This is a genomic window from Nonomuraea sp. NPDC049158 (genome assembly GCF_040648335.1).
GTDB lineage: Bacteria > Actinomycetota > Actinomycetes > Streptosporangiales > Streptosporangiaceae > Nonomuraea.
Map to the genome: position 1 here is coordinate 113836 of NZ_JBEZDM010000014.1, position 57671 is coordinate 171506.

Annotated in this window: 48 protein-coding genes (2 of these 48 only partly in view); 26 read left to right on the forward strand and 22 right to left on the reverse strand. The window is 70.8% G+C overall.

Annotated features, from left to right (window positions below; genetic code table 11):
* Positions 1 to 5: the end of a DUF1330 domain-containing protein gene (locus tag AB0B61_RS28910; RefSeq protein ID WP_358438116.1), read on the forward strand. 289 nt of this gene lie to the left of the window's left edge; the window shows 5 of its 294 coding nt (coding positions 290-294); its start codon lies off the left edge, out of view; the stop codon is at positions 3 to 5.
* A 354-nt stretch (positions 6 to 359) separates the two neighbouring features.
* On the opposite strand, the gene AB0B61_RS28915 is transcribed toward AB0B61_RS28910, so the two are convergent.
* From AB0B61_RS28915 to AB0B61_RS28925, 3 genes are all read right to left on the reverse strand, one after another.
* The gene (locus AB0B61_RS28915; RefSeq protein WP_358438118.1) at positions 360 to 1460 is read right to left on the reverse strand and encodes a winged helix DNA-binding domain-containing protein; all 1101 of its coding nucleotides are present in this window, start codon (positions 1458 to 1460) and stop codon (positions 360 to 362) included.
* The gene (locus AB0B61_RS28920; RefSeq protein ID WP_358438121.1) at positions 1457 to 1816 is read right to left on the reverse strand and encodes a hypothetical protein; all 360 of its coding nucleotides are present in this window, start codon (positions 1814 to 1816) and stop codon (positions 1457 to 1459) included. The genes AB0B61_RS28915 and AB0B61_RS28920 overlap by 4 nt, the downstream gene beginning before the upstream one ends.
* Before the next feature lie 126 nt (positions 1817 to 1942).
* The gene (locus tag AB0B61_RS28925; protein WP_358438124.1) at positions 1943 to 2215 is read right to left on the reverse strand and encodes a hypothetical protein; all 273 of its coding nucleotides are present in this window, start codon (positions 2213 to 2215) and stop codon (positions 1943 to 1945) included.
* A gap of 92 nt (positions 2216 to 2307) precedes the next feature.
* Between AB0B61_RS28925 and AB0B61_RS28930 the strand changes: the two genes are divergently transcribed.
* On the forward strand, positions 2308 to 3279 hold the full coding sequence (locus tag AB0B61_RS28930; RefSeq protein ID WP_358438127.1) for a YafY family protein: 972 nt from the start codon (positions 2308 to 2310) through the stop codon (positions 3277 to 3279).
* Between the two features lie 123 nt (positions 3280 to 3402).
* On the opposite strand, the gene AB0B61_RS28935 is transcribed toward AB0B61_RS28930, so the two are convergent.
* A complete protein-coding gene (locus AB0B61_RS28935) occupies positions 3403 to 3570 on the reverse strand; it encodes a hypothetical protein (RefSeq protein WP_358438130.1) in 168 nt (55 codons plus the stop codon).
* Between the two features lie 262 nt (positions 3571 to 3832).
* Here AB0B61_RS28935 and AB0B61_RS28940 point away from each other — a divergent pair, with 262 nt between their 5' ends.
* Positions 3833 to 5041 carry a cytochrome P450 gene (locus AB0B61_RS28940; RefSeq protein WP_358438132.1) on the forward strand — a complete coding sequence of 403 codons (1209 nt, stop codon included), beginning with the start codon at positions 3833 to 3835 and terminating at the stop codon, positions 5039 to 5041.
* 105 nt (positions 5042 to 5146) lie between these two features.
* Here AB0B61_RS28940 and AB0B61_RS28945 read toward each other — a convergent pair whose 3' ends face one another.
* Entirely contained in the window at positions 5147 to 5767 is a 621-nt protein-coding gene (locus AB0B61_RS28945; protein WP_358438135.1) for a TetR/AcrR family transcriptional regulator, read from the reverse strand.
* Between the two features lie 79 nt (positions 5768 to 5846).
* On the opposite strand from AB0B61_RS28945, the gene AB0B61_RS28950 reads away from it, so the two are divergent.
* Entirely contained in the window at positions 5847 to 7265 is a 1419-nt protein-coding gene (locus AB0B61_RS28950) for a DHA2 family efflux MFS transporter permease subunit (RefSeq protein WP_358438138.1), read from the forward strand.
* 100 nt (positions 7266 to 7365) lie between these two features.
* Positions 7366 to 7695, forward strand: a complete 330-nt coding sequence (locus tag AB0B61_RS28955) for a hypothetical protein (protein WP_358438140.1) — start codon at positions 7366 to 7368, stop codon at positions 7693 to 7695.
* On the opposite strand, the gene AB0B61_RS28960 is transcribed toward AB0B61_RS28955, so the two are convergent.
* From AB0B61_RS28960 to AB0B61_RS28970, 3 genes are all read right to left on the reverse strand, one after another.
* Positions 7688 to 8338, reverse strand: a complete 651-nt coding sequence (locus AB0B61_RS28960) for a response regulator transcription factor (RefSeq protein WP_358438143.1) — start codon at positions 8336 to 8338, stop codon at positions 7688 to 7690. The genes AB0B61_RS28955 and AB0B61_RS28960 overlap by 8 nt on opposite strands.
* Complete coding sequence (locus AB0B61_RS28965; RefSeq protein ID WP_358438146.1) at positions 8335 to 9096, reverse strand: histidine kinase; 762 nt, start codon at positions 9094 to 9096, stop codon at positions 8335 to 8337. Before AB0B61_RS28965 ends, AB0B61_RS28960 begins: the two co-directional genes overlap by 4 nt.
* Before the next feature lie 340 nt (positions 9097 to 9436).
* The gene (locus tag AB0B61_RS28970; RefSeq protein ID WP_358438149.1) at positions 9437 to 9697 is read right to left on the reverse strand and encodes a hypothetical protein; all 261 of its coding nucleotides are present in this window, start codon (positions 9695 to 9697) and stop codon (positions 9437 to 9439) included.
* Between the two features lie 200 nt (positions 9698 to 9897).
* On the opposite strand from AB0B61_RS28970, the gene AB0B61_RS28975 reads away from it, so the two are divergent.
* Positions 9898 to 10965, forward strand: coding sequence for a suppressor of fused domain protein (locus tag AB0B61_RS28975; protein ID WP_358438151.1), 1068 nt, complete (start codon positions 9898 to 9900; stop codon positions 10963 to 10965).
* A gap of 26 nt (positions 10966 to 10991) precedes the next feature.
* On the opposite strand, the gene AB0B61_RS28980 is transcribed toward AB0B61_RS28975, so the two are convergent.
* The 3 genes from AB0B61_RS28980 to AB0B61_RS28990 form a co-directional block, all read right to left on the reverse strand.
* A complete protein-coding gene (locus tag AB0B61_RS28980; protein WP_358438154.1) occupies positions 10992 to 12125 on the reverse strand; it encodes a winged helix DNA-binding domain-containing protein in 1134 nt (377 codons plus the stop codon).
* A 75-nt stretch (positions 12126 to 12200) separates the two neighbouring features.
* Positions 12201 to 12407, reverse strand: coding sequence for a DUF397 domain-containing protein (locus AB0B61_RS28985; RefSeq protein ID WP_358438157.1), 207 nt, complete (start codon positions 12405 to 12407; stop codon positions 12201 to 12203).
* A complete protein-coding gene (locus tag AB0B61_RS28990) occupies positions 12398 to 13021 on the reverse strand; it encodes a DUF5753 domain-containing protein (protein WP_358438160.1) in 624 nt (207 codons plus the stop codon). The genes AB0B61_RS28985 and AB0B61_RS28990 overlap by 10 nt, the downstream gene beginning before the upstream one ends.
* 11 nt (positions 13022 to 13032) lie before the next feature.
* On the opposite strand from AB0B61_RS28990, the gene AB0B61_RS28995 reads away from it, so the two are divergent.
* From AB0B61_RS28995 to AB0B61_RS29055, 13 genes are all read left to right on the forward strand, one after another.
* Positions 13033 to 13182: a hypothetical protein gene (locus tag AB0B61_RS28995; RefSeq protein WP_358438162.1), complete on the forward strand. Its 150-nt coding sequence runs from the start codon at positions 13033 to 13035 to the stop codon at positions 13180 to 13182.
* 20 nt (positions 13183 to 13202) lie between these two features.
* Positions 13203 to 13538: an ATP-binding protein gene (locus AB0B61_RS29000; protein WP_358438165.1), complete on the forward strand. Its 336-nt coding sequence runs from the start codon at positions 13203 to 13205 to the stop codon at positions 13536 to 13538.
* Between the two features lie 484 nt (positions 13539 to 14022).
* Positions 14023 to 14814 (forward strand): GntR family transcriptional regulator, encoded by a 792-nt coding sequence (locus AB0B61_RS29005; protein ID WP_358438168.1) that lies wholly within the window; start codon positions 14023 to 14025, stop codon positions 14812 to 14814.
* The gene (locus tag AB0B61_RS29010; protein WP_357642380.1) at positions 14805 to 15032 is read left to right on the forward strand and encodes a 4Fe-4S dicluster domain-containing protein; all 228 of its coding nucleotides are present in this window, start codon (positions 14805 to 14807) and stop codon (positions 15030 to 15032) included. The genes AB0B61_RS29005 and AB0B61_RS29010 overlap by 10 nt, the downstream gene beginning before the upstream one ends.
* Before the next feature lie 11 nt (positions 15033 to 15043).
* Positions 15044 to 16444, forward strand: coding sequence for an ABC transporter substrate-binding protein (locus AB0B61_RS29015; protein WP_358438171.1), 1401 nt, complete (start codon positions 15044 to 15046; stop codon positions 16442 to 16444).
* Positions 16441 to 17313 carry an ABC transporter permease gene (locus AB0B61_RS29020; RefSeq protein ID WP_358438174.1) on the forward strand — a complete coding sequence of 291 codons (873 nt, stop codon included), beginning with the start codon at positions 16441 to 16443 and terminating at the stop codon, positions 17311 to 17313. The genes AB0B61_RS29015 and AB0B61_RS29020 overlap by 4 nt, the downstream gene beginning before the upstream one ends.
* Entirely contained in the window at positions 17310 to 18023 is a 714-nt protein-coding gene (locus tag AB0B61_RS29025; RefSeq protein ID WP_357642387.1) for an ABC transporter ATP-binding protein, read from the forward strand. Before AB0B61_RS29020 ends, AB0B61_RS29025 begins: the two co-directional genes overlap by 4 nt.
* Positions 18023 to 20677 (forward strand): fumarate reductase/succinate dehydrogenase flavoprotein subunit, encoded by a 2655-nt coding sequence (locus tag AB0B61_RS29030; RefSeq protein ID WP_358438177.1) that lies wholly within the window; start codon positions 18023 to 18025, stop codon positions 20675 to 20677. The genes AB0B61_RS29025 and AB0B61_RS29030 overlap by 1 nt, the downstream gene beginning before the upstream one ends.
* A 16-nt stretch (positions 20678 to 20693) precedes the next feature.
* Positions 20694 to 21101, forward strand: a complete 408-nt coding sequence (locus AB0B61_RS29035) for a hypothetical protein (protein WP_358438180.1) — start codon at positions 20694 to 20696, stop codon at positions 21099 to 21101.
* Between the two features lie 112 nt (positions 21102 to 21213).
* The gene (locus tag AB0B61_RS29040) at positions 21214 to 22044 is read left to right on the forward strand and encodes an NAD(P)H-binding protein (RefSeq protein WP_358438183.1); all 831 of its coding nucleotides are present in this window, start codon (positions 21214 to 21216) and stop codon (positions 22042 to 22044) included.
* A 119-nt stretch (positions 22045 to 22163) separates the two neighbouring features.
* Positions 22164 to 22685: a DUF5946 family protein gene (locus tag AB0B61_RS29045; RefSeq protein ID WP_358438186.1), complete on the forward strand. Its 522-nt coding sequence runs from the start codon at positions 22164 to 22166 to the stop codon at positions 22683 to 22685.
* Positions 22686 to 22814: 129 nt separating this feature from the next.
* The gene (locus AB0B61_RS29050; protein ID WP_358438189.1) at positions 22815 to 30539 is read left to right on the forward strand and encodes a polymorphic toxin-type HINT domain-containing protein; all 7725 of its coding nucleotides are present in this window, start codon (positions 22815 to 22817) and stop codon (positions 30537 to 30539) included.
* Positions 30540 to 30548: 9 nt separating this feature from the next.
* On the forward strand, positions 30549 to 31193 hold the full coding sequence (locus AB0B61_RS29055) for a hypothetical protein (protein ID WP_358438192.1): 645 nt from the start codon (positions 30549 to 30551) through the stop codon (positions 31191 to 31193).
* A 21-nt stretch (positions 31194 to 31214) separates the two neighbouring features.
* Here the strand turns inward: AB0B61_RS29055 and efeB are convergent, their stop codons facing one another.
* A complete protein-coding gene (gene efeB, locus AB0B61_RS29060; protein ID WP_358438195.1) occupies positions 31215 to 32420 on the reverse strand; it encodes an iron uptake transporter deferrochelatase/peroxidase subunit in 1206 nt (401 codons plus the stop codon).
* A gap of 369 nt (positions 32421 to 32789) precedes the next feature.
* Here efeB and AB0B61_RS29065 point away from each other — a divergent pair, with 369 nt between their 5' ends.
* The gene (locus AB0B61_RS29065; RefSeq protein ID WP_358438198.1) at positions 32790 to 33869 is read left to right on the forward strand and encodes a TOMM precursor leader peptide-binding protein; all 1080 of its coding nucleotides are present in this window, start codon (positions 32790 to 32792) and stop codon (positions 33867 to 33869) included.
* A gap of 69 nt (positions 33870 to 33938) precedes the next feature.
* A complete protein-coding gene (locus tag AB0B61_RS29070; protein WP_358438201.1) occupies positions 33939 to 35237 on the forward strand; it encodes a M14 family zinc carboxypeptidase in 1299 nt (432 codons plus the stop codon).
* A 3-nt stretch (positions 35238 to 35240) separates the two neighbouring features.
* Here the strand turns inward: AB0B61_RS29070 and lanL are convergent, their stop codons facing one another.
* Complete coding sequence (lanL, locus tag AB0B61_RS29075) at positions 35241 to 37805, reverse strand: class IV lanthionine synthetase LanL (protein ID WP_358438204.1); 2565 nt, start codon at positions 37803 to 37805, stop codon at positions 35241 to 35243.
* Between the two features lie 143 nt (positions 37806 to 37948).
* A complete protein-coding gene (locus AB0B61_RS29080) occupies positions 37949 to 38119 on the reverse strand; it encodes an SflA family class IV lanthipeptide (RefSeq protein ID WP_358438207.1) in 171 nt (56 codons plus the stop codon).
* A 273-nt stretch (positions 38120 to 38392) separates the two neighbouring features.
* Here AB0B61_RS29080 and AB0B61_RS29085 point away from each other — a divergent pair, with 273 nt between their 5' ends.
* On the forward strand, positions 38393 to 40282 hold the full coding sequence (locus tag AB0B61_RS29085; protein ID WP_358438210.1) for an ABC transporter ATP-binding protein: 1890 nt from the start codon (positions 38393 to 38395) through the stop codon (positions 40280 to 40282).
* Positions 40279 to 41160 carry a MauE/DoxX family redox-associated membrane protein gene (locus AB0B61_RS29090; protein WP_358438213.1) on the forward strand — a complete coding sequence of 294 codons (882 nt, stop codon included), beginning with the start codon at positions 40279 to 40281 and terminating at the stop codon, positions 41158 to 41160. Before AB0B61_RS29085 ends, AB0B61_RS29090 begins: the two co-directional genes overlap by 4 nt.
* A 260-nt stretch (positions 41161 to 41420) precedes the next feature.
* Here AB0B61_RS29090 and AB0B61_RS29095 read toward each other — a convergent pair whose 3' ends face one another.
* From AB0B61_RS29095 to AB0B61_RS29120, 6 genes are all read right to left on the reverse strand, one after another.
* The gene (locus AB0B61_RS29095) at positions 41421 to 42437 is read right to left on the reverse strand and encodes an NAD-dependent epimerase/dehydratase family protein (protein ID WP_358438216.1); all 1017 of its coding nucleotides are present in this window, start codon (positions 42435 to 42437) and stop codon (positions 41421 to 41423) included.
* Positions 42438 to 42470: 33 nt separating this feature from the next.
* Positions 42471 to 44687, reverse strand: coding sequence for a bifunctional SulP family inorganic anion transporter/carbonic anhydrase (locus tag AB0B61_RS29100; RefSeq protein WP_358438218.1), 2217 nt, complete (start codon positions 44685 to 44687; stop codon positions 42471 to 42473).
* Between the two features lie 118 nt (positions 44688 to 44805).
* Positions 44806 to 46518, reverse strand: a complete 1713-nt coding sequence (locus AB0B61_RS29105; protein WP_358438221.1) for a hypothetical protein — start codon at positions 46516 to 46518, stop codon at positions 44806 to 44808.
* A gap of 183 nt (positions 46519 to 46701) precedes the next feature.
* The gene (locus AB0B61_RS29110; protein ID WP_358438224.1) at positions 46702 to 47223 is read right to left on the reverse strand and encodes a YbhB/YbcL family Raf kinase inhibitor-like protein; all 522 of its coding nucleotides are present in this window, start codon (positions 47221 to 47223) and stop codon (positions 46702 to 46704) included.
* Between the two features lie 475 nt (positions 47224 to 47698).
* On the reverse strand, positions 47699 to 48496 hold the full coding sequence (locus tag AB0B61_RS29115) for an ABC transporter permease (RefSeq protein WP_358438227.1): 798 nt from the start codon (positions 48494 to 48496) through the stop codon (positions 47699 to 47701).
* Complete coding sequence (locus AB0B61_RS29120) at positions 48493 to 49452, reverse strand: ATP-binding cassette domain-containing protein (RefSeq protein WP_358438230.1); 960 nt, start codon at positions 49450 to 49452, stop codon at positions 48493 to 48495. Before AB0B61_RS29120 ends, AB0B61_RS29115 begins: the two co-directional genes overlap by 4 nt.
* Before the next feature lie 197 nt (positions 49453 to 49649).
* Between AB0B61_RS29120 and AB0B61_RS29125 the strand changes: the two genes are divergently transcribed.
* Together AB0B61_RS29125 and AB0B61_RS29130 are read left to right on the forward strand one after the other, a co-directional pair.
* Positions 49650 to 50171, forward strand: a complete 522-nt coding sequence (locus AB0B61_RS29125; RefSeq protein WP_358438233.1) for a PH domain-containing protein — start codon at positions 49650 to 49652, stop codon at positions 50169 to 50171.
* A gap of 263 nt (positions 50172 to 50434) precedes the next feature.
* Positions 50435 to 51994, forward strand: coding sequence for a PH domain-containing protein (locus AB0B61_RS29130; RefSeq protein WP_358438479.1), 1560 nt, complete (start codon positions 50435 to 50437; stop codon positions 51992 to 51994).
* A gap of 340 nt (positions 51995 to 52334) precedes the next feature.
* On the opposite strand, the gene sepH is transcribed toward AB0B61_RS29130, so the two are convergent.
* Complete coding sequence (gene sepH / locus AB0B61_RS29135; protein ID WP_358438236.1) at positions 52335 to 55514, reverse strand: septation protein SepH; 3180 nt, start codon at positions 55512 to 55514, stop codon at positions 52335 to 52337.
* A 164-nt stretch (positions 55515 to 55678) separates the two neighbouring features.
* Positions 55679 to 56716 (reverse strand): S8 family serine peptidase, encoded by a 1038-nt coding sequence (locus AB0B61_RS29140; protein WP_358438239.1) that lies wholly within the window; start codon positions 56714 to 56716, stop codon positions 55679 to 55681.
* A gap of 112 nt (positions 56717 to 56828) precedes the next feature.
* Here AB0B61_RS29140 and AB0B61_RS29145 point away from each other — a divergent pair, with 112 nt between their 5' ends.
* On the forward strand, positions 56829 to 57671 hold the 5' portion of the coding sequence (locus tag AB0B61_RS29145) for a hypothetical protein (RefSeq protein ID WP_358438242.1). Its footprint extends 27 nt past the window's final position; only the first 843 of its 870 coding nucleotides appear in the window; its start codon is at positions 56829 to 56831; the stop codon falls past the right edge of the window.

Consider the following 57671-nt stretch of genomic DNA (forward strand, 5'->3'; position numbering starts at 1 on the left):
ACTGACCGAGGTCACGATGGTGGATCCTCACTGAAGATCCACCACCGTGGTTTTCGCTGGTGGGGACTGTCCAGTTAACCGGACACACCCGGCGAGATCGTGATGTGCATCGGTGAGTAGGGCGTGGCGCTGACATTAAGTCGGCGCTGTCACTGACATCTTCTCCGCGCCCAACAGCCTGCGTGAAGTTCGACGTTCGCTCGTTCGAGCGCGTGATGTTCGTCCGTTCGCCCGTTGGCACGCGTGACTGATTCTCTAGTCGAGGAGTGGGGCCAGATGCCGGTCAGCGAAGGCTCCACCGCCCGGAAGCGCGAAGGCGATGTGTTTACCGCGCCCGCGGTCGATGCCGGGGTGGATGCTCAAGACGATCGGGTCGCGGTCGGGCTGCTGTAGGACACGTTCTTGCCTCCCACGAAGGGCAGCAGGCGCTTCGTCTCCTGTTCCAAGGCCGCCTGATCGGTCGCGGACAGCGGGCGGAACGGCGTGAGGCGCAGGGTGTCGCCTTCGAGGGCCCAGCTTCCGTGCACGTGGCCGTCCACCAGGAAGGTGGGCCGTACTCGTGCCTGACCAGGCATCACGCGCTTTCGGTCCTCGTGGCTGATGATGCGGGACCGGTCGGCGTGGCCGAGCAGGGCGTTGTCGAAGGCGGGCAGCAGTCGTACGGGGGCGGGCGTGTCGGGGTCGGGCAGTTCCGCGTCGGCCAGGTCGATCAGTTCCCTGCCGGTGGGGTCGCGGTAGTGGCGCAGTTCGGCGCGCATGCCGGAGATGATCTCGCCGAGGCGGGTCAGCCCGGACCAGGCCTGTACGTCCATGATCCCGGCTGGGCCGAATGCTGCCAGATAGCGGCGGATGAGGTCCTTGGCGGTCGCCGGGGTCATGGGCCGGCCGAGCCAGGTCTCGGCGGGCGTGACGGAGACGGCCGATCGGGTGCCCCAGGAGCCCCATGTGCCGGTGGCCGGGTTGTGGATGAGGGGGGTTCTGAGCTCGATCTCCCCGGCGAGGATGCGCCCGTCGCGGTCTGGGTGGCGGTCGGCCAGCCGCCGGGCCAGTTCCTTTCGCGGTGTCGTCTCGCCCGCCAGCAGCTCAAGCCCGGTGGCGACCAGCGAGGCGGTGTCCAGGCCCGCGTTGTTGCGGGCGAAGTACGCCGAGCGGGCGGTGCGGTCGAGGACCGGCTGCAGCAGCGGCCGCAGCCGGCGGAAGTCGTCGGCCGCGGCGAGGTGCTGGGTACTGCGCAGCAGACCGGCGCGGACCACCTTGCGGTCCTGCAGCAGCGTGGTGAGCTGGGCGTGGGTGAAGCCGCAGATCCTGCTCCACAGCCCGACGTAGGGCCAGTTGGGCTCTTGCGCCTGCAGCGCGACCAGGCGCCCGATCACTTCCAGCGGGGTGTGATCGGTGCGGGCCAGCAGGAACTGGCGGCCCAGCAGGGCCCGGTTCAGGGCCCTGTTCGAGAGAGTCGTCATGACAGCCGCACCGAGACATTGCCCCGGTAGGAGCCCTGGAGCAGGGACAAGAACGCCCGCGGCACGTCTTCGACCCCGCCCTCGATGACCGTCTGCGGGTAGACGAAGCGGCCCTCGCCCAGCCAGGTGCTGAAGTGTTCCCGCCAGGCGGCGATCTGGTCGGGGGTGTGGTGGCAGGAGAACGGCAGCAGCTGGATGCCGCCGGCCTGGGCCGCGGCTTGGTCGGGCGCGGGGAAGCGTTCGGCCGCGTCGCCGAGTTGGCTGGACAGGGAGCCGCACAGCGCGAAGCGGGCGCCGGGCCTGGCCGCCTGCAGCGCGGCCTGATACTGCTCGCCGCCCACGACGTCGAAGAACACCGAAATGCCCTCAGACGCGAGCGTAGTAGGCCGTCGGCCCCTGACCGAGGTAGTAGCCGGGGTCCGCGACGGGATCAAGCTTCATGTACTGGGCGGCCGGGCCCGCCGAGTACTCGCTCCAGCCGGTCATCGACTGGACCAGGTCGCCAACCGCGAGCTCGGAACTGTCGGAGCGGACCACGGTGCCGATGGCGGCCACGCCCACCCGCTGCCCCGGCTGCCAGGCCGGACCGGGATGGTGCAGTCGGCCCGCATCAGCTCCAGGTAGGTCGCGGCGAGCCCGATCTGGTCGGTGCGTACCAGGACCTCGCCGTCCACCTCCGTCTTGGCGACGGCGAAATGGTCGAGCGTGGGGGCGCCGACGATCTGGGTGGTCAACTGGATCTCACGGGTGATCATTCGTCTGTCCTTGCCTCGGGTGTTGCCGTTGAGATCGACTCTAGGAAGACTTCCGGCCACTTTTTGACCGGAAGTCGAGCGAGGATGGGGGTATGGCGAACACCAGCTCACGGACCCTCCGACTGCTCTCGCTGCTGCAGACCCACCGGCACTGGTCCGGTCTGGAACTGGCCGACCGGCTCGGGGTCTCCGAGCGGACCCTGCGCCGCGACGTGGACCGGCTGCGCGAGCTCGGCTACCCGGTCGGTGCGGCCCGGGGCACCGACGGCGGCTACCAGCTCGCGCCCGGCGCCGTACTGCCGCCGCTGCTGCTCGACGATGAGGAGGCGGTGGCGCTGGCGGTGGGCATCGGCGACGCGGCGCAGAGCGGAATCGCCGGGATGCAGGAGGCGTCGCTGCGCGCACTCACCAAGGTGGTACGGGTCCTGCCGCCCCGGCTGCGGGCCAGGGTGGACGCCCTGCGGGCGATGACCGTCTCCGTCGCCGCCTCCGGGCCGATCGTCGCGGCGGAGCTGCTCACCGCGGTCGCCCAGGCCTGCCGGGACGAGGAGCGGCTGCGCTTCGGCTACGCGGCCAGGGGCTCCGCACCCACTGAGCGCGAGGTCGAGCCGTACCGCGTGGTCGCACTCGGCGGACGCTGGTACCTGGTGGCCTACGACCTGGGCCGGCACGACTGGCGCAGTTTCCGCCTCGACCGGCTGACCGAGCCGACCGCGACCGGCACCCGCTTCCGTCCACGCACACTCCCGGCCGAGGACGCCGCGGCCTTCGTCCAGGCGGCCAGCGGAGCCCCGGCGCCGTACACGGTTCAGGCGCTCGTCCACGCCCCCGCGGCCCGGGTACGGCAGGCGGTCGGCCAGTGGGGCACCATCGAGCCGCTCGATCAGGACCACTGCCGGATCACCATGACCTCGACCTCCCTCGACTGGCCGACCCAGGCACTGGGCAACGTGGGCGCCGAGTTCGAGGTGCTGGGCCCGCCGGAGTTCGCCGCGCACGTCCAGGAATGGGGCGCCCGTTTCATCCGGGCAACCCGCGTACCCGAGAGGCCGTTCCCGCCGTAGCCATATCGCGAGATGTTCTCCCGGGGACGCCCCTGTCCTTGTCTACGCGGCCCTTTAGCCGCGCGAGATCACAAGCTTGGGAATAGGCACTGACCCACCAGCCCCTGCCCGGGATGTCCGTGATCATGGTGGCCGGTGGAGCCTCGGAGCGTCGCACTGCCACACGTCGAGCTCGGCGCCCGGCAGGGGAGTGCCGTCCACGCTGAGCACCTGGCCGGAGACCACGCAGGGTCGGCCGGTGTCGTCCAGGTCGGTGGAGTCGCCGAGTTCGCGGCGCCGGGAGGCGGTCATGTTGACGCCAGCAGGTTAAATCAAGCAATTGACTTAATCGGACGGCGAGAGTTTACTGACAGTGCGGAAGGGCCGGTCCGGAAGGAGTCAGGTGAGGCGCGATGGCGTTCCGCGCCGGCCGGCACGGCGCGGCGACCGGCCTGATCGGCGCGATCGTCGCGATATGGACGGCGCCCGTGACGCGTGAGACGGACGTGGACCCGCTACCGGAACCGAGGCCCAGCGTGGCCTCGCTCCAGCCCTGTGTGGAAGGACGTAAGTCATGACCGAGATCTTGAGTCATCCCGAAGTCCCGGAGTTCCCCGGCACGAGGGCGGCGCGCTGCCCGTTCGACCCGCCGCCGAACCTGCACGCTCTGCAGAAGGAGGCCCCGCTGGCCAAGGTCCGGCTGTGGGACGGCAGCACGCCGTGGATGGTGACCACCTACGCCGAGCAGCGGGCACTGCTGGCCGATCCCAGGGTCAGCGCCGAGTTCTCGCGCCCCGGCTACCCGAGGCAGGGTCCGTTCACCGGCTCGTTCGCCAGTTTCATCATGATGGACGACCCCGAGCACCACCGGCTGCGCCGCATGGTGCAGGCGCCGTTCACCGTCCGGCGGGTGGAGGGGATGCGGCCGGCCGTACAGAAGATCGTGGACGATCTGATCGACGGCCTGCTGGCCGGTCCGAAGCCGGTGGATCTGGTGGAGGCGTTCGCGCTGCCGGTGCCGTCGCTGGTGATCTGCGAGCTGCTCGGTGTCCCGTACGCCGACCATGACTTCTTCCAGGACAACAGCAAGGTCATGATCAACCGGGGCACCGCCCCCGAGGTCCGCGCCGCCGCCAGCGCGCGGCTGGCCGAGTACCTGCACGCTCTGGTGGGGGAGAAGCTCGCCAACCCCGCCGGCGACCTGCTGTCCCGGCTGGCCGAGCGGGTCAAGACCGATGAGCTGTCGCAGATGGAAGCCGCGCAGATGGGAGTTCTCCTGCTCATCGCCGGGCACGAGACCACCGCGAACATGATCGCTCTCGGCACGTGCGCCCTGCTGCAGAACCCCGACCAGCTCGCGCTGCTGCGCGACGGCGACGACCCGGACCTGGTCGCCGGGGCCGTGGAAGAGCTGCTGCGTTACCTCAACATCACCCACAGCGGACGTCGCAGGGTCGCCCTGGAGGACATCGAGATCTCCGGCCAGACCATCCGGGCGGGCGAGGGCCTGATCATGCCGAACGACATCGGCAACCGCGACCCCGAGATCTTCCCCAACCCCGACGAACTGGACATCCGCCGCGACGCCCGCCGCCATGTGGCCTTCGGCTTCGGCGTCCATCAGTGCCTGGGTCAGCCGCTGGCCCGGATGGAGCTGCAGGTCGCCTACAGCACCCTGTACAAGCGCATCCCCACGCTGCGCCTGGCGGCCGACCTGGAGCAGATCCCGTTCAAGCACGATGGGGCGGTGTACGGGGTCTACGAACTGCCTGTCACCTGGTAAATCCACCCCAGGGGCAGGCACCGGCGACCAGATCACCGCGCCCGCTGCGGGCACCACCAGATGCGCCAGCGTGGGCGGCGGCTTGTTGAATTCTCCTGTCGCGGCTTAGGGAGTGCCCCAGGCCCGGACGAACGTCTCCACGGCGGCGCGGGCCATGGTCCGCAGTTCCGCGTCGGTGACCTGCTCCGTCCCCATCCGGGTGCGGGCCTCCAGGGGGCCGGTCAGCAGGGCCATGAACTGCTCGGCCGCCAGATCGGGGTCCGTGGCGCGCAGGCGTCCGGAGAGCGCGAGCCTGGCCAGCCGGTCGGCCAGGGCCTGGTTGAGCCGATGCGGGCCGCTGTCCAGGACGAGGTCGAGAGCGTCGGGGAACGTGGTGATCTCCGAGTAGAGCAGCCGTTTCAGCGAACATGATCGCTGGTCGGTGTGCAGCCGGAGCAATTCGTACGCGACGCCCTCGAGCGTGGCGGGCAGATCGTCGCCGGGCGTGGCGAGCGGGTCGAGGGCGGCCAGGCGCTCGCTCAGCACGGTCTGCGCGGCGGCCTCCAGGGCGTGCCTGAACAGGGTGGCCTTGTCGGTCATGTGGTTGTACACCGTCGGCTTGGCCACGCCCGCTTCGGCCGCGATGTCCTGTACGCCCGCCTGCGCGTATCCCAGCCGGGCGAACACCGTGAACGCGCCCTCAAGGATCGCCTGCCGCTTGTCGATCCGCCCGCGCGTGGTGCTCATGCCGTCGATTGTACTTCTCGGTTCAACTTCATGGACCTGCGGGTTGCATGCGAACGCATGGGATCACTACTTTGAACTCATGAGTTCAAATCCTTCGGCCGATGACCGGCTGGACCCACGACTGCTGGGCACGATCGCCGTGATCCTGCTCGGCGGGCTGCTGGGGATCCTCAACAGCACCATGGCGGCCGTCGCCACGGACACCCTGGCCGCGGCCTTCGACACCTCGCTCAGCACGATCGGCTGGGCGTCCACCGGCTTCCTGCTGGCTGTGACGGCCACCATCCCGTTCACCACCTGGGCCGTGGACCGGTTCGGTGGCAAGCGGCTGTGGGTGGTCGGCCTGTTGATCTTCCTGGTCGGCTCGCTCGCCGCCGGGCTCTCCTGGAACGTCGGCAGCCTGATCGCGTTCCGGGTGCTGCAGGGGTTCGGGGCGGGGCTGCTCGATCCGCTCGTACTGATCCTGCTGGCCCGCGCCGCTGGCCCGCGCCGCGCCGGGCGGGTGATGGGGCTGATGGGCGTGGTGCTGTCCCTCGGGCCCGTGCTCGGGCCGATCGCGGGCGGCGCGATACTCGACGCCTTCGAGTGGCGGTGGATGTTCCTGATCGGCGTGCTCGTCGGCGTGGTCGCCCTCGTGCTCGCGCTGCGGGTCATCCCCGCCGACGGGCCCGGCGAGGGTGGCGGGGCGCGGCTGGACGTCCTGGGGCTGGCGCTGCTCGGACCCGGCTTCGCGGTGGTGGTGCTGGCTCTGTCGCAGGCGGCCGAGCAGGGCGCGTTCACCGCCTGGCAGGTGCTGCTCCCGCTGGGCGCGGGCGCGGCCGTCCTGATCGGGTACGCCGTGCACGCGCTACGCACCACAGCGCCGTTGATCGACCTGAGGTTGTTCGCCAACCGGGGCTTCACGGCGAGTGTCACGATCATGGGCCTCGGCGGGATGGCGGTCTTCGCCTCCCTGTTCGCGCTGCCCCTGTACTACCAGCAGGCGCACGGGCACGGCGTGCTGGCCGCCGGGCTGCTGATGGCCCCGGTCGGGCTCGGCGGCTCGATCGCCATGCCGGTGGCCGGGCGGCTGTCGGACCGGCTCGGCCCACGCGGGCTGGCCACCGGCGGCGCCCTCGTGGCGGCCCTGAGCGGGCTGGCGCTCACCCGGATCGGCGCGAGCACCCCGGAGATACTGCCGGTGCTGGCATCACTCGGGATCGGGCTGGGCATGGGCTGCTTCAGCGCGCCGGCGATGGGCTCGCTCTACCGGGCGCTGCCGCCCGAGATGGTGGCGCAGGGCAGTTCCGTGCTGTACATGCTCAACCAGCTCGGCGCGGCACTCGGCGTCGCGCTGGTCACGCTCATCTTCCAGACCTCGGGCGACCCGATCGGCGGTGTCCACGGGGTCTACTGGTTCGCCGTGGGCATGATCGTGATCGTCATGGTCCTGATCCCGCTCCTGCCGGGTCGGCCGCGGACGCCGGTCGTACAGGATGAGCTCACGACGACCTCGTGAGCTCGCTGATGCCGTCGAACCTTCACACCTCCCTCGGCGGAGTGAGGTGTGAAGCCACGGTCATCCACGACAGTCGTGGAGTCAGTTCACGTTGCGAGCGTTGGAGAAACGTCGTGATCAAAATCTGTGCCACACCGTTGGGGTCCTCGTGCTGGCCGCCGCCGTCACGCCACAGGCCGGCGTCGCGGTCGCGGCCGTCACGTCGAGCGAAGTCGCGCCGGCCGCCAGTGCGACCACCGCGTCCATCAAGGGATGGGCGCGGATGTATTTCCCGGCCCCAGGCAACGACGTCCAGGTCACGGTCGATGCCCATGGTGAATTCACCGCGGAGAGCCCGTCTTCCCCACCCGTGCGTGGGGGACGTTTCGCATCTAACGCGCCGGTGATACGGGGCGGTTACGTTCTCAAAGACAAGGGTCCGCTCACATGAGGCGCCCCTTGGTTCCGGCGAAGATGAGGCCGAATTCGTAGGCCAGAACCGCCGCCTGGGTGCGGTCGCGAGCCCCGAGCTTCTCCAGGACGTGGCGGACGTGCGTCTTGACCGTCTCTACGGACACGTACAGGGTCGCCGCGATCTCCGCGTTGTTCTGCCCGTACGCGATGTGCCGCAGCACGTCCAGCTCGCGCGGGGTCAGCTCGACCGGCACGCGCGGCTTCGACCTACCGGCATGTGGAGAGGCGATGCGGCGCAGCGCGTCGGGGAAGAGCACCGCCTCGCGGGAGTGCACGAGCCGGATTGCATCCACCAACTCCTCCGCGGGCGCGCGCTTGAGAACGTAACCGGCCGCGCCGGCGCGCAGCGCACCCCAGACCAGCTGGTCGTTCTCGAATGTCGTGACCACGATGACCCGCGTCGCCGGGGAGCGGCGGGCGAGCTCCTGGGTGGCGGTCAGGCCGTCGAGGCGGGGCATGCGGATGTCCATCAGCACGACGTCCGCGCCACCGCCGGCCTCGACGGCCTCACGACCGTTGGCTGCCTCGCCGACGACCTCGATGTCGTCGTGGAAGGAGAGCATCGTCGACCAACCCGAACGGATCAGCGTCTCGTCGTCGGCCAGGACGACGCGGATCACAGCGGCAGCGTCGCCTGGATGCGCCACGTGCCCTCCATCCTCTTGTGTACGAACGTGCCGCCGGCCAAACGGGCCCGCATGCGCATGCCGGTGAGGCCGCGCCCTTCCCGGCCGGGCTGCGGGGAGGTGTTGTCGGTCGTTTTGTTGTCCACGGTGAGGATCAGATCGTCGCCGGTGGCGACGTCGATCACGATCGGGCCCTGCCCGTGACGCAGGGCGTTGGTGAGCGCCTCCCTGGCGATGGCGAAGGCCACGCGCGAGGTGGCGGCCGGAACCCGGTCGAGGCGGCCGACGTTCGCGCGCACGTCGAGGCCGCGGATCAGCTCGCGGAGGGAGCCGAGTGTGGGCGTCTCGGCCGGGTCGCCGTCGTCGAGTACGCGCAGCAGTACGTCGAGGTCCTGCTGGGCGTTTCGGGCGGTGTTCGTCAGATGGCCGAGCGAGTCGCCGACCTCCGGCACGCGCGCCTTCTGCAGCGCCGCTTGAGCGGCCATCGCCTGTACGAGGACGACGCTGAGGGCATGACCGACCGAGTCGTGCAGTTCCATGGCCAGGCTCTGGCGGCGGCCGAGTTCCTCGATGATGCGGGACGGCTCGGCACCCAGCAGCCGGCGCGCCGCCCACCGCTGGCCGAGCCCGGCCGCGACCATCGCGGCCAGTGTGGCCGCCGCGAGGAGGCACACCTCGGCCAGTTCACCTGGAGCAGCGCGCCACCGCGATACGTCGCCCAGCCGGACCAACCCAGGGGACAGCAGCAGCACCCCCGCGCCAAGGGTGGCCCCGCACCGGAGTCTGCTCCGCCAGGATGACCAGGCCGAGCGCCACGGCCACCGGGGTCAGCAACGCGGCCCCCAGCAGCTGGTATATCCCAGCCCGCACAGCTCGGGCGAAGCGACCTTTCACGGAGACCGACGTTAGCCGACGGCCCGCCGCCCGGCCTCCCTCGTGTGGGGGATGAGCAGGCTCGAGACAGGTGTGATCCTCAAAGGCGCCAGCCTGTTTGCCACCTTTGAGGAGAACCTTCATGACCGCTGACACCCTATGGAGCAGACTGCATGGCCGGACCTCGGCGGGCGTCCCCCGCTGGGCCGTGCTGGCCGCCTACGCCATCCCGCTGGCCGTGCTGCCCTCCAGCCTGTGGCGCATCGCCGCCTTCATCTTGGATGCGCCGCTGCTGGAGCCCGGCCCCACGCCTGCTGGGCAGGAACAGCTGAACGGGTGGTGGTACATCCTTCTGCTCAGCGTGGTGAGCGAAGGGGCGGCCCTTCTCGCCGTCGGGCTGGTCAGCGAGTGGGGTGAGGTGTGGCCGCGTTGGGTGCCGGTCCTGCGTGGCCGCCGGGTGCCGGTCATGGCCGCGGTCATCCCCGCCGGCCTTGGCGCGCTCGCGCTGCTGGTCTTCCCCTATGCGATGATCAGCATCAGTCTCGGGGTGAAGTTCAACGGTGACCCGACCGGATTGGTCACGCACGGCTGGCAGACAGTGGTCTTCCATGCCATGTACTGGCCGCTGGCTGTCTGGAGTCCTCTGCTGAACAAGCCTGTGGTTGGATCCCCGCGTGAATATGATTCGAGCGTTTTCGCCGGAGCAGTACGAGCGTGCCCTGGAAGCATGGCAGTGGGCCGATATCGGAGACAAGGTCCCGCTCTTCGCGTCCCCGTTCGGGGACGTCTTCCTCCGCTCCGACGACGGCTGCTGGTTCCTCAGCATCGTGCACGGCACGCTGACCCGGTGCTGGGACGGCGTCGAGGCGCTGCGAGCGGAGCTGGACACGCCGGAGGGCCAGGAGCGGTATCTGATGGCCGGGCTGGCCCAGGAAGCCGAACGTGCCGGGATCGTCCCCGATGCCAAACAGGTTTACGACTTCAAGCATCCGCCGGTCGCCGGTGGTCGGGTCGCGGTCGACAACATCGACGCCATCGACTTCGTGGTCAGCGCCAACGTCGCCGGCCAGATCCACGGGCAGGTTAAAGACCTACCGGAAGGGACCGAGATCTCCCTCTCCACGGACCTGGAGGCGGTCGGCTGGGCGGCGATCGAGACGGCGTTGCACGATCTCTACGGCGACACCGAACCGGTGGGCACCTTCGCGCCCGACGTGCCGTACTCGGCCGGCGGTCCCGATCCGTTGGACGCGATCCGGATCTACGCTCGGGACGCGCCGCGACCGCACTGGCACCTGGTGAGCTTCGGGATGTCCGAACTCTACGAGAAGGTGACCGACGACCCGGAGGAGTCGGGCTGGGGGATCGAGTTCAGTATCCGGGTGGCCCGCGGCCCACAGGACGAAACGCCGCCGAAGTGGCCGGCCGTTCTGTTGCAGCAACTGGCCAGGTACGTCTTCGCGGAGCGGCCGTTCGCGCCCGGCCACACGATCCACGTGGCCCGGGGAACGTTCAACGACCGGCCGGACCAGGAGGCGGACAATCCAACCGAACTCGCGGCGCTCGCGTTCGCCGTCGACCCGCAGTTGGCTGTGCTGGACACCCCGCACGGCCGTGTCACGTTCCTGCAGGTCGTTGCGCTGACCGAGGCGGAGTACGCCGCGGCCAAGGGCGGCAACGCGGCCGCTGTGCTGGAGCGGATCGAGCGGGACGTACCGTTGCACATCGTGGACCGAGACAGACGCTAACGATCTTTGTGTGGTGCTGTCACGGCCTAGCTCGGGAGTAAACGGACTTCGGCGCTCGGCAACTGCTTGGTCCACCAGTGGGCGTAGCGGCGATAGACAGTTGTCCCGCGGTCCGCCAGGAACGCCGCCAGCGCCTCGGCCTCCGTCGCCAGCCCCTTCCACGCCTCGTCGTCCAGGTGGTGGAATGCCGTCGCTTCGATGCCGCCCTCGACCGGGCGCCACACACCGGCGACGAAGCCGTCGACGAGCAGGGTCGGCAGGACATCGCCGTTGCGCCGGATGACGATCGGGCGGTATTCGGGCGGAATGACGCGGCTGCGATCGGAGTAGGCGAGCAGAACGCTGTCCCACATGGGCAGCAGGCGGGGTGGGGCAGCAGTGTCCTCAGCGGGGAGCGGCGCGCCGGGCACATCGAACAGTGCCGCTCCATCCGGCCCTTCCAGCTCCTCGGTCTGGCCGTCCAGAGCCTGCACAGCCAGCCGCAGCACCGACCGCTTGAGCAGGGTGAACTGCGCCATGTCCGGCACCGAGGCGGGGCCGAACGCCCTTAGGTAACGCAGAACCAGTCGCTGTACGGACTCGTCCTCAGATTCCGGACCTGATGCGGTGCCTGCGTCGAGGAACGACGACCTTGCACCGAACGACCACGGTCCACCGGTCGGCGCGTGGTGCAAAGGCGCGAACGTCCGCAGCGCCCACCACGCACCCCGCTTGGGCTCCCCGTACCTGTCCTTGAGGAAGTCCTCGATCTCGGCGCTGGTGCGCGGACGGGCCACGAACTCCGCGAGATGGGGAAGGAGGGCATCGGCTTCGGCGATGGACAATCCGCTCGATGTGAAGCGGGAGTGGCCCAGCCGCGCGGCCCGTACCGTGCGCCGCATCGCGGTGTGGAAGTACGGGTAGTCCTCGGCGTGCACCGCGTGCAACGTGATGCGCAGCAGGGTGGCCTTGACCACCTCGCGGTCGGCGAACGCGACGTCCAGCTCTTTCGCCTCGAAGTCGGTGAGCCGGTTCCACAGGGCGACGTACGGTGACGGGGCCTCCTGCGCCTGCAGGGCGACGAGCCGGCGGACGGCGTCGGCCACGGTCAGCGATTCGCGCCGTAACAGCAGTTGCCGGGCGAGCGTGGCCCGGTTGAGCTGTCGGGCGGTGAGTCTCATCTCCCCGTTCCTTGTCTTCGACGGCGGGCGGCCATCAGCGCCTGTCGCCATCCAGCGACGGGGAGAGTCGTGATGTCAGGGTATAAGACCGAAGTCGCCGGACTTGAGGCCGCCGATGAATGCCCTCCACTCGCCGGGAGTGAAGATCAGCTTTGGGCCTTCCGGGTCCTTGCTGTCCCGAACGCCGACCACTCCGGGGAGATTCATAGCGACCTCCACGCACTGGCCGCCGTTGCCCGAAGACCGCGACGACTTCCGCCACACGGCGCCGCTCAGGTCCATTCGCGTCTCGCTTTTTCGATCATCTTGAGGGATATGCGCTCAGGATAGGCCCATGACCGTATGGCGTCATAGCGCTCCCAAATTGAGGTCACAACGTCGAGGTCGGCGGTGATCTGCGCCTGAGCCGGTGCATCCGAGCTGATGACATCGGGTCGCCCATCAGGGAGTTCCGCGATCATGAAAGGCCCTGCCAGGCCGGGTAGGCAATCCGGGTCGACAACCTGGATGAAGACTGATGGATGTGCCGCGACCTCCAGCAGGCGGTCAAGCTGTTCGCGCATCACTTCCGGTCCGCCGACCCGGCGGTGCAACACGCCCGCGTCGAACAGCACGGAGACGAGAGGCGGCTTGCCTCGGTCGAGGATGCGCTGCCGTCGCATCCGGGCCTCGACTCGCTCCTTCACCCCATCGGGGGTGGCTCGGGGTTCCATGCTGAAGATGTGGCGGGCATATGCCTCGGTCTGGAGAAGGCCGGGGATGAGCAGAGGGTCCCACGAGCGCAACACGACAAGGGTCGGCTCGATCTCTTCAGCCCAGTTCCGGAACCAGATCGGGCTGCCCGGCTGGGCGGTGATGCTCTGGTAGAGGCGGGTGAAGGAGACGCCCTCGGCCACTCGACCCAGGGGTGCAGCAGTCTCACCAGCCGAGAACGCAACGGCCTTGGCCCCCGTGGGCGGAACTCATGACCAGAATGCGACGCAAAACCCTGATCGTCTGCGCCGCCTGCCACGAGACCATCCACGCCGGGCATCCCACCGCGACAAACACGCAGTAGTCACTGGAGAGCCCGCTGCATTGAAAGGTGCACGGCGGGTTCGGGCCGGGGGCCACTGGAAAAGGACCTGCACCAGCAGGCACCTCGCCAGTGGCCTACCGGTACTCACCCACTCCGACTCCGCCCACCCCTTCGGCGGCCAGGTGGCGGTACAGATCACCCGTATCGGCGCGACCGTGCAGGTGGAGGTGGCCGACGCCGGCTCCGCCACCACCGCGCCCGCTGTACGCGCTCCGACCCTCGACGACGACGGAGGCCGGGGCCTTTGGCTGGTGGATCTGCTGGCCACCGAATGGGGATTCCGCCGCGACGAGACCGGCGGATCGGTCTGGTTCCGGCTGGCCGAGCGCGATTGACCATGTCATATGTCCCGGTGCGCTGCACCAAGGACCTGGTCCAGGGTCCGTCAAGCGTGAGATCCGCGAGCAGCCCGACGGGCCGCTGCGCGACCTGCTGTGCGAACAGCTCGCCCGGCTGCTGCCCGGCGGCTGGATCCGCCCGGACGAGCTCTGATCAGCCCTCCGGCCCAGCACGGACCGGAGGAACAGCGCGGGCCCGAATTCGGCGCTCAGCATCGGGCGGGAGGCGGGTGGGTCAGCCAATCGGGTGGCTGCCGGCGGGCACTTCGGGCGGCGGGTATGGGCCGCTGTCCCGGCGGTACGGCTCGGTGGTGGATCACCTGTAAGGCGTGGAGGTCGTGGTGGTTGACCTGCGACGTAGGTGGCAGATCTTGCCGTCTTCCGAGTGTTTCCGCAGCTCAAGCCGGTGATTCGGGCCGGATGGGGTGGCGCAATCTCCCCGTTATCCCATTTTTCCTACTCGTTGAGTAGGTTTAGCGGCATGAAGCGGGTGGTGCTCGATGATCGGCGGTGCCGGGCGGATCGTGCCCGGCAGGTGGCCGACCTCTTGAGAAGACAGATCATCCACGGCAGCTTCCCTCATGGGCAGCTGCCGCTGGAGGCGGTGCTCGCCCGTGAGTTCGGCATCTCGCGCAACACCGTCCGGGAGGCGCTCGACCTGCTGCGTGAGGAGGGTCTGGTCGAGCGGAGCCCGGGTGTGGGCACCACCGTGGTGGCCGAGAAGTACCCGCATGGGCTGCATCGCCTGCTCGGTCTGGCCGAGACCCTGCACGAGCACGGGCGGGTGACCAACCAGGTCCGCACGATGACTCTCATAGAGCCGCCCGCCCCGGTCAGTCACCGGCTCGGGCTCGCACCCGGCGAGCAGGTCGTCTACCTGGAACGGCTGCGCAACCTGAACGGCCTGCCCCTCTCGCTCGACCTCACCTATCTCGTACGTGACGTCGGCGAGCCGCTGTTCGACGCGGACCTGGCGAACAACGACATCTTCGTGCTCCTCGAACAGATCGCCGGGCAGCCACTCGGCATGGCAGAGCTCACACTCGAAGCCGTCAACGCCGACCCACACACCGCCGCCGCGCTCGGCACGCCGCGCGGAGCCGCGCTGCTGATGGTCGAGCGGCTCACCCACCTGGCCGACAGCAGGCCGGTGGACCTTGAGTTCATCCGTTTCAGAGGCGACCGGCTGACGATGCGCGGCCATCTGCGGCGCACCGAGGACCGCCGAAAAGAAGACCGCCGAAAAGAGGACAAGGAGCAGGCATGGCCCTGATCACCCAGCGCGTCGAGGTCCCTGTGACGATCGACGAATCCCTGTGCATCGACGGCTGCACGCTGTGCGTCGAGGCGTGCCCGCTCGACTCCCTGGCGATCAGCGACGCGACCGGCAAGGCGTACATGCACGTCGACGAGTGCTGGTACTGCGGCCCCTGCGCGGCCAGATGCCCCGTGGACGCGGTCACCATCAACATGCCTTACCTGCTGAGATGAAGGAGAGCGCTGTGCGCAAGGCCCTGATGGCGGTGCTCCTGTTGGCCGCCACCGCCTGCTCGGTCTCCGGCGCCACGGGCGGCGAGGGGAAGACGAAGCTCGTCGTCGGCTACCAGTCCAAGACCATCAACACCGTGACGGCCGGCACCCTGCTGCGCTCGCTCGGCTACCTCGAGAAGCGGCTCGGCGGCAAGTACACCGTCGAGTGGCAGGACTACGACACCGGCGCCCCCATCACCGCCAAGATGGTCGCTGGGAAGATCGACATCGGCTCGATGGGCGACTATCCGCTGCTGATCAACGCCTCTCGCACCCAGTCGATCCCGGCGGCCCATACCGAGTTGATCTCCATCACCGGCTACAACGCGCGCGGCGGGCTGAACATGGTCATCGTCCCGCCCGTGTCGAAGGCGCGGACCCTGGCCGACCTCAAGGGCGCCAAGATCTCGGCCAGCTTCGGCTCGGCCGGGCACGGCACGCTGATCCAGGCGCTGGAGAAAGCGGGGATCACCGACGTCGAGACGGTCAATCACCAGCCCGCCGTCGGTGCGGCCCAGCTCGAGTCGGGCGGGGTGCAGGCGTACGCCCAGTTCGTGGCCTGGCCGGGACTGCTGGCCTTCCAGAACAAGGGCCGGCTGGTCTACGACGGCTCGGCTCTGGAGGTGCCGACCTTCCACGGCGTGGTGGTACGCCAGGCGTACGCCAAGGACCACCCGGAGATCGTGGACGCCTTCCTCAAGGCGCAGATCGACGCCACCCGCTACCTGCACGAGCACCCTCTGCAGGCCGCGGAGTCGGTGGCCCGCGCCACGGGCCTGCCGCCCGAGGTGGTCTACCTGTACAACGGCCGCGGCGGCATCGCCACCTTCGACGTCACGCTGAAGCAGTCCCTTCAGGCGGCACATGAGCATGACGGGACCTACCTCAAGCGGATCAGCGCCGACTTCGCCGGGGTGAACGTCGCCTCCTTCGTCAACGACGCCTACCTCCGCAAGGCGTACGGGCCGGCGTACGACGCCGACCGGGCCTCGACCGTGAACCCCGCCCCGATCACGGGGAACGACACCGTCTGCGGCGTGGCCGTCGACGATCCCAAGACCGCCTCGGAGCTGTGGCTGAGCGGGGAGAGCGAGACCCTGGCCGCCGCCACGCCGACCTGCCTGCTCCGGCAGGTGGCCGCCGCGAAGCAGCCGGTACGGGCGGCCTACGTGCCTGACACCGTCACCGGGACCAGGTGGTTCGCCGACAAGTCCGTCTGGCTCCGGGATCCGGCCGCCGCCGCGAGCGCCAGGTTCCTGCCCTTCACCACCGAGGAGGGGGCCGCCGCCTACCGCGAGGAGCATCCGAAGACCCAGCCCGTCGCCTATGAAGCCGCGTTGAAGGCGGCCGCAGCGGGAGGTGACGCCCGATGACCACGGAGACGAAAGCCGGCCCGTCTTGGGCGGCCGTACCCGCGTCCGTGGTCGCGCCGTCCCTGCGGGGCCGGGCTCAGAGCAGCGCGGGGAAGGGGCGTCGATGGGCGGTCAGGGCGGTCTCGCTCCTGGCCGTGGCCGCCCTGTGGCAGCTCCTCACGGTCACCGACGCGCGTCTTTGGCTCAGGTTCGACCGGCTGCCCACACTCGATGAGATCGCTGCGCGGTTCGCCACGCAGCTCTCCACCTCCGTGTACTACCTCGACCTGCTGCAGAGCCTGATCAGGATCCTGTCCGGATTCGGCCTGGCCGCGGTCGCCGGGATCACCGTGGGCCTGCTGGTCGCCAGATCCCGCGGGACGGGGGACGCACTGCTGCCGCTGCTCGAAGCCGTCCGCCCCATTCCCGCGATCGCGCTGGTGCCGGTGGCGATCCTGCTGTTCCCCACCGATGAGCAGGGCATCGTGTTCATCACGTGCACCGCCGCCTTCTTCCCGGTCATGGTGAGCACGCGCCACGCCGTGCGGGCGCTGCCCACGCTCTGGGAGGACGCGGTCAGGACGCTCGGCGGCGGCCGGCGCCACGTGCTCTGGAACGTGGTGCTGCCCGGCATCCTGCCCGGAGTGTTCGGCGGGCTCTCCGTCGGCATGGGCGTGGCCTGGATCTGCGTCATCTCGGCGGAGATGATCTCCGGCGAGTTCGGGGTCGGCTACCGGACCTGGATGTCGTACACGATCGTCGACTACCCGGCCGTCTTCGTCGGCATGATCACCATCGGCCTGCTCGGCTGGCTCACCTCGGCCGCCGTCGAGCTGGCCGGGCGACGGATGACACGCTGGCTGCCGCGGGCGGAAAGGAGCAGGTCGTGACTCTCGGCCTCACTTTGGAGTCCCTGTCGCTGGGGTACGCCCGGGACCCGGTCCTGAGCGAGCTCGACCTGGCGGTCCGCCCCGGCGAGGTGCTGGTCGTCGTCGGCACGTCGGGCTCGGGCAAGTCCACGTTGCTGCGCGCGCTGGCCGGGCTGCTGCGGCCCTACGGAGGAAGGATCGTCGCGGACGGGGAGGAGATCGCGGCCACCTCGCCGGACCGCGCGATGATCTTCCAGGACGACGCGCTGCTGCCGTGGCGGACCGTCCTGGGCAATGTGGAGCTGCCGCTGCGCATCCGCAAGCTGCCCAGGCGCGAGCGCCGGGCCGCCGCGCGGGAGTGGATCGCCCGCGTCGGCCTGGCCGGGCACGAGGACCGGCTGCCGCGCGAGCTGTCGGGCGGCATGCGGCAGCGCGTGCAGCTCGCCCGCGCCCTCGCGGGAGCGCCCCGCGCGGTGCTGATGGACGAGCCGTTCGGCGCGCTCGACGCCCAGACCCGCGCCGAGATGCAGGCGCTCCTGCTCGACGTGCTCGAAGACACCAGGGCGACGGTCATCTTCGTCACCCACGACGTGGACGAGGCGCTCCTGCTCGCCGATCGCGTGGTGGTGCTCGGCCGTGGCGGAGTCCGCGCGGTGACCGAGGTGCCAGGGCCCCGTGACCCCGGCGCCGACAGAGCCGGGCTGCGCGCCCAGATCCTCAAGGAGTTGTGATGGACATCCCCTCGATCGAGGACGGCCTGCGCCTGGAGTGCGACGTGCTCGTCGTCGGCGGAGGCACCGCGGGCACGATGGCCGCGATCACCGCGGCCGAACAGGGCGCGCGGGTGCTGCTGCTGGAGAAGGCCCATGTACGGCACAGCGGCGCGCTCGCCATGGGCATGGACGGCGTCAACAATGCCGTCATCCCCGGCAAGGCCACCCCCGAGGACTACGTCGCCGAGATCACCCGGGCCAACGACGGCGTCGTCAACCAGAAGACGATCTACCAGACCGCGACCAGGGGCCACGACATGGTCCGCCGCCTGGAAAGCTACGGGGTGAAGTTCGAGAAGGACGAGCACGGCGAGTACGCGGTCCGCAGGGTCCACCGCTCGGGCAGCTACGTGCTCCCCATGCCGGAGGGCAAGGACGTCAAGAAGGTCCTCTACCGGGTGCTGCGGCGACGCGACATCCGGGAGAGGCTCCGCGTCGAGAACCGCGTCATGCCGGTCAGGGTGCTCACCTCGGAGGGCCGGGCGGTCGGCGTGGCCGGGTTCGACACGCGTTCCGGGCGTTTCGTCACGGTGAGCGCCGGAGCCGTGATCCTCGCCACCGGCGCCTGCGGCCGGCTCGGCCTGCCCGCCAGCGGCTACCTGTACGGCACGTACGAGAACCCCACCAACGCGGGCGACGGCTACGCCATGGCCTACCACGCCGGGGCCGAGCTCAGCGGCATCGAGTGCTTCCAGATCAACCCGTTGATCAAGGACTACAACGGGCCGGCCTGCGCCTACGTGGCCAACCCGTTCGGCGGCTACCAGGTCAACAACAAGGGCGAGCGGTTCGTCGACTCCGACTACTGGTCGGGCCAGATGATGTCCGAGGTGTCCGCCGAGATCGCCTCCGCCCGGGGGCCGATCTACCTCAAGCTCTCCCATCTGCCCGACGAGACGGTCACGGAGATCGAGACCATCCTGCACACCACCGAACGCCCCACCCGTGGCACGTTCCACGCCGGGCGCGGGCACGACTACCGCGACCACGACGTGGAGATGCACATCTCGGAGATCGGCCTGTGCGGCGGGCACTCGGCATCGGGCGTGTGGGTGGACGAGCACGGCGCGACCACGGTACCCGGCCTGTACGCGGCCGGCGACCTGGCCTGCGTGCCGCACAACTACATGATCGGCGCCTTCGTCTTCGGCGACCTGGCCGGCGCCCACGCGGCCGAGCACCACCAGAGCGGCGCGGCGCTGCCGGAGGACCAGATCGCCGCCGCGCACGAGCTGGTCTACCGGCCCCTGCGCAACCCGGACGGGCCGCCGCAGCAGCAGGTGGAGTACAAGCTGCGCCGCTTCGTCAACGACTACGTCGCCCCGCCCAAGACCGGCGCCAAGCTCGAGATCGCGCTGGAGTCCTTCGAGCGGATGCGCGACGAGATCGCCTTGATGGGCGCGCGCACCCCGCACGAGCTCATGCGCTGCGCCGAGGTCGACTTCATCCGCGACTGCGCCGAGATGGCGGCCCGTGCCTCGCTCACCCGTACCGAGAGCCGGTGGGGCCTCTACCACGAGCGCGCCGACCAGCCCGGACGCGACGACGAGGGGTGGCTGTTCCACCTGAATCTCCGCCGGCGCGACGGGGCCATGGAGTTCGTCAAGCGCCCCGTGGAGCCGTACCTGGTGCCGGTCGAGGAGTTCACGCCGGTCGCCGCCGAGCCGGTGGTGCTGCGCGCCCGGACCGCGACCGCGGTGCGCCGCCACGAGGTGCGCCGGGAGGCCCGCGCCGCGGTCGGTCGCTCGCCGCGCATCCTTGAGCTGCACCGCCTCGCCGAGGAACAGCCGTCGGTGGCGCAGCTCGCCCCCTACCTCGCCGATGCCGACCCGAAGGTACGCCGGGCCGCCATCGCCACACTCACCGAGACGGTGCCGGAGGGGACGGGCCTGGCCCTGGCCGGCGCCCTCGCCGACGAGCACGGCACCGTACGCCGGGCGGCGGCCACCGGCCTCAAGGAGCTGGTCGAGGTGCTGCCGGCCACGCCCGAACTCGGCGCGGCCGTGACCGGATGCCTGTCCGGTGGGGACGCCATGGTCCGGGCCACCGGGCTGGACGTGCTGCGCTCGATGCGGCTCGGCGACACCGGGACGTTCCAGACGGCACTGGCCGACCCGGACCACCGGGTACGAATCGCGGCGATCCGCGGCCTGGTCTCCCTCGACGAGGCCGCCCCGGTGGCCACCGCCGCGACGGACCCCTCCAGGGAGGTACGCGTCTGGGCGGCCAAGGGGCTGGGCCTCATCGGCAAGCCGTCAGCCGCGCTGGCGGCTCTCGCGGGCGACGCCGACCCGCTGGTCAGGGCCGCCGCCCTGGAGTCGTCGGGCGAGGTGGGGACGCCGCTGGAGGCCGAGGCCGTCCGGGGGCTGGACGATCAGGACTGGCAGGTGCGGGTGGGGGCGGCGCGCTGCCTGGCCGCGGCGGACCCGGCCACGGCGAAGCAGCCGCTCGTCGCAGCGCTGGCGGACCCCAACCTGGACGTGCGCAAGGCCGCCGTGCTCGCGCTCACGCCGTGGGCCGCCGCCACGGAGGTGGCGGACGCCTTGCGGGCCGCGCTGGCGGACTCCGACGCCGACGTCCGCTCCTACGCCAGGAAGGCCCTGGCCGGCTGAACGCCTCGTGATGTCGATGACCGCTCGTCTCCCGGCGTGGAACGGCTGGGGCAAGCTCGTCGTCGGCGCGGTCGGACAGATCGTCGCGTGCGTGCTGATGCTGTTCCTGAACGCGAGCAGCCCGGTCTGGATGCTGCTCGTCGTCGCCTTGGTGTTCGGCGTGCCGCAGGGGCTCAACAACCTCGGGCTGCAGAACTCGGTGTACCGGCAGGCCGATCCGGAGCGCATGGGCGCCTCGTCCGGGCTGCTTCGCACCTTCTCGTACATGGGGTCGATGGTCGCGTCCGCCGCGTCCGCGTTCGCCTTCGGCCGGCACGCCGACACCGGCGGCATGCACGTGCTGGCCTGGGTCATGATCGGCGCCGCGACGCTGTTCCTGCTGATCGCCGTCGTCGACCGCAGCCTGGGCCGACTCGCCGTCTGAGCCCTTCGACAAGAAGACGATTGCGTATGAATTGCGGACTTTTAAGCATTGATCATCTCATGTGATCCCCCTACGGTTGGCCATCAGTAGAACCGCTGATGGGAGACGCGAGATGCCGCATCGGATTTTGGTCACCGGGGCGACCGGCACAGTCGGTCGTCAGGTGATGGCGCAGCTGCTGGAAGCCGGGGTCGAGGTTCGCGCGCTGACCCGGGAACCGGCCGATCTGCCACCGACTGTCGAGGGCGTGCGCGGTGACCTGTCGGTCCCTGATTCGCTGCATGCCGCTTTCGACGGGGTCGAGGCGGTGTTCCTGGTCTGGCCGTTCGCCTCGGGCGAGGGGCTGGAGGTGGTGCTCAAGCTGATGGCCGAGACCCGCAGGGTGGTGTACCTGTCGTCGGCGGCTGTGCGTGATCATGAGCGGCAGGCCGAGCAGCTGATCGAACGGTCTGGGCCGCGATGGACGATCCTGCGCCCGCATGCCTTCGCGGCCAACGCCCTGCGCTGGGCCGAGCAGATCCGCGACGGGGGAGTGGTGCGTGAGCCGTACGGTCAGGCCGCGATGTCCCTCGTGCACGAGCGGGACATCGCCGCGGTCGCGGTGCGGGCGCTGACCCAGGACGGGCATGCCGGCTCCGTGTACGAGCTGACCGGGCCGCACTCCCTGACCCAGGCCGAGCAGGTGCGCGTCATCGGCGAGGTGATCGGCCATCCGGTGCGATGGGAGGAGACTTCCCCAGAGGAGGCGCGGCGGCAGATGCTGGCCCGCGGCTGGCCGGAGGCGGCCGTGGACGGCATCCTGCGGGCCCAGGCCGAGATGACGCTCGGTCCGGCACCGGTCACCGTCACTGTGGAGGAGGTGACCGCGACCGCGGCACGCACGTTCCGCTCGTGGGCGGCCGAGCACGCGCACGCCTTCGAGCCGCTCGTCCGTGACGAGTAGGCGCCGAACCGACGGCTTCGCCCCCGCTCTCACGCGCGCTTGACCCTGACGTTACGGCAGTCCATAGCGTCGTGCCTCGCGGCGCGAAGCTGCGGAGAGTGCCGAGGTCAGGAGTGCCGATGGAAGCCGAGGATGCGACCACCTGCCCCGGATGCGGGCTGGTGGCCCCAGCTGTCGGTGGGCCGCTTCCCGACGAGCGCGGGGCGTCGGCCGAGTGCCGGGGGCGTTACGGTGAGCTGCTGGCGCGCTCGTACAGCATCGCCGCCTATCGCCACGTCCACCAGCTGGTCGTCGACTCCTACATCGCGCAGCACCCCGGCGGCGACGGCCGGCGGGAGGTCCAGAGCCTGGCCCTGTGCCTGATGACGCTGTGCCTGTTCGTCGAGGAGGACGCCGACCCGCGCGACGGCCCGGCGCTGCACAAGCGGATGATGGCCGAGCGGCCGGACTACTTCCACTGGCTGCGGCCACCGTCGCGGCCCGGCCTGATGACCGCCGTCGACGTGCTCGCCGCCCGGGACGCTGCCGAGCATGAGCGGCTGGTCTGGGCCTGGGGCCGTGACGTGTGGCGGGCCTGGGAGCCACACCAGGCCACGATCCGCCGGTGGAACATCCGGGCCCTGGCCCGGCCGCGCGCGTGAGCGCAGCTTCCCCCGGATCAGCCTGCTGGGCTGGGGCTTCGTACAACCTGGGCCGAGATCATTGACGGGGGTTTGTAATGATCCTTATGGTTTGCCCGGGTTGATCATTATTTGAGCCGGAGTGTACGCATGCGGGTGATCGCGGGTTTAGTCGTTGCTGCCTTAATCGCCGGTCTGGCACCCCCGCCGCCCGCCGCACCACCTCGCATCACCACCGTCCCCGTCGCCGCCACGACACGGGTGCAGCCCGCGGGTGAACCGGCCGCCAAGCAGCAGCAGGCGCCCGCGCAGGCCGCCGACGTCTCCTACGCCCACGACGCCAACGGCCGCGTCACCGGGGTGTTCGCCCAGCCGGGCGACGGTTCGAAGATCAGCCATGACCCCGCGGGCAACATCACCGCGGTCAGCGACCTGCCCGCCGGTACGCTGGCCGTCGCCCAGGTCTCCCCGCCCAGCGCCACCTCGGGCACGAGCGTGACGATCTACGGCACCGCGTTCGGCACGGACAAGTCGGCGGTGACGGTCTCCTTCGGCGGCACCACCGCGACCCCCAGCGCCGTCACCGACCACACCATCACCGTGACGGTCCCCGGCGGCGCGACCTCGGGCGACGTCACCGTGACGGTCGGCGGCAAGTCCGCCGCCTGGAAGGGCTTCAAGGTCGCCGGAACCCGGCCCAAGCCCGCGATCTCCCTGACGGGCCTCACGGTCGGCGACGCGGGAGCCGAGGTCACCGTGCCCGGCAGCGGCTTCGACGCGGACAAGATCCGCAACATCACCTCGCTCAACGGATCGAAGATCCAGGTGACGCAGGGCACCACGGGCGACCTGAAGGTCAAGCTGCCGCTGGGTCCCGCGTTCGGGCACGTGAAGGTCGTCAACCCCGGCGGCAGCGCGGTCTCCGCCGGTGACGTGGTCGTCCCGCCCGCCCCCTACCTGGCCGCCAACATCGGCACGGGCGGCGCGCTGCGGCTGGCGCAGAACACCCTCACCTCGGTCGCGGTCGGCGCGGCGCAGCAGATCGCGCTGACGCTGTTCGACGTGGCGGCCGGTCAGCGCGCCATGCTCTACATGTCCGGCGAGACCTTCTCCGGCTGCCTGCCCATCACCGTGTACGGCCCCGACGGGACCACGCTGCTCAGCCAGAGCATGTGCTCGAGCACATGGGAGTGGGAGCTGCCGGAAGGTTCGAAGGCCGGGACCTACGCCGTGCTGCTCGACCCGCAGGACGACCAGACCGGCAAGGTCGACGTCCTGGCCTCCGCCGTCGCCGACGCCACGACCGAACTCGCCCTGGACGGGGCGCAGGGGACCCTCACCACTACCATCCCCGGCCAGCAGGCCGCCTTCACCTTCACCGGAACGGCCGGTCAGCGGGTCTTCACCAAGCTCGGCATGCCGACCGGCACGAAGGCCTGCGACGTGGGCGCCAGCGTGCGCGCCCCCGACGGCACCGAGTTGGTGAAGGACACCTGCGTGTACCAGGTCGACTCCTTCCTCGACACGGTCACGCTGCCGGTGTCCGGTACGTACCGGGTGGCCGTCGATCCCAAGGGCCTGGTCACCGGTGGTCCGTACAAGGCGGCAGTGATCAACGTGCCCGCCGACGTGGCCGTGCAGACCTCGCCGGACGCGGCCCCGTCCGACGTGGCGATCGTCAAGCCGGGCCAGAACGGGTCGGTGACGTTCACCGGCGCGACGGGGCAGCGGATCTTCACCAAACTGACCGTTCCGGCGGGCGCGCCCGTGTGCGCCCTGGACGTGCGGCTGCTCAAGCCGGACGGCACCGAGATGTTCAGGAGCACCTGCCTCTACCAGGCGGCCGAGTACTTGGACACGGTCACTCTGCCCGCCGACGGCGCCTACCGGTTCACGGTCAACCCGAAGGACGCCTGGACCGGCACCCCGACCTTGCAGGTGCTGAACGTGCCCGCCGACGTGGTGGTGGCGACCTCGCCGGACGCGGCCGCGGCTTCGGTGGCGATCACCAAGCCTGGTCAGGGCGGCGCGGTGACGTTCACCGGCACGGCGGGGCAGCGGATCTTCGCCAAGGTGGCCGTCCCGGCGGGCATACCCACGTGCGGCCTCGACGTCCGGCTGCTCAACCCGGACGGCACCGAGCTGATCAGGGACACCTGCCTCTACCAGGCGGCCGAGTACTTGGACACGGTCGCCCTGCCTGCCAACGGCACCTACCGGTTCACGATCAATCCGAAGGACGCCTGGACGGGCACCCCGACGCTGCAGGTGCTGAACGTGCCCGCCGACGTGGTCGTGGCGACCTCGCCGGACGCGACCCCGGCATCGGTGGCGATCACCAAGCCCGGCCAGGACGCCGCGGTGACGTTCACCGGCACGACAGGGCAGCGGATCTTCGCCAAGCTCACCATTCCGGCGGGCACCCCCGCCTGCGGGCTTGAGGTGCGATTGCTCAAGCCGGACGGCACCGAGCTGGCCAAGGACACCTGTATCTACCAGGCGGCGGAGTACATAGACACGATCACTCTGCCCGCCGACGGCGCCTACCGGTTCACGATCAACCCGAAAGACGCCTGGACGGGCACGCTGACGTTCGCGTTGACGGGCGTCCCGGCCGACGTGGCCGTGGCGAGCGCGCCGGACGCCGCCCCCGCTTCGGTGGCGATCGCCAAGCCGGGCCAGGGCGGGGCGGTGACGTTCACCGGCACGGCCGCCCGTCGTCTCTTCATCAAGCTCGCCGTTCCGGCCGGCGCCCCCGCCTGCGCCCTGGACGTGCGGCTGCTCAAGCCCGACGGCACCGAGCTGGCCAAGGACACCTGTATCTACCAGGCGGCCGAGTACATCGACACGCTGGAGTTGCCCGTCGCCGGGGCGTACAAGCTGACCTTCGACCCGAAGGACGCCTGGACCGGCACGATCACCGTCACCCTGGTCGACGTGCCCGCCGACGTGACGAAGGCGGCGACGGTCGGCGGCGCGGACGTCGTGGTCACCACGACCAAGGCCGGGCAGAACTCGGCGGTCACCTTCACCGCCACCGCCGGGCAGACCGTCAAGATCACCGTGATCGACGAGACGTACGCGACCTGCACCACCACGGAGCTGTGGCCGCCCACCGGCGCGCGCCTGTGGACCACGTGCCTGTCCAAGAACGGCAGCCACACCACCACCCTGACCGCCGCCGGCACGTACACCTTCAAGATCAACCCCAAGGACGCCGAGACGGGCGCGGCCACCATCCGGGTCGCGACCGCCGCCGCTGCCAAGCAGGCCACGAAATCCCAAAAGGCCACGGAATCCCAGAAGAAGGAACCGCTGCCCGACGGGGTGAAGCGCGGCGAGCCCGTGGCGTCGTACACCGCGAAGAAGCATAAGGACGCGAGCCTCACCGGTGTCGTGAAGACCACGGCGGGACTGCCGCTGGCCGGCGTCACCCTGCGCGCCGACGGCCGCGAGGCCCGCACGGACGCCAAGGGCGCCTTCCAGCTCACCGACCTGCGCCAGGGCGTGCGCCGCCTGCGCATCGACGGCCGCAGCGCCTCGACGAGCAAGCTCAAGTACGGCGTGTTCGACGTGCAGGTGCCGCTCAAGGCGGGCGGCAACGAGCTGTTCTACACGCCGTACCTGCCCGCCCTGGACACCGACTACGAGATCGACATCCCCTCGCCGACCACCAAGGAGGTCGTGCTGTCCAACCCGGGCGTGCCCGGCCTGGAGGTGCGCATCCCGGCGGGCGTGACGATCGAGGACGCCGACGGCAAGCCCGTACGGCGCGTCGGCATCACGCCGATCCCGGTGGACCGTACGCCGATCCCGATGCCGGACGGCGTGCGCGTGCCCGTCTACTACACGGTCCAGCCCGCCGGCGGCCGTCTCGTGGGCGGGACCGCCCAGATCACCTACCCGAACTACCTGAAACTGCAGGCGGGACAGCGGGTCAACTTCTGGCACTACGACAAGAGCGGCGAGGGCTGGGAGATCTTCGGCGCGGGCAAGGTCGATCCGGCCGCCCGGCAGGTCGTCCCCGACGCGGGGACGGCGATCTCCGACTTCGACGGCGCCATGATCAACGTGCCGGGCAACGAGGAGCCGGCGTGGAAGTGGCTGCTGAAGTTCCTGAACTCGTCGGGTGACCCGGTCGACCTCGGCAGCGGACTGTTCGCCCTGAGCCAGACCGACCTCATGGTGGACGACGTCCTGCCGCTGGCCGTCAACCGCGGCTACAACCCGGGCGACACCCGCAAGCGCGCGATGGGTATCGGCGGTAACGACCTGTACAACATGTACCTGTCGTCGCGTAAGCAGTACCAGGAAGCCGACCTCAACTTCCCCGACGGGTCCCAGGTGCACTACGTGCGGACCTCGCCGGGCACCGGGTTCTGCGACGCGGTCTTCGAGGCGCGCGACACCTCGCCGGAGTTCACCGGGTCCGGGTTCCACTACGTGGGCGGGTGCAACCAGGGCGGCTGGCACCTCAAGCTGCGCAACGGCATGACCTACGTCTTCGGCGACGAGGCGCCGCTGCAGGAGATCCGGGACGCGCAGGGCAACACCGTCAAGATCCTGCGCAAGTACAAGAACAGCTTCGGCAGCTACCTCGGGCCCATCACCGAGGTCCGCTCGCCGAACGGGTTCTGGCTCAGCTACTCGCACGACGCCGCCGACAAGGTCACGAAGGTGGAGGACAACGCGGGCCGCTCGGTGACGTACGGCTACGAGGGCGACCGGCTCAAGACCGTGACCGGCCCCACCGGCCAGAGCACCACCTACGGCTACGACACCGCGGGCCGGATGAACGCCATCACCGACGCCCGCAACCACACCTACCTGACCAACGTCTACGACGCCAACGGCAGGGTCTCCACCCAGACGATCCTCGGCCAGGGCACCTACGCCTTCGCCTACACCCTCAACGGCACGCGCGTCGTCGCCGCCCAGGTCACCGAGCCGGACGGCGCCGTACGCAAGACCACCTACGACGATCTCGGTTACCTGGCCACCGACACCCAGGCGGCGGGCACCGACCGCGAGCACACCATCAAGATCACTCGCGACCCGGACAGCGACCTGCCCAGGACGATCGACGACGGCCTCGGCCGCACCACCACGATCACCTACGACGCCGCGGGCAACCCGCTGGAGCTCAAGGGCGCGGCGGGCTCGGCCACCGTGACCGGCCACGCCACGTACCAGGGCACGCCGTACGGCAGGCCGGACACGCTGACCGACCCCACGGGAGCCGTCACCCGCTTCGAGTACGACACGCGCGGCAACCCCGAGAAGATCACCGACGCCATGGGCCGTACCTGGAAGACCAGCTACGACGCCCAGGGCCACCCGCGCACCCAGACCACCCCGCAGGGGCGCGTCACCACCTACGACTACGTCGACGGCGCCCTGACCACGGTGACCGACCCCGAGGGACGCAAGACGCGCTTCGTGCGGGACGCGGCCAACCGGGTGATCGAGACGATCGCCCCCGACGGAACCTCCACCGGGCGGGTCTACGACGCGGCCGACGTGCTCAGGTCCGTCACCGACGCGGGCGGCGACGAGACGATCTTCGGCTACGACGAGAACGGCAACATCACCTCGGTCAAGGACGCCCGCGGCAAGATCACCTCTTACCGGTACGACGACGCCGACCGGCTGCTCGAACGCACCGACCCGCTCGGCGCGAAGGACACCTTCACCTACGACGGCATGAACCGCCTGTCCACGGTCACCGACCGGCGCGGCAAGGTCACCGAGTACCGCTACGACGAACTCGGCCGCGCCACCTTCACCGGCTTCGGCAAGAACGGCCAGAACTACGAGTCGACACAGAGCGCCCTGTACGACGACAGAGGGCGCATCCGCGAGCTGAGCGACTCCACCACCGGCGCCGGGAAGATCACCTACGGCTACGACGACCTCGATCACCTGACCTCCGAGACCAGCTCGGCGGGCACCGTTGGCTACACCTACGACGCGGCCGGCCGGCTGAAGTCCATGACCGCCTCGGGCCAGCCGGCGGTCGGCTACGACTACTTCCCCAACGGCCTGCTCAAGTCGGTCACCCGGGGCGCCGTCAGCACCGTGTACGGCTATGACGACGACGCGCGGATGACCTCCAAGTCCCTGCCCGGCGGTATCACGGCCGCCTACGGCTACGACGACTCGGGCCTGCTGACCTCGATCGGCTACAAGCGCGGCACCACCGGCGTCGGCGACGTGGCCTACACCTACGACCAGCTCGGGCGCCGGACCCGGATGCGCGGCACGCTCGTACGCGCCCAGCTCCCCGCCCCCTCGACCGGCCTCACCTACGACGATGCCAACCGGCTGACCGGCAACGGCGGCCGGACCCTGGGCTACGACCCGGCCGGCAACCTGACCTCCGACGGCGTCTTCACCTACACCTGGAACGCCCGCGGCGAGCTCGTGACGGTGTCGGACGGCAGCGTCACCACGACCCTCGGCTACGACCCGGCCGGACGCAGGGTCGGCAGCACCACGGGCACCGACACCACCCGCTTCCGCTTCGACGGCGACGCCCTCATCGGGCAGAGCGGGCCCGGCGGGGCGGAGGTCTCCTTCCTCAACGGCTTCGGCCAGGACGAGGCCCTGGCCAGGATCAGCGGCGACGGCCAGGTGCAGGGGCTGCTGCCCGACGCGCTCGGCTCCACGCTGGCCCTGACCGACGGCTCGGGCCAGATCACCACCACCTACGGCTACGACCTGTTCGGCGCCACCACCTCCTCCGCGGCCGACGACCCCAACACCGTGCGCTGGACCGGCCGCGCCTCCGGCGCGCCGATCCCCGGCGGGCTGCAGGACAACAGGTCCCGGCTGTACTCCCCGTCGCTGCGGAGGTTCATCTCCGAGGACACCATCGGCTTCGGCGGCGGCTACAACCTCTACGAGTACGCGCTCGGCGACCCGGCCGACTACACCGACCCCGACGGCACCATCCCGCCGCAGGTGGTCGCGGCCGTGGGCGCGTGCGTCGGCAACGGCCTGATCAACACCGTCGCCGGGGCGCTGCTCGGCCGCAAGCACTCCTTCGGCGACTACGCCCGGGGCTTCGGCAAGGGCTGCCTGGAGGGCGCGCTCGGCTCGATCACCTTCGGCGGCACCAAGTTCGCCCGCTTCGGCAAGTACGGCGACGAAGTGGTGGAGAGCGTCGGCAAGACCTGCCGCCTGACCAGCAGCTTCGTGCCGGGTACCAAGGTACGGATGGCCGACGGCAGCGCCAAGGCCATCGAGGACGTCGCGGTCGGCGATCAGGTCCTGGCGACCGACCCCGCCACCGGCAAGACGACCGCACAGCCGGTCGTCGCCACCATGACCAGCCAGGGCGCGAAGGACCTGGTCAAGGTGGGCATCGCGGGCGGGGTGCTGGTCGCCACCGACAACCACCCGTTCTGGGTGCCCGCGCTGAAGACCTGGCTGCCGGCCGCCGAGCTGCGGCCGGGCATGTGGCTGCGTACCTCGGCGGGCACCCTCGTCCAGGTGTCGGCGGTGGAGACCGAGCACCGCGACAGCCAGCGCGTCCACAACCTCAGCGTGGACGGGCCGCACACCTACCACGTGGTCCAGGGCGGCACCGACGTCCTCGTCCACAACAGCCCGCGGCCCAAGTACCCCTGCGGGTGGCTGTCACCGACGGAGTGGGCCAACTCCGTCAAGCGCGAGATCCGCGACCGGTACCGGGGCGACACCAGCTTCGAGAGCGGGCGGCACGGCGAGGGCTTCAAGGCCGCCGCCAGGGATCTCGAGCGCTTCATCAGGGAGCACCCGGGTATGCTGCCGGAGATCGAGAGGGAGCTGCGCGCCACCGCCAAGCGCTGGATGGCCAACGGCAGATCCACCGGCCACTCCGGAGGATGGTGAGCGAGAGCGGTGCCCGCTGACACGCCGCCCGCCGGGCCGATCTCGACCCCGACCCCGTCTCCCGAGCCGACCTCGACAGCCGAGCTGATCGAGGCGGCGGAGGACGGGCCGGAGGTTCCCGAGACGTTCGGGCGGCTGCTGCGGGAGAGCGAGCGGCTGCTGAAGGAGGCCCCCGGCTCGGCCGACGCCCACTACGTGCGGGGCTACACCCTGTACCTGCTGGGCGCCCACGCCGAGGCGCGGGCCGCCTTCGAGCGGGCGGAGCTGCTGCGGCGCGGGCACCAGTGGGCGCTGTTCCACCTCATCGTGCTCGCCTACCGCGACGGCGACCACGGCGCGGTGCTCGATGCCTTCTCCAGGCTGGAGCGCGTCTATTTCGAGGGCGAGGACAAGCTCTGGCGTTATCTGGTGGCCTGGGAGTACTCGCTGTGCTCGGCGGTCCGGCTCGGCCTGGACGAGCACGTTACCGCCCGCCTGCCGGAGCTGATCGCCGAGTACACCGCCCGCCAGGACGACCCCGAGGAGATCCTGGTGCGGCCGGGCAGGCTCCTCCAGGTCTACGGCGAGCAGCCTGACGGGCCGCTGCGCGACCTGTTGCGCGAACAGCTCGCCCTGCTGGTGCCCGGCGGCTGGATCCGTCCCGGCGAGCTCTAGCCGCTCTGCGTCAGGCGGGCTCTAGCTTTGTCCGAGGAGCGTGTCGCCCCAGTGCCCGCCGGGGGACACGCCGGGCGGACAGGCCCACAGGCCCGACCCCACGTGCCGGATGTAGGTCGAGAGCCGGTCGTCGGTGGCCAGCTTGCGCTGCACGGGCACGTACTGGCGGCGCGGGTCGCGCTGGTAGGCGAGGAAGAACAGGCCCGCGTCGATGCGGCCCTGGGTGTCGCTGCCGTCGACGAAGGAGTAGCCGCGCCGCAGCAGCCGTGCGCCGCCGTTGGACAGGGGATGGGCCAGCCGCACATGGGAGTCGGCGGGCAGCCTGGCCGGGTCGAACTCGTCCCGCTCGCCCTTGCCGCCGAGCGGGGCGCCCTCGGTCTTCGTACGGCCGATCGTGGCCTCCTGGTCCTGCCGGGAGGCCTGGTCCCACGACTCCAGGTGCATGCGGATCCGCCGCGCGACCAGGTAACTGCCGCCCGTCATCCATGCGGGCCCGTCGGCGGCGCCCACCCAGACGTGCTGGTCGAGCGCGGTGTGGTCGTCGTGCGGGATGTTGTCGGTGCCGTCCTTGAAGCCCATGAGGTTGCGCGGGGTGAGCTGGCTGGGCGTGGTCGAGGAGGTCTTGCCGTAGCCGAGCTGCGACCACCGTACGCTCACCCGGCCCAGCCCGATGCGCGCCAGCGTACGGATGGCGTGCACCGCGACCTGCGGGTCGTCGGCGCACGCCTGGACTGCGATGTCGCCGCCGCCGCGCGCCGGGTCGAGCTTCTCACCGGGGAAGGGTGGTAAGTCGGCCAGCGCGGGCGGCCGCGAGGCGGCCAGACCGAAGCGATCCTCCCCGGCCCGCTCGAACAGCGTGGGACCGAATCCGACCGTCAGCGTCAGGCGGGAGGCGGGCAGGTCGAGGGCCTCGCCGGAGTCGTCGTCGGCGGTGAGGTGACCCGCTGTCATCGACTCGGCGGCCCTGGTCCAGGAGACCAGGAGTGCGACCAGCTCCTCGCGCGTGCTCACGGCCACGTCGAAGGCCGCGAAGTGGAGGCGGTCCTGGACAGGCGTGGCGATGCCCGCCTGGTGCGGCCCATGGAAGCCCACCACCTGAGCCGGGGCCGCGCTGCTTGCCGGCGGCTCCGGCTCGCCCAGCAGGAAGGCGCCCGCCGTCGCCGCCGCGCCGGCCACCACGCCCGCGCCGGAGGCGGTCAGCAGCCCGCGCCTGCTCAGTCTCCCCACCGGACCTCCCGTCGAAGATCTTGACCTTATCCTGCCTCCCGGCGGCGCCTTGACCGGCCTGATAGGGCTTCCCCGTAAAGCCCGTTTCGGAGACGGGCTACTGAACAAACTGGCTCAAGTGGGTCATTTATCACCAAAGCGGTGGACACTGGCGGTTGGGGAAACTACCTTCCTCGCTCGAGGACATTTCTTCGCTATAGCCCCAAATGTCCCAGCATCATCAGGAGGGGGGACTGCATGGAGATCACGATTGCCGAGATAGAGGCAGTGGAGCTCACGTGCGGTAACAGCAACAGCTGATACTCAGCGCGGGATTGGTGGCCACCCGGGTCGCCGATCCCGCGCCTTTTTCTGAGGTGGAGCGGATAATTGTCGCGCGTTCTGGTCAACCCGGCGTTTCCCCTGTTCATTGAGGACCGCCGCGAACTAGTCCGGCTGGGTGACCTGCCGGGCACCGGAAAGGTGCTCAAGTCCGCCTCTCCGGCCCTACGCGAGCTGGTACGGCGGTGCGCCTCCACCGCGCTGCCCCGCGAGGAACTGGTCAGCCTCACGGCAGGAATCGGCGGCGTCACGGCGGCCGAGGTGGACCAGGCCATCACCGCTCTGCTCGGGGCCCGGATCCTGGTCGAGGAGCAGGACGTCGAGCTGCTGACGCGCCACGGGCCCACGTCGCGGCAGGCCCTGTTCTTCTCCATGTTCCAGCCCGCGTCGCGGGCCGCTGAGATGGCCGGGGACCTCGCCGGGCGTACGGTGGCCGTCCTCGGCGTCGGCGGGATCGGCGGGTTCGTCGCCCTGCAACTGGCGACCGCCGGGGTGGGACGGCTGCGGCTCGTCGACCAGGACGACGTCGACGAGTCCAACCTGCACCGCCAGTTCCTCTACTCGGCGGAGGACGTCGGGAGCCCGAAGGTGGACTCGGCCGCCCGCCGGCTCGCCGAGCACAATCCGGCGGTCAAGGTGGAGACGCACCACCGCACGCTGACCGGCGCCGGGGACGTCGCGGACCTGGTCGCGGGCGCGGACCTGGTCATCGCCACCGCCGACAGCCCGCAGCCGCAGATCCGCCAATGGATGAACGCCGGTTGCGTGGCCGCCGGGGTGCCGCTCCTGCCGGGCGGGTTCAGCCAGCACCTGGGCATCGCGGGACCGCTGGTCGTGCCGGGGAGTTCGGCCTGCCTGGCCTGTCTGGACGAGGAGCTCCGGGTCCGTAATGGTGGGTGGGAGCTGCCCGCCATTCTGAACCAGGGGCGGAGCATTCCGGCGTTCGGCCCGCTCTGCGCCATCGTGGCCGGGTTCGTCGCCGCCGAGGCGGTCCGATACCTCACCGGTGTCGTCCCGCCGGCCCTGGTCGGCCGGGTGGTCCACTTCGACCTCCTGACGATGGCGACGGCGGAGCAGCCCGTCACCCGGCTCGACACCTGCCAGGTCTGCGGGGATCACCGCCCCTGACGGGCGAGGTTGCGAAACGTCCTGTATCGGCCACGTGACGTGGCGGCGCGCGCTTGAGAGGCTTCCCCCATGCGCGTGATCCCGACCATCGACGACATGGCCGCGTTACTGCGGGAGCTGTGCGACCGGTTCCCCGCGACCTGCCGCAGACGCCTCATCGGCGCCTCCCGGCGGGGCGAGCCGCTGGAACTGGTCTCGATCGGGGACGGGTCCCAGAACGCCCTGGTGTTCGGCGGCCCCCACGCCAACGAGCCCGCCGGCTTCCTGACCGTGCTCCGCCTGGCCTCCGCGCTGTGCGAGAACGCGGCCGAGCGGCGGGGGTTCACCTGGCACTTCATCGCGTGCGTGGATCCCGACGGCGCCCGGCTGAACGAGGGCTGGTACGCCGGCCCGTACACGATCAGCCACTACCACCGCCACTTCTACCGGCCGTCCATGAGCGACCAGCCCGAATGGACCTTCCCCATCCACGCCGGGCGCAAGCGGTTCGACCGGCCGCTGCCGGAGACCCTGGCGTTGATGCGGGTCATCGACGAGTTGCGGCCCGCGTTCATGCTGTCGCTGCACAACGCCGACTTCGGCGGCGCGTACTTCCAGATCACCCGCGACGTGCCCGGCCTGGCCGCCGAGCTGGCCTCGATCGCCGCGGGTCAGGGCGTCCCGCTGGACCTGGGGCCCATCGACACCGTCGGCTACCAGGTCGCGGGACCCGGCGTCACGCTGCTGCCGCCGGCCGAGCACATCGACTTCGTGGAGACGGGCGGCGACGCGCGCACGCCTCGTACGTACGGGGCGTCGAGCTGGCACTACGCCGACCGCTACGGCACGTTCACGCTGATCGCCGAGGTGCCCCTGTGGACCACTCCAGGGTGCGACGACCCCTCGGACGCCGGGCTCTCCTTCGGCCACCTGGTCAAGGCGGCCGCGGTTCGGCTGCGCGAGGAGATCGAGCCGCTGGCCCGCGCGCGTACGGACGTCCGGCCGCAGTGTGTCGCGCACACCCCGTTCCACGCGGCGGTGGACGACACACTCGCCGTCTCCCATCTGCTGGTCTCCTCGCTCGAAGGCGCCGTGGACCGGGAGGACGCCGCCAGGACCGTCACGCGGGCCGAGGCGAGCGGCATCCACGACACCGTGCGCCGCCTGCCGCTGCGGGCCTGCGCCATGTTCCTGCGGCTGCTGGCGGCCGAGGCGGCGGCGGGCAACCGCCCGGCCGACCTGACGGCCGTCCGCGCCGCGCTGGAGGAGCGCATGGGACGCCTCTGCGCGGAGGCCGAGGGCCAGCTGGTCCAGCTCGACGATCCGCTCGACCGGATCGTCACGATCCAGACGGAGGCCGCCCTGGCCGCCGCCCGCCGCCTGCGCTGAGCGTCATACGGGCAGCCGCCAGTTCGCCGTCCACAGGCGGGAGCCGGTGCGGCGGTCGAGGCGGCGGAGGAAGGACAGGACGCCGGACGCGCCGGTCGCCCAGGTGTAGCCGGGCTTGTCGAGATCGTTGCCAGTGAAGACCGGTGCCGAGGGCTCGCCGCCGGCCCGCATCAGCATCAGCTCGACGATCTCCTCGGCGCCGCGCCAGTAGGTGTCGTCGCCGGTGGCCATCGCCAGGTCGATCAGCGCCTCGCCGATGCCCGCCAGGCCGCAGCACTGGGACACCACCCACGCCTGCGGCGCGATGGCCAGGCTCGCGCGGGCGCCCCGCTCCGCCAGGTCGAGGTAGCGGTCCTCGCCGTACGCGGTGGCCGCGTGCGCCAACGGGCCGAGGATGCCGGAGACGCCCTGGCACCAGGACGCGCCCATGGCCTTGGCGTCCGGCCCGGTGAGCTCGACGAGCATGGCCTCGGTGGCGGTGGCCAGCGACTCGAAGCGCTCCCTGGCCGCCTGACCGGCGCCGTGGTCTCCGGTGGCCTCGTGGTAGGAGAGCAGGAACTCCGCGCAGCCGGCGGCGCCGTGGGCGAAGGCCATCTCCACGTTGACGCCAGAACCGGCCTGGGCCGGTGCCACCGCGTCCTTGGAGTCCGTCACCTCGCCGGAGACGAGCAGCCTGGCGCACTCGGCGGCCACTTCCAGGTGGCGCGGATCCTGCTCCAGCGCGGCCAGCGAGAGGTGCCCCGCGCCGATACCGGCGACGCCGTGGGCCTGGTCCGCGCGTTGCTCGCCCGTCAAGACGATCGGGCCGGGGTCCGGCAGCTCGGGGACGGCGGTCAGCCGCGCGGTGGCCAGGAACAGCGCCGTTCCCGTGCGGCCGAAGTAGAGCGCCGGCGGAAGCTTGGTCGGCGGCATGACGCGCGCCGTCCAGCGGGCCAGGTCGGCGGCGACGGTCTTGGCCTCGGGGTGGTGCAGCAGCTCCATGCCGACCCCGGCCGACCCGCCGTAGACGTTCGTCACCGGCGGGCTCGACGTCCGGGCGTCCGCCGGGCCGTCCATCAGGCCCTCCGCGAACCGTACGCACACACGGGTGGTGTGATCGAGGACCTGCGACAGCAGCGCACCGCTGAACCGCACCCCGTCAGACCGCGACACCGTACGACCCGTCCGCCCGCCGCTGACACCGGATCTCATGTCGGCCGCGGCCGCCACCCGCTCCTCGGCGTCGAGGCTGAGCAGGCGCGGCAGCAGCCCGATGACGCCCGTCGTGACGCCGGGGAACATCCGCGCCAGGCACATCAGCGTCCGTCCGACGTTCTTGGCCGGGTCGGAGTCGATCATGAGGGGGTTCATCCCGGTCGCCGAGAAGAACAGCGTCGCGCCGAGCGAGAAGTAGTCGTCGGCGGGTTCGGAGGGGCGGTCCGCCTGCTGGCCGGGCACGCTGTAGCCACGGCTCCATCCGGGCAGTTGCAGCCCCTCGTACCTGCTGTTGCCGAAGTCGATCAGCGTGCAGCGGCCGTCCTCGCCGAGCACCACGTTCTTGGGGGAGAAGTCCCTGACGACGACCCCGCGCGCGTGTACGGCGTCCAGCACCTCAAGCAGCCGGCCCGCCAGCGCGGTGAGGTCCCGGTCGCCGCCGTTCTCGGTGAAGCGGCCCCGCTCGCCGACGAACCGGTTGAGATCCAGGCTGCCCTCGTCGGTCATGACGAGGAACTCGTCCTCGCCGTGCCGGAAGTGGTCGATCGGCGTGGGGATGCCCGCGACGCCGTCCAGGGCCTTGAGGATGCGAAGGTCATTGCGCAGGTACATGCGCAGATCCCAGCCCTCGGCGTTCTCGCCCACGTAGGCGCGGGCCTCCTTGACCACGACCGGCCGGCCGTCGGCGTCCTCGGCCCGGTAGACGTTGCCGCGTGGGCCGCGCGCGACGCCGGACGTGACGCGGTACCGGTTGCCGATGAGCCTGGCGGGCGCCTCCACGGCGTCCGACCCGATAGCCCGAGGCGCGTCCGGGACGCCGTCCTGCGGGCGGAACGGGTCGGTCGCCCACGGCGGGCAGGAGAACTCGGGTCCCGCCGCGCCCGGCAGGTGCTCGCCGTCGGGGCTGACGATGATCAGCTCGAAGTCGCCGTTCTCGTCCACGCGGTACTGGGGGGCGAAGGGGGCGTACCGGTAATAGACCGGCGCGTCGCGGCGCACCTGGCGATCGCTGACGATGCGCGGCGCGGCCAGCCCCGCCAGCGCCTCGGCCAGCCGGTGACCGAGAGGGACGACCTCGTCCGGCTGCGGGTAGACGGTTATGGCCTTGCCGACCGCGCCCGGGTCGAGGTCACCGGAGTTGAGCTCCGCGAGCTTCTCGGGCGAGCAGGCGACCTTGAAGTCGCAGGACACGTCGGCCAGGACGGGCAGGACCCGTTCGAGCGTGTCGCCCAGGGTGCCGGGACGGGCGGAGACATGCAGCTTCCAGCCCTGGTTGGGGGTGGTGGCACGCGGGTCGTGGACGCTGACCCAGGTGTCGCCCTCGTAGATTTCCCTAGTATTCGACTCGGCAAAATGGGTAAGGGAAACAATCACATTTACCGTCAACGAGAAAACCCTTCTGCACCGACCGGCCGGATGCCTGAAGAAAGGCCACCGGAAGTGCACCGATGGCCTTTCCACAGCGGTACGGCGCAAGGAGCGCGCCGCCGCGGAACGCCGAACGCGTTACCGCCCGATTACACGATCGACGGGCAGCAGGGGAACGTCGAGCAAACGGTGCGCTTGCAGGTGTTCACGCAGGCCTGAGGCCCGTGGAGCAGTGCGGTGAGCTCGCCTTCGAAGTCGACGACGAGGTCCTCGTACTCCAGAACGCCTGCGTCGCGGGGCTCCAGCGTAAGAACGGACATAAGGGCTCCTTCCTTGGCCACCGGTAGGCGGCCGATGTGGGGCTTGAGCCTCGGGACGGCACTGGATAAGTGCCGTTACCCGTGCCCTGACCGCGATGGGAATCGCCTGTCGCGGCCAAACGGACGCATTATGTTCATACCTCACCAAATATGTCCAGGCATCACGGAACGGGATTCCTTGCCCGACCGCGTCGGCGAGAAATCGTTTACAAGAGGGGTTTACGACGACACAACGGTCACCTAGATTGGCTAGGTGATCCCCTGGCTTCCCGCATGAAAGCGTTCTGGAAGAAGCGCACCCCGGACGTTCCGGAGGACAGGTCGGGGCTGGCCCTCGCCTACTGGGAGAGCCATGGCGACGAACTCCTGACGGCGAGCATGGCGAAGATCGCGCGTCGCCTGCCGTACCTGGTGATGTCCGCGTTACGCATGGCCTGGGAGGCGCACCGCCGCGACACGATCGTCGCGCTGGCCGGAAACCTGATGGCCGGCGTCTTCACCGTCTACGGCCTGGTCGCGACGTCCGACGTGCTCGCCTCGCTGTTCGCCGGCGGGCCGACGCCCGAGCGCGTCCGGGCGGCGCTGCCCTCGCTGGCGCTGGTCGCGGCCGCCGCCGGGCTGCGCGGGGCGCTGCTGACCGCCGCCACCTGGGCCCAGGCGCGGCTCAAGGTAGAGGTCGAACGTCTGGCCGAGACACGGCTCTTCGAGCTGACCACCCAGGTGGAGCTGACCGCGTTCGACGACGACGAGTTCCACAACGCGATGCGCAGAGCCCGCGACAGCGGCGTACCCGACGCCGCGGGCGTGGTCGAGGCGACGATCGCCGTGCTCGGCGGCGCCGTCGGCGTGCTGGCCTCGGCCGTGGCGCTCGGCCTCATGCACCCGCTCCTGACGCCGCTGCTGCTGGTCACGGTCGTGCCCGCGGGCTGGGCCGCGGTGCGGGCGGCGCGCCTGCAGTACCAGGGGTACTACCGGCTGTCGGCCGCGCGGCGGCGCAAGTTCATGCTGTCGGACCTGATGGCCGAGCGGCTGCCCGCCGCCGAGGTGCGCGCGTTCGCGCTGCGTGACTTCCTGCTCGGCGAGTACGCGACCGTCGCCGACCTCGAACAGGACGTGCAACTCGACGTCGCGCGCCGCCGTGCCGTCACCAAGGCCGCCGGCGACCTGCTGACCGGCGCCGCGACCGTCGCCGTCTACGCCGCGCTGGCCGGGCTGCTGGCCATCGGCGTCATCCCGCTCGCGGTGGCGGGCGCGGCCGTGCTGGCCATCCGCGCCGGCCAGATGTCCCTCGCCGCGCTGGTGCAGATGATGAACCGGTTGTACGAGTCGGGCCTCTACTTCGGCGACTACCTGTCGTTCCGCGCGCTGGCCGCCTCGCTCGTGCGACAGCCATCCGGTACGGAGGCTCCGGAACCGTCCGGGCGGCTGGCCGCCGACCAGGTGACCTTCAGCTACCCAGGGGCGAGCGGCCCCACGCTCAACGGGATCAGCGTCTCGGTGGGGTTCGGCGAGGTCATCGCGCTGGTCGGGGAGAACGGCTCCGGCAAGACCACGCTGGCCAAGCTGCTGGCCGGACTGTACCGGCCGGACTCGGGGACGATCCGCTGGGACGGCGCCGACCTGGCCGACCTCGACACGCGTGGGCTCATCTCGGTGATCGCCCAGGACCACACCCGCTGGCCGCTGACCCTGCGCGAGAACATCCTCATGGGCCGCCCGCTGGACGAAGGCCGCCTGGCCGCCGCCGCGGCCGCCGCCGGGGCCGACGAGGTGGTGGCGGGGCTGTCGCAGGGGTACGACTCGCTGCTCGACCAGCGTTTCCGAGGCGGCCACGACCTGTCGGGCGGGCAGTGGCAGCGGATCGCCGTGGCCCGCGGCTTCTACCGCGACGCCGCCCTGGTGATCTTCGACGAGCCGACCTCCGCGCTGGACGCCCGCGCCGAACACGCCCTGTTCGAGCGCATCCGCAAGTACGCCGACGGCCGCTCCATCGTCCTCATCACGCACCGGCTGGCCAGCGTCCGGTACGCCGACCGCATCTACGTCCTCGACCATGGGCGGGTGGCGCAGCAGGGCACGCATGCCGAGCTGATGGAGGAGGGCGGCCTCTACGCCGACATGTACACCCTCCAGGCCCAGGCCTACCGGGAGTCGGCCACATGATCGTTCTGTCGTCGGCCTATACGGCGCTGATCGCGGTCCTGCTGTACGCGGCTGTGAGCAAGGCCCGTGACCTGGCCGGATTCGCCGCCGACATCGCGGGTTACCAGCTCATCCCGCAGCGGCTCACGGTCGTCGCCGCCGTCGCGGTGGTGGTGGCGGAGCTGGCGGCGGCGGGGCTGCTCACCGCGCCACCCACCCGGCGCTGGGGCGCGCTCCTGGCGGCGGCACTGTTCGCCGCCTTCCTCGCCGCGATGGCGTCCGTGCTGTGGCGCGGGCTGAGCGTCGGTTGCGGCTGCTTCGGCGACCACGGCCTCGTCGGCGCCGCCACCATGACGCGTACCGGTCTGCTCGCGGTGCTGGCGGTCATGGCCGTCGTCGCGGGACCTTCCCCGTTCACCCCCGTCCACCTGCTGCTAGGAGCGGCGTACCTCGCGCTGACCTTCCTGCCCGCCCGGCTGATCGCAGCCATAGAGCGCGGCCGCGCCGGTCCTCGCCCCGGCACCCGCTGGGACGTGCCCCCACCTGCCGCGACCCTCGCCTCTGAACGGCCCGGAGTCCTGTACGCGCTGATCGGGCCGACGTGTGGCGTCTGCAGTGCCATGCTGCCCGCCTTCGTCGCGGTGAAGCAGGTGGACGTCGTCCTGGTGAGCGCCGCGGTGGAGGGGCAGGTCCGCGACTACCTGGCCGCCCAGGGGGTCGGGTTGCCGTTGGTGATCGACCCCGGGGTGTTCGACCGTCACGGCATCCCCTGGCCGCCGTACGCCGTGCTGACCGACCGGCAGGGCGTCGTCCTGGCGGCGGGCGGCGCGGCCGAGCCCGCCGCTCTCGACACCCTGCTCGCCCACGTCCCCTCGGCTCCTGGCCGGACCAGGACCTGATCAGGTCGGAGCCGGCGTGGTGAGGGGCGGAGGTGACCACCCGGCTGTCCCGCTACCACTGACAGCGGATACCTCCGCCCCTCCGGCCCCTAGGATTGAGGACCGGCCGCCGCGCCGGGCCAGGGTGGGGGACCAAGGACTGCCAAGCGCGACACCGCTGACGCTAACCCGCCGCCGCCCAGCGGTCTGTGGACGATTACGCAGAACGGGCGCCCCGACGTCTGTGCGCGCGGAACGGACGGGCTGAGCTCTGTGCGCGATTACGCGGAACGGGCGGCCCAAGCGGCCAGCACCGCCGCCTCCTTCTCGGGCGCGATGCCGTGCAGCGCCTTGGCCCCGTAGGACCGCTCCGCCTCCGGGACGTCACGCAACCACGCCCACGTGTCCCGCACCGTCTCCGCCACCGGCCGTACGCGCAGCCCGGCCGCCTCAGCCTTGGCCGTGGGCACGCTCCAGAAGTTGGCGACCTCGTCCGACGGCGGCCCGCCCCACAGCGGCAGCTCGACCCACGTCCCCACCTCCTGATCGACGAGGAACCGATCATCCACCCAGACGAACTCCGCGTCCGACCCGGTCGCCTCCTTGCCCAGCTCCAGCCACTCGCCGTACGTGGTGTTGCCCGCGGGCCCGGTCACCGCGAACCGGCTGGCCGTCCCGAGCTCCGCCTGGTCCAGGGTGAAGACGGCGACGTCCCGCGCGTCCACGAGCTGCATCGGCGTGCCCGGGTCACCCGGCGCGAGCACCGGTCCGCCCTGGGAGATCCGGTTCAGCCACCACGGCAGCCGGCCGACGTTCTCGTACGGGCCGAGGATCAGACCCGGCTGCACGATCAGTACGTTGCCGTCGAACCCCTGCTCCACGGCCCGCTCGCAGCCGGCCTTCAGCACCCCGTAATCACCGTCGTCAGGACCGGCGTCCGGCGCGCAGTCCCACACCCCCGAGCTCTCGGTGGCGGGCTTGCCGGGGAAGCCGTCGATGGCGGAGACCGAGGAGATGAACGCGTATGTCGCCACATGTCCCGACAGCGTCCGCGCCGACTCACCGACGACCCGCGGCACATAGCCGGACGTGTCGACCACGAGGTCCCACGTGTGACCGTCGGCCAGCCGTTCGAGGTCCGCCGTCACCTCGCGGTCACCCCGGACGGCCACCGCGCCCGGCAGATCCGCCCCGCTCTGCCCCCTGTTGAACGTCGTGACCTGATGCCCTCGTGCCAGCGCCTCCTCGACGATGGTTCGTCCCAGAAATCTCGTCCCGCCGATGACCAGTACTCTCATGCCGACATTCTTCGCGTATGACCAGCAAACCGGTCATATCTTCACGGAGAGCGTAGACGGGAGGGGCGGCAGCATGTGCACCCTGGCGGAGCTGATGTCGAAGTACAGGCCCACCAGCTCCAGCTGCCCGGCCCGTACCTGCTCGTCCACCTTGCGATAGGTCCGCAGGTTCTCCAGCTGCTGCTGCACGTTGACCCTGCACAGCCGGTCCAGCGCCCCGCTGTCGAGCGGCTCGTCCGCGGTCTCGATGAACGTGGCCAGGCTGTGGTAGCCGTGCCGCAGCCAGCGCCGCATCCCCGGCAGGCTGCCCGCCTTCACCCCGCCGCTGAGCAGCCCGCACATCGCCCCGCAGCCCGAATGCCCGCAGACCGTGATCGTGTGTACGCCCAGGACCTGCGTCGCGTACTCGATGGCCGCCACCACGGAGTCGTCGTGCGGCTCGGCGCCCCTGCGTGGCACCAGGTTGCCGATGTTGCGCACGGTGAACAGGTCGCCGGGGCCGCTCGCGGTGATCAGGCTGGGGATGACCCGTGAGTCGGCGCAGGTGATGAACAGGTGCGTGGGCTGCTGCTTGCGGGCCAGCTCGGTGAAGATGGGCCGCACCAGCGGAGCCGTACGCCGGTGATACTCCCGCGCGCCCGCCGTCAGCTGGCACTCCACGCTGGCCGGACGGGGCCCGCCCGGAGCCGTCACGCCGTGCCGGGCGGGGCGGTGGTGGCGGTGCGACCACGGCAGCCACCACCGGTCCGGCGTGCGCGGCGGTGTCTTGGTCCGGGACAGGCGAGTCCCGCTGGCCGCCATGGCGTACCACTCGTCGTGCAGCTCGTCGATGTCGACGCTGCCGCCCAGCCGCTCGTGGTTCAACCGCCAGGAGTGGATCGCCTCGAAGGCGGCGTTGTCCATGAAGTCGATGTTCAGGTCGAGGTCCACGGCCGTGCCGGGCGGGATGGCGCGCAGGTCACGGGTGAGCCTGGGCACGCCCAGGAAGGTGAGCGAGCCGGAGATCGTCGCGTGGACGCGCCCGTCCTGCTCCGGCCGGGTCTTCACGGTGACCCAGGTCAGCCGCCGCAGGGCGAGCAGCGCGGCCAGCGCGAGACCGGCCAGCACGCCCTCGGCGAGCCCGAGGACCAGCACGGCCCCCATCGTCACCAGGTAGACCGGCACCTCGCCATGGCCGTGCACCTTCCTGACATGGCCCAGGTTGACCATCTGCACGCCGATGAAGACGAGCAGCGCCGCCAGCGCCTCCATCGGGATCAGCTTGATCGTCCAGCCGAACCCGAGGGCGAACACCACCACCCACACCCCGTGCAGGACCGCCGAGAACCGGGAGCGCCCGCCCGCCTGCACGTTCGCGGTGCTGCGGACGATCACACCCGCCACCGGCAGCCCGCCCAGCGCGCCCGAGACCATGTTGGCCACGCCCTGCCCGCTCAGCTCCTGGTCGAGGTCGGTACGGGGGCCGTCGTGCATGCCGTCCACCGCGACCGAGCAGAGCAGCGACTCGACCCCGGCCAGCAGCGCGACGAGCAGCACGGCCGCCACGATCCGGTGCCAGTCGCCGGACGGCAGCACGGGGAAGGCCCAGGAGGTGACGGCGTTGGACAGATCGATGCGGGTGACGTCCCAGTCGAAGGCCCACGCGGTGACGCCGGCCACCAGCAGCGCGGCCAGCGGCGCCGGCACGACCTTGACCCGCTTGGGCAGGCGCGTCCACAGCGCCAGCACGGCGATCGTGAGCAGGCCCACCGCCACCGTGTGGCCGTGCATCTCGGCGAGCTGCGCGGGCAGCTCCACGATGTTGGCCAGCGCCGAACGCTGTGGCCTGCCGCCCAGCACGACGTGCAGCTGGGAGAGCGCGATGACCACGCCGACGCCCGCGAGCATGCCGTGGATGACGGCCGGCGAGACCGCCAGCGCCGCCCTGGCCGCCCGGAAGACCCCGAGCACCAGCTGCACCGCCCCCGCGATCAGGGTGATCATGCAGGTGGCCCGCCAGCCGTACGTCTGCACGAGATCCGCGACGACCAGGGACAGGCCCGCCGCGGGCCCGCTCACCTGGACGGCGGAGCCACCGAGCGCGCCCGCCACGATGCCGCCGACCATGGCGGCGATCAACCCGGCGGCCAGCGGGGCACCTGAGGCCATCGAGATGCCCAGCGAAAGGGGCACCGCGATGAGGAAGACCACGAGCGAGGCAGGTACGTCGTACCTGAGCGTGCTCAGCACGCGACTCAGAGTGCCGATCATACGTCGAACCCTATTGCCCTGCGTGCCGGGGGCTTAAGGGGTCATCGGCGGCTTTACAGATTAATGAGTGGCCGCCGTCACTCGGCCGCCGTTCGGCGGTCGGCGTGGTGCTCGCCGATCAGCGGTAGTAGTCGGGGAATTCCTGCTCGGGGGTGGAGCGACGGTGCCCGCCGCTGTTGCCTTGGGCGCCGCCGTTGCGGCCGCCCTGCCGGGCACCCGCCTCGGGCGTGCCGCCGTAGTTGGGCCAGGCGGCGTTGTTCGCCGGCGGCTCGCCCCAGCCCGCCGGCATCTGGCCGGGCGGAATGCTGGTGATGTCGCCGGTCTCGTACGCGAAGGTCTGCGCGATCTGGCCGGGCGGGAGGCTGGTGATGTCGCCCGTCTCGTACGCGAAGTGCTGCGGCGCCGGCTGCATGGGCGGGGCCGACAGCACGTCGTCGTAGGCCGAGACCGCCCGCGCGGGCGCCGTGGGGGTGCCGGTGGCGGGGGAGGGGCCGGTCAGCGGGTCGGAGTCGTCGGCCACGGCCCAGCCGGCGCGTACCTCATAGGAGGCCGGATAGGAGGAGCGGGGGGCGGCGGCGGGCTGCTGCGGCTCGAAGGCCGGCCAGGAGTCGCTCGACGGGGCGGCGGGAGTGGGGTCGTCGAGGATGTCGTGGTGCTGCAGCGCGGGCCACGAACCCGACGCCGTCGGCACGACCGGCGGGTTGGTCCAGGTGGTTTCCAGCGGGTCGGTGTTGGCGCCGTAGACCGTGAACGGGACGCCGGGCTGCGCGCCGCCGAGCGGGGTGACCGGCGCGGCGGGGAACGAACCGCTGGTGCCGGGGGCCGGCGTGGCGGGGAACGAGCCGCTGCCGCCGACGGCGGGGAAGGAACCGCTGGTGGCCGCCGGGAACGAGCCGCTGGTGGTGGCCGGGCTGTTCGTGCTCAGCGAGGTGCCGCTGCCGACGGCGGGGAACGAGCCGCTGCCGGCCCCGGGCTGGGGCGGCTGCACCTGCTGCGCGCCCACGCCGAGGATGCTCATCACGTCGGGCGGCGTCGGCGCCGAGAACGTCACCGTGCGCTGGTCGGCCAGTTCGGCGGCCGTCGGGGCCGGACGCTGTGCCGACTCCACGAGGTCGGCCAGACCGGACGAGCCGGACGAAGCGCTCGCGGCGGCGGGCCGCTGCGAGCGCGAACGCTGGGAGCGCCCGGGAAGCGGTGCCTGGACGGTGGCCGCGTTGGGGTCGACGGCGGTGACGGGCTCGCGCTTGCCGGGCCGCTCCCGCTTGGCGGCGGGCCGCTGCTGCTCGCGCTGGGCGCTGGGCTGCTTCTCGCGTTCCCGCTCCCGCTCGGCGGCGGTGCGTGCGGCGGGGGTTCGCCCGGGCCGCTTTTCGGCGGGCCTTTCCGCCCTTTCCGCAGGCCGCTCAGAGGGTCGGTCCGAAGGACGCTCGACGGGACGGGAGGCGCCCTTGCGCGCCGCGACCGTGCCGCCGGCGCCGAAGCCGCCCTCTTCCGCGTCGCTGCGGATGTTGGCCCAGAACTCCTCGTCCTCGACGTCGGTGTGGGGGTTGCCCCACTCGTCCACACCGCGCTTGCCGCGCTGGCCGGTGCGTACCGGTTTGGCCTTGGCCTCGCCGATAGGACTGAAGTCAGGGCTGAAGTTGTTCATACGCGGTTCGCTCTTGGAGAACTCGTCCGTGGACCGCGTCTGAGTCCTCTCATCCTTCTCGGCCATCTGCTTCAGCCGCTCGGGAGGCAGAGAGCTCTCCCGACGGTTCATAGAACGCATGCCCAGTGCCACGACGACGAGCACGAGGAGCACGACAGCGACCAAGCTGACTACGACCGCGATCATTGCACCACCCTCAAAGCCATGGCCTCCCTGCGGCACCGGTGAGATCGCGCGGCCATCGACGCGACCTTCCCCCTTTGATCACCAGCACCTAGCGATTGGATCTGATTGTGTCGGACCACTATGAGCGTTGTCACACCCTACGTGAAGAATTGGTAACTATTACTACGTTTAGTGAGTGTTGTCTCACTGGATGTTCACCACCGTGAGCCGCCCACGAGCAATGGTCTGGTCCGCGATCTTTCTCAAGACCTCGGAGAGGGGGGCGCCCTCCTGGACCTCGACCTTGCCGTTCAGCGAGTAGACGCTGAACCGGTAGCTGGCCTTCTCCACGCAGGGGGGCTGGTAGCCCGCCTTGCCGCTGGTCACCTTGGCCTGGCTCGCGCCTTCCGGCGGGCTCGCGGCGGCGTTCGGCCCCAGCTCGGTCGTCGTCGCGGGGATGTTGTAGAGCACCCACTGGACGGCGGATTCTGATGGTGAGAGAGAGTCGACCACGATCGCGATCGACTTGGCGTCGGGCAGAGGCTCGCTGGACCAGCGCAGAGGCGGACTGCCCTGGGCGCCCTTGCAGGAGTATTCGCGCGGCAGCGGTTCGCCGGCGCGCATCTCCGGGCTCGAAACGTTGATCTCGGCGATCTCCTTGGCCTGGGACCTTCCGACGAGGAAGTCGCAACCGGACGACGCGAGCACGACAGCCACCGCTGTCACAGAGACAGCGATGTGTCTCACGCGTCCTGCCGTGTTACACAGCCCCATGCCGCATGATGCTACGCGGCTATCCGCCGTGCGCCGACCGTTTCGCGAGGGTCGGTGGTCGGTAAAGGACCGGAAAAGGGTTGCAATGCGGACAAGATAGGAGTGAACTTCGCCACATCCATGACCTTCGCCGCCCTCGGCCCGCAACCGGTCCGGCGGGGCCGGGAAACCGTGGGAATCGCCGGGGATCGGGCCCCGGCCTGCTGGTTCTCGTCGCCGTGACGATGGCCACACCCGACCGGCCGCTCGACCGGGCGCCGGGGGGGACGGCATCCCGGCGGTGTGGGGGACGCGGCGCGGGTCCAGTCCGCTTGCCGGGGGCATGGCACTCGCTAAAAGCAGGTGCCCAGGTACGCCCGGCCGACCGCCTGGTGGGTGGTGTCCCGCTGAGTGGCGGATTCACGATCCCCCCGAGCGGGAACCGGTCTCACACGTGGCTGCGGAAAACCCTGATCGCCAGTGGCGCGAACACCACCACGAACCCCGCCGACCACAGCAGCGAGACCACCGTCGGCCAGGCGATCTCGCCGCCGATCAGCAGGCCGCGGATCGCGTCGGCCAGGTAGGTCACGGGGTTGACGTCGGACCAGGCCTTCAGCCAGCCGGGGAACGTGTCGGCCGGCACCAGCGCACTGCTCGTGAACGTCAGCGGCATCATCGTCGAGAAGGAGATCATCTGTACCTTCTCCGGACTCGACGCTTTGAGCCCGATCAAGACCGACATCCACGACATCGCCAGCGCCACGACCACCAGCAGCGCCAGCGCCCCGAGTAGTCCCGCCACGCTGGTCGTCACCCGGAACCCGAGCACCATCCCGAACCCGACCAGCAGCGCGAACGCCCACACCTGCTTGAACGTGTCGGCGATGATCCGGCCCGACAGGGGCGCGGTGCGCGCGATCGGCAGACTGCGCAGCCGGTCGAACACGCCCTTGGTGATGTCGGTGTTGAGCCCGATCGCCGTGGACAGCGTGTAGAACAGGGCGTTCTGGACCAGCAGGCCAGGCAGCGCGAACTGCAGGTAGTCGCCGGTCGAGCCGGAGATGGCACCGCCGAACACGTACGTGAACAGCAGCAGGAACATGATCGGCTGGATGCTGAGGTCGAGCAGCTCCCACGGGTTGTGCTTGATCTGCACCAGACTCCGCCAGGCCAGCGTCATGGTCTGTCTGAGGGTGGCGCCGGGTCCGACCCGGCCGGGCAGGGTCGCCGGGATGGCGGTCATGCGGGAGCCTCCTCCGTCTGCTCGTCCTCCGCGCGGTGGCCGGTCAGGGCCAGGAACACCTCGTCGAGACTGGACTTGCGCAGCGCCAGCTCGGAGGCGACGATGCCGAGGTCGTCGAGGCGGCGGACGATCGCGGGCACCACGGCGGGGTCGCGCACCGCGGCCGTGACCATGGCGCCGGACAGGTCGGGTGCCACATCGAGGACGTCGGTGACCACCTTGGCGACCAGGTCCAGCTGGTCCTCCCTGAGCGGCCGCACCTCCAGCACCTGCGCGCCGGTGGTGGCCTTGAGCTCGTCGGACGTGCCCGACGCGATGACCTTGCCGTGGTCGAACACCACGATGTCGTCGGCCAGCTGGTCGGCTTCCTCCAGGTATTGGGTGGTCAGCAGCACGGTCACGCCGTCGGCCATCAGGCCGCGTACGACGCCCCACAGCTCGGTGCGGCTGCGCGGGTCGAGACCGGTCGTCGGCTCGTCCAGGAACAGCACCTGCGGCCTGCCCACCAGGCTCGCCGCCAGGTCGAGCCGCCTGCGCATCCCACCCGAATAGGTCTTCGTGGCCCGGCCCCCGGCGTCGGCCAGGTCGAACCGGCCGAGCAGCGCCTTCGCCCGCTCCCTCGCCTCACCTCGAGGTAAGCCCAGCAGACGGCCGATCATCATCAGGTTTTCGACACCGGTCAGCATCTCGTCGACCGCGGCGTACTGTCCGGTCAGCCCGATCAGCGACCGCACCTGATGCGCCTGCCGGCGTACGTCGTACCCCAGCACCGTGGCCGTGCCCGCGTCAGGCGTGAGCAGCGTCGCCAGGATGCGCACGGCGGTCGTCTTGCCCGCGCCGTTGGGCCCCAGCACGCCGAGCAGCCGGCCGGTGGGCACCACGAGGTCCACACCGTCGAGCGCCTTGGTCTCGCCATAGTGCTTCACCAGGCCGTCTGCCTGAATCGCGTACTGCATGACCCGCCCCTCCTCCTCGGTGCCTCCACTGTGACCTACGGCACCGACAGTTTCCGATGGCCTTCGGTGGCATCCGGTGCCTCTGGCCTACGGTGGTATCCGGTGGCATCCGGTGTCTCTGGCCTTCAGTGGCCTTCGGTGGCATCCAGTGCCGCTGGCCGATCACTGACGCGGGGCGGGAGCCATAAGCTGGCCTCGTGACGTCTTCTGGCCCGTTGCGTGATCCTCAACACCGTGTGTCGCCCAAGGCCGTCCGGCTCTGGCTCGCTGAGGCGTTGTTCGGGTTCGTACTGCTCGTGGGGTGCTCGATCCTGGTCGCGCGGTGGGTCGGGGGGAGCGGGTGGTCGTGGGTGCCCGGCTGGTTCGCGGACGACCCGTGGCTGCTGCCGGTGGGGGTCGGCGTGCTGACCACGCCGTTCCTGGTGGCCGAGCCGTTCGTACGCTATGCCGTACATCGCTGGGAGCTGTCGGGTGATGTGGTCTACACCCGGTCGGGGTTCCTGACCCGCGAGTGGGTCTTCGTGCCGGTCAGCCGGATCCAGACGGTCGACAAGGCGCAGGGGTGGGTGGAACGACTGCTCGGGCTGGCGACACTGGAGATCCGTACGGCCTCCCACGCGGGGTCGTCGACGATCAAGGGCCTGGACTACACGGTGGCGGCGGGGCTGGCGGAGGAGCTGGCACACCGCGCGGAGCAGCTCAGGGACGATGCCACGTGACCGATCCCCGCCCCGGCCCTCCCTCGGACTCGTCGGCGCCTGCACCTCATCCCGGGACGCCCGCGCACTCGTCCGCACCCGAACCTCATGCCGCGCCGCCCGCACACACGTCGTCGCCCGAACCTCGCTCCGAGTCGTCCGCGCCCGAACCATCTGATCCTGATCGTGAGGGCTCCTCCCTGTCGGCGACCGTTCCTGCGGGGGCTGCGGAGGCTGCGGGGGCTGCGGGGCCTGCGGGGGCTGTGGAGCTCGCTCGGGTGCCGATGCGGCTGAGCCCCAAAGTGCTGCTCATCCACCCGGTGCGGATGATCCCGTCGCTGATCGTCCCCCTTGTCGGGCTGCTGTTCGTGGGTGGGTTCTCCGGCATGTCGTACATCTGGGCGGCGGTCGGGGTCGGCGTCACGCTGGCCTTCGCCGTCGTCCGGTGGGCGATATTCAGCTACGAGATCACGGGCGACCGTCTGGAGATCAAGCGTTCACTGATCAGCCGGTCGGTCCGCACCATCCCCTTGGAGCGGATCCGCGGCGTGGACGTCTCCACCCCGCCCATGCACCGGCTGCTCGGCCTGGCCGTACTCAAGATCGACACTGGGGCGAGCGGCGGCGAGGAGGAGGGCAAGCTCGACGGCGTCACCCTCGAGGAGGCCGAACGCCTGAAGTCGGTCCTGCTCCGACGCACCCGCGCCACCCGGGTCACCCGCCCCGCTCGAGCCGCGACGCTGGATGAGACCTCCGCTGCCGTCTCCACCACGGATCCCGCCGCAGCCACCGATCCAGCCTCGGCGTCCGCCGCCGCCTCGATGTCGGCCGCAGTCCGTGCGGAGACGGAGGAGGCCGAGCGGGAGATCATCCGCGTGCCGTGGACCTGGCTGCTGTACGGCCCGCTGTCCGGCGCGTACCTGCTGACCCCGTTCGCTCTGGCGGGCGGTGCGGTGGGGCTGGCGTTCCAGTGGGGCGACGATCTCGGCTACGGCCGGGACGCCGCCCTCACCGTAGGGGAGTGGCTCTGGGAGCACCCCTACCTGCTGCTCGCCGTGGTACTGCTGCTCGTGGTGGCGATGCCGTTCGTGGGCGGTGTGATGTACGCGGTGTTCAACTGGAACTTCCGCCTCATCAGCCGCGACGGCTACCTGGTGGCCGAACGCGGGCTGATCAACCGGCGCAGTGTGTCCCTGGAGGCGGGGCGCGTACGGGGCTACGAGATCATCGAGGGACTCCCCGAGCGTTGGGCGAGCGTCGCCCGGGTCTGGGCCATCGTGACGGGCCTCGGCGACTCCCAGACCCGCGGGCAACTCCTGCCAGACGTCCCGCGCACGGTCGCCTTCCAGGTCACCGGGGAGGCCATCGGCTCCTACCAGGCCGAACTCCGTCCCCACCCGCCCATCGCCCGCAACCGCCGCCTCTTCCGCGCCATCGCCCCGTGGCTCGCGCTGGCCGCCGCCACCGCGCTGACGGCCCTGCTGACCGCCCAGCCGGTCTGGTGGATCGGGACCGTGATCGCCCTCCTCCTGGCAGGCTCGGGGATCCCCCTCGGCCTCGACCGGTACAGGTCTCTGGGACACGGATACGACGGCGTACGCCTCGCGGTCCGCTCCGGCTCCCTCCGCCGCTCGCAAGCGGTGGTCGAACGCCGCGCGGTGGTGGGCTGGCACATCAGGCAAACATGGTTCCAGCGGCGAGCCGGGGTGTACACGCTTACTGCCGGGGTGGGGGCAGGCAAGGGCGGCTACTCGGCGATCGACGTCTCACAGCCCCAGGCGATCGGCTTCCCGGCCGAAGTGACGCCGGAGTGGCTGGCTCCGTTCTTGTCCAAGGGACAGTAGACAGGCACCTCCCGCCTGAGCCTCGATCGCCCCGCCTGGCACCGCACGTCCCGTCCGGCCTCGTGCGTCCCACCTGTACTCCGGGCGCCCTTCCGTCTGGGCCCTCGCCCCCGTTCGCGCTCGCCCCGCTCGCGTCCTTGCGCCTTAGCCTCGCGCCTTCGCTTGGGCCCAGGCGCTCAGGGCCCTGGGGTGCGGAGGCACCCCAGGGGGAGATCGCCGACGTCGGGGGGAGAGAGATCACCGACGAACCGACCGGGCGGTGCGCTGTCGGTGTGCGCGGGGGCGCTCAGACGGCGGTGTGCGGACGGCGCTTGAGCGGTGCGTGCGGGCGGCGCTCGGCTCAGTCCTGGCGGCGGGCGCCGAACATGATCTCGTCCCAGGTCGGCACCGAGGCGCGACGCCCCCTGGAGCCCTTGCGCGGCTGGCGGGCCGCAGGGGCGGGCGGGGGAGAGGGCACCGGGACCGGGGGCTCCTCCTTGGCCGCCGGCTGCTCGGGCTTCGTGGTGTCGTCCTTGCTCGTCCTCGCGGCCGGTACGGCAGGCTCAGGCGCCGCCGGCTCAGCTTCGGCCGCCGCTGGCTCAGCCTTGGGCTCAGTGGCGGGCTCGGTTTTGGGCTCGGCCGATGCAGGCTCGGCCTTGGGCGCGGGTGCCGTGGTCGGTGCGGGTGCCGAGGATTCTGCCTTGGGTTCGGGCTTCGAGGGCTGAGGCTTGGGCTTGGGCACGGGCGCGGTTCGTACCGGCTCGGCTGCGGTTACCTCTGTGCCGGCCTTCGGCGTTGCCTCGGCCTTCGGGGCTGCGTCGGCCTTCGACGTGGTGTCAGCCGCCGGGGTGGTCTCGGCCTCAGGTGCGCCTGCGGCGGCCTGGGGCTCGGGAGCCGTGGGGCTGGGCTTGGGGGGCGCTGTCGTGGGCGCGGGCTTTGCAGTCGGGTCGGGAGTCGGCTCGGCTGCCGACCGCGCGGCCGTCTCGGGTGCGGTCTTGGATGCGTCCTGGTGGGCTGCCGTTGCGGGGGCAGTGGCGTCCTTCGCGGCAGGCGCGGCCTCGGTAACGGACGGTGTGGTGATGGTGTCCGTAGTGGCGGGCGTGCCGGCAACTGCGGCGGCCTCCTGGCCAGCAGCTGCGTGACCAGCAGCTCCGTGGCCAGAAGCTTCCTGGACAGGAGCTTCCCGACCGGCGGCTGCCTGGCCAGCGGCTTCCTGTACCGGGCCTTCGGTCTTGTTTTCCGCGGTGGGAGACGTCTGCGGCGCGGAGCCGCTCTCCACAGCGGTGCTCTCTGCGGCGGTGCTGGTCGCTGCGGCGGCAGCGGGCTGCTCGATGACGGTGTCACCGGGCTGCTCGATGACAGTGTCACCGGGCTGCGGCTCGGTGACGGTCCCACCGGGCTGCGGCTCGGTGAGAGTGCTGTTGGGCTTTGCCTCGGAGGCGGTGATGGGTGTCTGCGGTTCGGCCGCCACTTCTGTGGTGGGGCGCGATTCGGTTTGGGGTGGTGTGGTCGGCCCTGAGGCTGTGGTGGGCTCCGGGGCCTCGGTGGGGCGTACGGACTCCGCTGCCGGAGCGTCTGTGCCTGCCGCCGTGGGCACGGCAGACGGCGAACCCGCAGCCGACGGCGAATCCGTGGTGGGCGCCGAGGCCGCAGAGGTCTGCGCGGGGGCCGAGCCTGCGGCAACGACGTCCGCGGCAACGACGTCTGCCACCGCGGCGTCTGCAGCGGGGGCCTTCGCCGCGGCAGCGTCTGTGGCGGCGTCTGCAACGGCGTTACCGGTGACGGCGGTGTCTGCAACGGTGCTGCCAGTGGCGGCGGTGCCGGTGATGGCGGTGTCTGTGGCGGCGGCATTCGCCAGGGCGGAGTCTGTGACGGCGGAGGCCGCTGCGGCATCAACCTCGGGCGCGACGGCAGACGCTACTGCGGCATCGACGTCGGGCGCGGCGGTCGGGGTCGCAGGAGCAGGCGGCGCGTGGTTCTCCACCGGCTCTGTGGTGCGGTCGCCCACCGCCGGGACGCTTGAAGCCGGGCCGTCGATGGCGGGCGCATCGGTAGCTGAGCCCTGCGCGGCGGTCGCGTTGGCGGCGACCGGGCTCTGCGCAGCGGGCGCGTCGGTGGCCGGTCCGTCCGTGGTGCGTGCGTCGGTGGCCGGTCCGTCCGAGGTGCGTTCGCTGGTGGCCGATCCCTCCGTGGCGTGTGTGCCGAGGGGCGCGTCCGGTGCCGGGGGGCGCGTGACAGCGTCTTCGGACACCGACGCAGTGGTACGGGTGCCCGGAGGCGTGCTGTCGTGGCTCGCCGCGGCGTAGATGGCCTCGCCGTCCCGGCCGGTCGGGCGGTCGGTCTGGCGGTCAGGCGGGCGGGGAGTGCCGTAGGCGGGCAGCCAGGACGAAGGGTCGCCGTGACGTGCCGGAGGGTCGCTGGGGCGGGTGTAGTCGGTGTCCTGCGCCGACGGCGCTGACGAGGCCGACGACGAGGCCGACGACGAAGATGCCGAAGGTGCCGACGACGCCGACGGATGGTTTCGGTGGCCGGGCTCCTGGGTGCGGTAGCCCGTCTCCGGTGCCGACGGCTCGGTCAGGTAGCCGGTCTCCTGCGCGGGAGTACGGTAGCCGGGCGCCGGGGCCGATGGCTCCGAGCGGTAGTCCCTCGCGGGCGGGTCCGAGCGGTAGCCGGGCTCCGATGTGCGGCCGGAAGGGTCGGCTGCGGGGGCGCGGTCGAAGGGGGCCTCTCGGGCCGGCGTGAAGGGGGTCTCGCGGGACGGGGTCTCGCGGGACGGGGTGCGGCCGTAGGGCGACTCCGTGCCTCTCGGCTGGTAGCCGACCGCCGGCTCCTGCGGCTCCGGTTCGTGGCGGATCACCGACGGGAACGGCAGCGGGTCCGACGCCAGCGGTGGCACCGGCTGCAGCTTGGCCACTCGCGGCGCGAACGGCGTGACCGTGGTGTCCTCCACCACGGGGCTGGGGTCGAAGTCGGCGGCCGAGAGCCGCATCGACTCGTCGTCGTGCGGCGTGACGTGCCGCCTGCGCGGGTCGAAGAGCCACTCGGCATGCCTGGTGTGACCGTTCCAAACGTAGCCGAGCTTGACGCGCCAGAGGCCGTCGTCGCGCTTGGCGGAGTCCCAGTCGATCTCGTCGGTGGGTACGCCGCGCCTGGTGAGCCGCTCGGCGACGAGATCGCCGAGCGTCGGGCCGGCTGAGGACTCTCCGGGCATGCGTACGGACACGCGCTGCGCCTGCTGGGCTACGTACTCGCGCTCCTGGAGCACGGGGCCCTCGAACCAGCGGACGCGTTCGACCGGGATGCCCGCTGTGGCGGCGATCTCCTCGGCTGTCTCTCCGGCACGAATGCGGGCCTGGATCTCCTTGGGGCGCAACGGACTCTCCACTTCGATCTCGTACTGGCCGAGACGGGAGAAGTTGCCGCGGACGGCAGCACGGAGCCGGTCGTCCACGGGAAGCGTGAACCGTGTACCCCGCCCTGCTGTCGCCAGCACGAGATAGGTACCGTCCTCACTTACCGCGACGAGTCGGAGCTCCTGCATGCGAGTCCCTTCGTCAGCGTGCTGCTCATTCTTCCCCCGGACCCTTGAGTCTCTCGCGTGTGCCGGTTGCCTGCCAGCACCGTACCCGGCATGTCCGAACATCGCCTTCCTGGGATAGCCCAGGGGCGATGTGACGCCAGTCACATTTGTTGATTCCATCATCTTCAAGGCCTGCCCGTGCGCAAAGCCCTCGACGGATTCTGGCGAATAGTGTCACGCGTCGCCGCGCACTTCAGCCAAGAGGCCAGAACGGATGGGTTGGCCGCTGGATGGAGCTCCAGGTAGCGGGCGGCGGCGCCGGCCAGGCGGGGGGCTCTGGCGGAGTAGGTCTCGCCGGTGGGGGAGAGGCGGCACCTGCCGGCGTCGGTGGCGGCCACCACGAAGACGCCGGACCGGGCCAGGCGGGCCATGGCGGTCCGCAGGGCCGGGGAGTCGGCGCCGTCGAGGGAGAGATTCGCCACGGCGGGACCCCGGGCGTGCCTTCGTACCCAGTCGAGGCCGGCCAGGGCGTCCGACAGGCTGCCGGAGCCGCCGCAGCCCAGCACCCGTACTGACGCGACGTCGGCCTGGGGCGCCACGCCGTGCGACCGGCCGGCTATGGCGCGCGCCACCCGGGTGCCGTGGCCGCCGCAGTCTTCTCCGGTACGCCCGGTGGCGTCGAAGGCCCACCAGAGCCGATCCCCGAATCCGTGCGACACGCGGAGATTGCCCGTGTGGCCCGACATGCGGAGATCCTCCGAGTGGAATGTGCCGGTCCTCCCTGAATTCCCGGTTCGGCCGTGGGTGACGCCGCTGTCCACGATGAAGACCGTGACGCCCTTCCCAGTGGCACGGGCGGCACGGGGGGCGTGCGGCAGGGCGGACGTGGTGATCGGCATGGGATGGATCTCGCGGTCGGGCTCGATCGCCAGGACCCTGGGGTCCGCGCTGAGCTCCGCCAGCTCGCTCGCGGTCAGCACCGTGGCGAAGCCGGGCAGTGCCGAGGTGTAGAAGCGGCGTACCCGCCATCGCATCTCGCCGACCAGGTCACGGGCCCCGGCCCGGTCACGCACGGTAACGATGTACGGACGCGTAGGCTCGGTTACCGGCGGCCGGGAGGCGATGCCGGAAGCGGGCGCCATGGCGAGGGGGATCGCGGTGGTCACAGCCGTCGCCGCGGCCGCGGCGAGGTAGAGAGAGGGCAGGCCGATTCGTCGGGGCACGAGCGACGAGGGTGTCTGTCACACACGTCACAGGAACAACAGGACACGCCCTCGCGTCTATTCACGAGAAAGCTCTTTACCGAACGCAGGCGAGAAAGGACTGATCTGGGGGATGAGCGGCGAGCAGCGGAAGTTCGAGCTGAGCATGCCGCAGATCGCGGGAAGTGCCCTGGCGGCGGTCACGGCCGCGGTCGCAGCCTCCTACCTGGGCGTGGGGGGAACGGTGATCGGTGCGGCGCTGATGAGCGTGGCGAGCACGGTCGCCACCGCCGTCTACACGCACTACCTGAAACGTACGGGCGAGAAGGTCAAGCAGCACACGGTGATCGCCTGGCGTGACTCCGGCGCGCAGGATTCCCCGCCCGAGCGCGACGAGGGCCAGGGCGAGCTGGCGACGGCCGCGCACGCCACGGTGCGTCACTCCAGTGCGGCCCTGGAGACGGGTGAGACCTCGCGGCCCGGCGAGACCACGCTGGTCATGGCGCCGATCGAGGTGCCGGTGCGACGGCGCGTGCCGTGGGCGAAGACGGGGATGGCCGCGGCGCTGGTGTTCGGGGTGAGCATGGGCGGCATCCTGACCTACCAGACCATCGCGCGGACCACCGTGCACGACCAGCTCACCGGCGGCAAGCCGGTGACCGAGCGTGGCAAGGCGCCCGGCAAGGAGAAGGAGGAGCCCGCGGTCCAGCCCCGGACGACGCTCTACAGCGACCCGGCGACGCCCAGCGGCGCGCCGACCACCTCGCCGAGCCCGAGCCCGACCGCCTCGCCGACCCGCTCGTCCCAGAGCCCGACGCCGACGCCCACCGGCACGGACAAGGACGCGAGCAAGGACCCCGGCAAGAACACGGTGGAGCCCTCGAGCCCGTCCGCGACCACTTCGGCCCAGGTCCCCGACGGCATGACCGAAGCGCCGTCCGCCCCGACCGAGCCGCAGCAGTCACAACCGGCGCAG

Bases quoted from the DNA above. Each gene is read 5' to 3' on its own strand.
- AB0B61_RS28925 (WP_358438124.1), bottom strand. From the start codon at position 2,215: ATGATCACCCGTGAGATCCAGTTGACCACCCAGATCGTCGGCGCCCCC.
- AB0B61_RS29100 (WP_358438218.1), bottom strand. From the start codon at position 44,687: ATGATCGGCACTCTGAGTCGCGTGCTGAGCACGCTCAGGTACGACGTA.
- AB0B61_RS28915 (WP_358438118.1), bottom strand. From the start codon at position 1,460: ATGACGACTCTCTCGAACAGGGCCCTGAACCGGGCCCTGCTGGGCCGC.
- AB0B61_RS28970 (WP_358438149.1), bottom strand. From the start codon at position 9,697: ATGACCGCGGCCATGACCGGCACCCGGCGGCCACGCAGGACCGGCACC.
- sepH (WP_358438236.1), bottom strand. From the start codon at position 55,514: ATGCAGGAGCTCCGACTCGTCGCGGTAAGTGAGGACGGTACCTATCTC.
- AB0B61_RS29070 (WP_358438201.1), top strand. From the start codon at position 33,939: ATGCGCGTGATCCCGACCATCGACGACATGGCCGCGTTACTGCGGGAG.
- AB0B61_RS29035 (WP_358438180.1), top strand. From the start codon at position 20,694: ATGACCGCTCGTCTCCCGGCGTGGAACGGCTGGGGCAAGCTCGTCGTC.
- AB0B61_RS29105 (WP_358438221.1), bottom strand. From the start codon at position 46,518: ATGATCGCGGTCGTAGTCAGCTTGGTCGCTGTCGTGCTCCTCGTGCTC.
- AB0B61_RS29120 (WP_358438230.1), bottom strand. From the start codon at position 49,452: ATGCAGTACGCGATTCAGGCAGACGGCCTGGTGAAGCACTATGGCGAG.
- AB0B61_RS28940 (WP_358438132.1), top strand. From the start codon at position 3,833: ATGACCGAGATCTTGAGTCATCCCGAAGTCCCGGAGTTCCCCGGCACG.
- AB0B61_RS29005 (WP_358438168.1), top strand. From the start codon at position 14,023: ATGAAGCGGGTGGTGCTCGATGATCGGCGGTGCCGGGCGGATCGTGCC.
- AB0B61_RS28980 (WP_358438154.1), bottom strand. From the start codon at position 12,125: ATGAGACTCACCGCCCGACAGCTCAACCGGGCCACGCTCGCCCGGCAA.
- AB0B61_RS29080 (WP_358438207.1), bottom strand. From the start codon at position 38,119: ATGTCCGTTCTTACGCTGGAGCCCCGCGACGCAGGCGTTCTGGAGTAC.
- AB0B61_RS29115 (WP_358438227.1), bottom strand. From the start codon at position 48,496: ATGACCGCCATCCCGGCGACCCTGCCCGGCCGGGTCGGACCCGGCGCC.
- AB0B61_RS29090 (WP_358438213.1), top strand. From the start codon at position 40,279: ATGATCGTTCTGTCGTCGGCCTATACGGCGCTGATCGCGGTCCTGCTG.
- AB0B61_RS29045 (WP_358438186.1), top strand. From the start codon at position 22,164: ATGGAAGCCGAGGATGCGACCACCTGCCCCGGATGCGGGCTGGTGGCC.
- AB0B61_RS29085 (WP_358438210.1), top strand. From the start codon at position 38,393: ATGAAAGCGTTCTGGAAGAAGCGCACCCCGGACGTTCCGGAGGACAGG.
- AB0B61_RS28935 (WP_358438130.1), bottom strand. From the start codon at position 3,570: ATGACCGCCTCCCGGCGCCGCGAACTCGGCGACTCCACCGACCTGGAC.
- AB0B61_RS29130 (WP_358438479.1), top strand. From the start codon at position 50,435: ATGCGGCTGAGCCCCAAAGTGCTGCTCATCCACCCGGTGCGGATGATC.
- AB0B61_RS28945 (WP_358438135.1), bottom strand. From the start codon at position 5,767: ATGAGCACCACGCGCGGGCGGATCGACAAGCGGCAGGCGATCCTTGAG.
- AB0B61_RS29030 (WP_358438177.1), top strand. From the start codon at position 18,023: ATGGACATCCCCTCGATCGAGGACGGCCTGCGCCTGGAGTGCGACGTG.
- AB0B61_RS29095 (WP_358438216.1), bottom strand. From the start codon at position 42,437: ATGAGAGTACTGGTCATCGGCGGGACGAGATTTCTGGGACGAACCATC.
- AB0B61_RS29040 (WP_358438183.1), top strand. From the start codon at position 21,214: ATGCCGCATCGGATTTTGGTCACCGGGGCGACCGGCACAGTCGGTCGT.
- AB0B61_RS29050 (WP_358438189.1), top strand. From the start codon at position 22,815: ATGCGGGTGATCGCGGGTTTAGTCGTTGCTGCCTTAATCGCCGGTCTG.
- AB0B61_RS28950 (WP_358438138.1), top strand. From the start codon at position 5,847: ATGAGTTCAAATCCTTCGGCCGATGACCGGCTGGACCCACGACTGCTG.
- AB0B61_RS29010 (WP_357642380.1), top strand. From the start codon at position 14,805: ATGGCCCTGATCACCCAGCGCGTCGAGGTCCCTGTGACGATCGACGAA.
- AB0B61_RS28975 (WP_358438151.1), top strand. From the start codon at position 9,898: ATGATTCGAGCGTTTTCGCCGGAGCAGTACGAGCGTGCCCTGGAAGCA.
- AB0B61_RS29020 (WP_358438174.1), top strand. From the start codon at position 16,441: ATGACCACGGAGACGAAAGCCGGCCCGTCTTGGGCGGCCGTACCCGCG.
- AB0B61_RS28985 (WP_358438157.1), bottom strand. From the start codon at position 12,407: ATGGACCTGAGCGGCGCCGTGTGGCGGAAGTCGTCGCGGTCTTCGGGC.
- AB0B61_RS28930 (WP_358438127.1), top strand. From the start codon at position 2,308: ATGGCGAACACCAGCTCACGGACCCTCCGACTGCTCTCGCTGCTGCAG.